This window comes from Streptomyces sp. NPDC058697 (assembly GCF_042715345.1).
Lineage (GTDB): Bacteria > Actinomycetota > Actinomycetes > Streptomycetales > Streptomycetaceae > Streptomyces > Streptomyces liliifuscus.
This window is the reverse complement of record NZ_JBHXSU010000002.1, coordinates 89,486-145,171: the sequence shown is the minus strand read 5'-3', so window position 1 is coordinate 145,171 and position 55,686 is coordinate 89,486. Positions and strand designations below refer to the sequence as shown.

Below are 55,686 nucleotides of genomic sequence, written 5' to 3'. Positions count from 1 at the left end.
GCCCTACCGGAAGCTGGCGGAGCAGGCGCACTATTCGATCTCGACCCTGTCGTCGGCGGCGTCCGGGCAGCGGCTTCCGACGCTGGCGGTGACGCTGGCGTACGTGCGCGCCTGTGACGGGGACGTACGGGAGTGGGAGCAGCGTTGGCGGGAGGCGGCGCGAGACCTCGGCGAAGGGCAGCCTGCCCGTGGCCCGGCAGAGGAGGCCGGTGCACCGCCGTACGTGGGTCTGCGTTCGTTCCAGGAGCAGGACGCGGAGTGGTTCTTCGGCCGGGAGCACCTGCTGGAGGATGTTTCGGAGAGGCTGGCGCGCCAGCGGTTCCTGGTGCTGGTCGGGGCCTCGGGTTCGGGTAAGTCGTCACTGTTGCGGGCAGGGCTGGTGCCGCGCCTGCGGGCTGCTGCGACGACGGTCGTGGTGTTGACGCCGGGGCCGCGGCCGTTGGAGGAGTGCGCGGTGCGGCTGGGTGCGCTGGCCGGCCTGGTGCCGGGCGCGCTGTATGGGGAGTTGCGGGAGGATCCGGAGAATCTCGGGCGCGTGCTGCGGCAGATCACTGCGCGTGCCGGTGCGGTCGGCAGCGACGTGGTGCTGGTCGTCGACCAGTTCGAGGAAACCTTCACGCTGTGCCGGGACGACACGGAGCGGCACCGCTTCATCGAGGCACTGGTCACCGCGGCCGCCTCCGGCCGGTGCCGGGTGGCACTCGGTGTGCGCGCAGACTTCTACGCGCACTGCACCCGCGACCTGCTGCTGGTGGAGGCGATGCGCGACGCGCAGGTGCCGGTCGGGCCGATGAGCCTGGAGGAGTTGCGCCGGGCCGTGGTGCAACCCGCCCAGCGGGCCGGTTGCACCATAGAGGGCGCACTGCTGGCATCGCTCACCGCACAGGCACACGGCCAGGCCGGCATGCTGCCGCTGCTGTCGCACGCCCTGCTGCAGACCTGGCAGCGGCGGCGCGGCCACGCACTGACACTGAAGGCATTCGAGGCAGTGGGCGGACTCGAAGGCAGCCTGGCCCGCACCGCGGAGGAGTTCTACGGACAGCTCGAACCGGAGCAACGGAAGCTGGCCCGGCGGGTGTTCGTGCGGCTGACCGCGCCGGGCGACGGGACGGAGGACACCCGCCGGCCGGCGCGCCTGGAGGAACTGGAGGGGCTCGCAGAGCAGGCCGACGGCGCCGACATCGTCGCCGTACTGGATCGTGCCGCCGGCGCACGGCTGCTGACGCTGGACCGCGAACGGGTGGAGCTGACCCATGAGGCACTGATCCGCTGCTGGCCCCGGCTGCACGAGTGGCTGGCCGAGGACCGGGAAGCGATGCGGGTCCTGCGCCAGCTCACCGATGCGGTGTACGCGTGGGAGGCGTTGGGACGGGATCCCGGCGCGCTGTACCGGGGCACGCGACTTTCCACGGCCCGCGCGCTGGAACGCGCTTCCCTGTCTGCGCGGGAGCGGGAGTTCCTCGACGTGAGCCGGGCCGCCGCGGACGGCGAACAAGCCGCCGCACGCCGCGGTGCCCGCCGACTGCGCCGGCTCACAGTGCTGCTGACCGTGCTCCTGGTCACCGCTTCGGCCGCCACCGTCTACGCGGTGCGCGCACAGCACACTGCCACCCGGCAGCGCAACATCGCGCTGTCCCAGAAAGTCGCGGTGCAGGCCACCGCGTTGCGCTCCACCAACCCCGCGCTCGCCACCCAGCTCAGCCTCGCCGCCTACCGCTTGGCCCCCACCACCGAGGCCCGCAGCGGCCTGCTCAGCACCTTCGCGACCCCCTACGCGACACGGCTCACGGGTCACACCGACAACGTCAACGCGGTGGCCTACCGCGCCGACAGCCGCACCTTGGCCACCGCTGCCAACGACGACACGGCCCGATTATGGAACATCACCGACCCTCATCGCCCCCGTGCGCTGGCCACCCTGAGCGGACACACCGAGAAGGTCAGCCACGCTGCCTTCAGTCCCGACGGCCGCACCCTGGCCACCGCGAGCTGGGACGACACCGTGGGGGTGTGGGACATCACCGTTCCGCGCCATCCCCGCCGCACGGGCGTCCTGCGCGGCCACACCGGCGACGTCAACGCCGTGGCGTTCAGCCCGGACGGCACCACCCTCACGACCGCGAGCACCGACAGCACCGTACGGCTGTGGGACGTCACCGATCTGCGCCGCCCTCGCACGACGGCCACGCTGCTCGCAGACGACGACACGAACGCCGCGCTCGTCGCTGTGGCCGTCAGCCCCGACGGCCGCACCCTGGCAGCTGCCGGCTTCGACAACGCCGTACACCTGTGGACACTCGACGCCGCCAAGGGCGCTCGCCGCTCGGCCGCCCTGACCGGCCACACCGCCGCTGTCAGCTGGGTGGCGTTCAGCCCCGACGGGAAGACGCTCGCCAGTGCGAGCTGGGACCGGACGGTACGGCTGTGGAACCTGGCCGCCCCCGGACGCCAAGCCCGCTCGGTGCCCCTGACCGGCCACACCGACGGCGTGCGCTCAGTCGCCATCAGCCCGGACGGGCGCACCCTCGCCAGCGCGAGCCTGGACCACACCGTGGGGGTGTGGGACATCAGCGACACGCGCCGGCCAAGGCGGCAGACCACGCTGACCGGGCACACCGACGCTGCCGTCTTCGCGGCGTTCGGCCCCGACGGCCGCACGCTGGCCAGTGCCGGCGACGACCACACCGCCCGGCTGTGGGACCTGGCCGCCCCCACCCTCTACGGCCACACCGACACCGTCTGCGCGGTGGCGTTCGGCCCCGACGGCCGTATCCTGGCCACCGGCGGTCACGATCGCACCGCCCGGCTGTGGGACGCCACTGATCCGCGCCGCCTCCGCGAGCTGGCCACCCTCGCCGGGCACGAGGACGCCGTATGCGGGCTGGCGCTGAGCCCGGACGGCCGTACTCTGGCCACCGGCAGTCACGATCGCACGGCCCGGCTGTGGGACATCACCGATCCGCGCCGCCCCCACACTCTGGGCACTCTCACGGGACATGGTGACCACGTGAACACCGTGGCCTTCAGCCCCGACGGGCACACCCTGGCCACCTCTGGCCTGGACGGCACGGTGCGGCTGTGGGACGTCACCGATCCGCGCCGCCCTCGCGCGTCGGCCTCCTTCACCGGACACGTCACGGGCGCCAACGCCGCCGTCTTCAGCCCTGACGGCACCGCCCTGGCCACCGGGGGCTGGGACCGCACGGTGCGGCTGTGGGACGTCAGCGACCCTCGCCGCCCAAGGAGGCTGGACACCTCCCCGACCCTCACCGAGGGGGTCAGCGCCGTTGCCTTCAGCACGGACGGCGATACCTTGGCCACCACGGAATTCGGCGGCGCGACGCGCCTGTGGAGTGTCACCGGGCGCCGCCTGAACCAGACAGCGGTCCTCGGCGGCCATGTCGGAGCCGTCTACTCTCCCGCTTTCAGCCCTGACGGGAACACCTTGGCCACCGTGGGCGCGGACCGCACTGCCCGCCTGTGGGACACAACCGATCCGGACCGCCCCCACGCACTGGCCTCCCTGACCAACGGCGATGGGCACACCACGGCGGTGTTCGGCGCGGTGTTCGGCCCCGGCGGCCACACCCTGGCCACTGCGGGCGCGGACCGCACCGCCCGCCTGTGGGCGACTTCCCCACAACGCGTCGCAGCCCAGGTATGCCGAATCAGTCACCCCAGGATGACCCGCTCCGAGTGGAGGAACTACTTCGGGAACCTGGCCTACCGGCCCCCATGTCCATAACGGCCGGGGCAGCCCTTTTGCTCCAGACACGATCTCATGCACCTGCGTTGCGTCAGGCAGTGCACTAGCCACGACCACTGGAACCTGCGTACCACGATCAACGTCAGAGCCGAGGACTACGCTCGCTTGGAGTGACCCTCGCGATTCCGAGACTTCCGGGGATGCACGCCGGGCTTGGTCGGAGCCGGCCCAATCAACGAGAATCAGCACACAGGCCCCTCCCTGCCGCCATGCTGTCCGCAGGCGGAGCGGCCCGGGATCCCATGGCTTACACACACTCCAGTGCGATGCCGCATCTCGGAGCCCATGGCATCGCACTGAGGTGCGTGTAGTGGGGTGCGATGCCATTCGTCCCGGGCGGCGAAGGAACCCGGCTGCCCACCCGGGGGCGTGTCCGGCGGCGTCACACCGCCTCCAACTCCGGTCCGTGGGCGGCGGCAACGGCCTGGTGCACTCACCAGTCGTCGGGTGTGCTGCCCACCCACGCGATCGGCCGGTCCTCGCTGTTGCGGCCCCAGGGCGGTTCCTCCATCGAGGCTTCGGGACCGTCTTGTCTCCCGATCTGTTAACTCGGCTGCGCGCAGGCGGGTCCCGGTGTTAGTCGTTGCTGGACACATCGCGAGAGCTAGGGCAACAGCGTCATCATTTTTGACACATGCGCCATACGGAGCATGCGCCTCGACGGCAGCGAAGTAGAGGTCCTCCGCGCCATCGTGGCGACGGGGACCGAGCGTGTCAGTGCCCCCTCCATGGCCGTGGAGGAGCTCGCGGCGCAGAAGGCTCTTGAGTACATCGAGGCGTATCGCGTCGCGGGCCGCGCGCTGTGGCAGCTCGGGCACAAGAGCCACCGGACGGAGCCGAAACTCGAAGAGCCGGATGTGGAGGGCGTGCGGCAGATGTGGCGGAAGAAGTACGAATTTTTGCAGGTGCTCCTGAAGAGTGGCGACGCGGCCCTCCAAGGCTTCAAGCGGGAGGCCAACGTCCTTCCGCCTGCTGGCATCAAGGGTGACGGCGACAAGAAGGTGAAGGTCGGTGCACGAGACGTCGCGATCTTGCTCACTGCAGCGGAGTACGCCAGAAAGGACCTCGACGAGACGGACTACTTCGTAGTGAGAACCACAAAGACTTCACGAAGGGCGATACCAGTTACCCGGCGCCAATGGACAGCGACGTCGAGGGGCTTGGTAACCGCTTCGTTCACCTGGCGAAACTTGGGAAGCTACTGGAGACCGTCGCCCCAAAGGAGTACGTCGACGAGGGGTACGCCTACGCTCTACTCAGGTTCCACACGGACTACATCGCCTGTCGAGCCCGTAAGACCTGGCGGAACAAGATCACCCCCTTCGAGGTCCGCACCCGCGACGGCGAAGCGATGGCGGCCCGTTGGTGTGCGTTCCCCGACGATGTCCGCGTGCGGCTCCTCGACGTGCGGGACAGCGAGGCCTACAGGCTCGGCACCCATAGCTGGATCGTGAAGTCCGCCCGCTGGGAGTTCGTCGGCCCGGCCATGACCACGTCGTCGCTACAGCACGGCGCATGCGTGTGGGAGACGCGCATCGGCTTTCCGGCAGTTTGTTGCCCCACGTCATGGTCCGCTGACTACTGAACTTGATCGGGTGATGTCGGGTTGTTCGCCGGCCAGCAGGCTGGTGTCTTCGGTAGTCCTGGTGAGGTGAGATATCCGCACGGCCGCGGCTTGACCGACGCCGAGAGAGCTGCGCGAGAGCGGGTCCGGCGCCAGGCCATGGTCGGCTTCGAGGCTGGTGAGAAGAACCGGGAGACTGCTGCCGCGTTGCGCGTTTCGGAGCGGTCGGTGGAACGCTGGCGGCGCCAGCGGTGTGAGGAGGGCCTGGTCGGGTTGACGTCGAAGGGTTCACCCGGCAGGCCTCGGCTGTCAGACGTGCAGATAGCCAGGCTGGAACGGGAGTTGGAGCGGTCCGCTGGCCCACGGGTGGGTCGACCAGCGGTGGACGCTGGCCCGGGTGAAGACGTTGATCGGCCGCCTGTTCCACCGTGGAGAGCACATGGCGGCTGCTGCGGCGGCACGGCTGGTCCTGGCAGCAGCCTGCCCGGCGCGCGATCGAGCGCGAAGACGATGCGGTGGAGCTGTGGAAGCGGGAGGCCTGGGCGCGGGTAAGAGCACCGCGGCGGCGAACAATGCCTGGGTGGTCTTCGAGGACGAGGCCGGCCAGTCGATGACGCCGCCGCGCGCCAGGACCTGGGGCCGACAGGGCAGCACCCCGGTCGTCCGTGTGCGCGGACGTGGCTCGGGCCGTGTGTCGATGGCGGGGATGACCTGCTACAAGCCCGGCGAGCGGTCCCGTTTGATCTACGCGATCTGCGAGTACCGGGGCCGCAAGGACGAACCGAAGGGCTTCGGCTGGAAGGACTACCGCGACCTTGTCATCCGCGCCCGCACTCGGCGGCCCGATCGTCCTGGTGTGGGACAACCTGCGCATGCACCTGGTCGCGCCACTACGGGAGTTCTTCGAGGCCAACACCGCTTGCGCCCACTGTGTTTCAGTTACCGACCTACGCCCCGGACCTCAACCCTCAGGAGGGCCTCTGGTCGCTGGTCAAGCGCGACATCGGTAACCTCGCGGCGGCTGACCATGGCCAGATCACCCGGGCAGTGAAACGTCGGCTCAAGCAGATCCAGTACCGCCCTGATGTGGTCGATGGCTGTCTCGCCGGCACCGGTTTGAGCATGGATCCGGGCCCTGACGGATGCGGTGATGGAAATGCCCGACCGTTGGCGGCGCCAGGTATGGCAGCATCACCGCCATGTCTTTGCTGACCTGGGACTACGACGGTGATCTGTTCTGCGCCCTCGCCACCGAGACGGGTGCGGGCGAGGGCCGGATGACACATTTCGAGCTCAGCGAGGCCCTCATGGTTCCGGGCCGGGCCTCTTCTACGCCCGCTTTGTCTGCTCCAGGGCCGACAGCCGTGACGGTGCTTGTCTACGCGCCCGAGGAGGAGAAGCCGGCAGAGGTCTACTTCGACGCGACGCAAACGCTGCCGTTCGCCGTCCTCCAGCACTTCGTGGAGCTCGTCGCCTCACGTATGGCAAACACAGGATCGTAGAGCAGCCGTCCTGGCAGCACGATCAGACCCTGGGCCGACATCACGAGTTCAAGTTCAGTAGTACGGCTGGAAGGGGTTGGACTATCCGTTGTGTGCTTCGAGCTCGGTCGCCAGCGTCTGTTGGGTGGCCGCCCACGACGCCAGGAGCGCCAAATTGTCGGCGGTCGGTGTGCCCGCGGGTGCGGTGTAGACGTTGAGGTGCAGGCCGGGTTCGGCGGGCAGTTCCATGGACTCGACGTCCAAGTCGAGCCGGCCCACGATCGGATGGTGCATACGCTTACGGCCGGACCGGTGCAGCCGCACGTCCTGAGATGCCCACCGCTGCCGAAACAGCTCACTGCACGTTGACAGTTCGCCGACCAGGGCGATCAGCTCCTCGTCGTGCGGATTGCGGCCGGCTGCCATGCGCAGCTTCGCAGCCACGGCACCGGCGACTTGGTCGTAATCGACAAAAAAATCTCTGGCCGCCTCGGGCTCCAGATAGACGAACCGCGCTGTGTTCGCGGGCCGTCGCGAATCGGCCAGCACCGGTGAATACAGCGCGCGAGCGAGTTGATTCATGGCGAGCACGTCATAACGGCCGTTACCGATCCAGGCCGGCGCATCGGAGATCGCGTCGAGCACCTGCTGGAGCGTCGAGCGCACCCCCACGGCAGGCTTGCGCCGGCGTGGGCTGCGGGGCGCCCTCGATTGGCGCGCGAGGTGGAACAGGTGGTCGCGCTCGGCCTCGTCGAGTTGCAAGGCAGAGGCCAACGCGTCGAGCACTCCGTCGGAGGCACCGGCGAGGCTGCCGCGCTCCATGCGCACGTAGTAGTCGACCGATACCCCCGCGAGCAGCGCGACCTCCTCGCGGCGCAGACCTTTGACCCGGCGGTGGTTGCCGCCGTAAGCGGGCAGGCCCGCCTGCTCGGGTGCGATGCGGGCACGACGCGAGCTGAGAAACTCCCGGATCTCGGTGCGTGGATCCATCGTGACCATCCCCCTACCATAGGACCGTTCAGCCGTACTGGTCAGTGGCCCATGACAGGGGGGGTACCCGTTGCAGTCGTCGCGGTGCCGCCATCCACCGGGATGATGGCGCCCGTGAGGTAGGACCCAGCCCGGCTGGCGAGAAACACGGCGGCACCCGCCATGTCGTCGTCGCGGCCGAGCCGGCGCAGTGGGGCCGCCGCCGCGATCTTGTCGCCGATGGCATCGAGCGTGGCCCCCATCATCTGCGACGGGAAGACTCCCGGTGCTACCGCGTTCACCGTGACGTGCTGTGGGCCCAGCTCCCGGGCAAGCACCCTGGTGAGCTGATGGAGAGCCGCTTTGCTGCTGGAGTACGAGTAGGTGGGCGCCTGGGCGACGTGGATGGCGGCGATACTGCCGATGTTGATGATCCGTGCCGGATCATCGGCGGTGCCCGCCCTGCGAAGTGCGGGAAGCAGTGCCTGCACCAGCCAGAACGGCGACTTGAGGTTGAGGTCGAGCACTGCATCCCAGGCCTCGTCCGGGAACGTCTCCAGCGGCGCGCTACGCATCGCTCCCGCGTTGTTGACGAGGATGTCCAGGCGTTCCGAGTCGGCCAAGACAAGATCAGCGAGGCGCCGGCACTCGTCGTGCCTGGACAGGTCGGCGGGAATTGCTTGGACGTCGCCGAATTCGGATAGCAGCTGCTGTGCCTCCGCGCACGTATCCGCATTGCGTGAGCTGATGACGACGCGGGCGCCCGCCTGGAGAAGGCCGCGCGCAATCATCATCCCAATGCCCTTGGTTCCGCCAGTGACAAGGGCGTACTTCCCACTCAGATCGAAAAGTTCTGTGTGAGTGGTGAATTGGTTGTCCGTCATTGGTATCCGTTCCTTCTGTCGTGTCAGAATGCGCCGACACGGTCACGCATTCGGGGCAGCAGCTGAATTGAGCTGATGGAGGTAAAGCTGCAGTGCGTGTCCATGGAGTGCTGTCGGCGCTTTCGACTCACGCCAGGTTGACAGGCGTACTGCACATCGGGGAGACCCTGGTGATACAGGCACTGTCAGAACCCCCTTGCCCGGTGCGCTGACTCACGCTGAGACACCTTGGGTCTGAGACACCCGTGAAGGTCACATAACGCCGTCCAGGGCGGTGGCGTCGGGCAGTTGCGCGGCACCGGTCACGACCTCAGGGAACGCGGGTGCCATCTGGGTGCCACGGCGTGAGCGCAGCACTACCTGGCCGTCGTCGACGGAGAGGGCGGCCCGGAATCTGTCCCACTCCGGTTCCGCGGCCGACGACGCTGGCAGGGCGGGGCTGCGTACCGCGTCGGTGAGCATCGGCTCCGGCAGAGTCCATGTCATCTGGGATGCCTTCCACCCTCCTGGACAGCTGCGGGCGTGGTCAGCCGAGTGGTTGTATGCCGCCACCGGGTCGCCGCCGCGGCTCTTGCCGTACCACTTGCCGCACGAGTGGCCCTACGACTTGCCAAGTCCACCTGCGGAAGATCGGTGTCCCACCGCAACGTGGCAGGACCTCCGCGATCCGCCAACTCATCCTTCAGGCCCCAGCTCCCGTCATCGCGAAGGCGCTCGGCTACCACGACAAGGCAGCCACCCGCCTGGTCACCGAAGCCGGAGGAACCAGGAGCCGATACGCCCCGGCGACCACACACGCTGACGGGCGGCGACATGGTTGCTCTGGCGAGCCAACCTCCCGGGACCGGCATGATGTCAGTACCAGGTGGCATGCTCTGCCGCCATGAACAAAGAGCAGTTCTGGCAGCTCATCGAGGCAGCCCGCAACCAGGCATCCAACCTCAACGACGGAGAAGTTGTCGCCCGCCGGGCAGCCTCGCAACTGGCCACGCACCCGGCCGAGGAGATCGTCGCCGCTCAGCAGGTGTTGTGGGACCTGATGGCCGACTCTTACACGAATCGTCTGTGGGCTGCTGCTTACGTGATCAACGGTGGATGCTCCGACGACGGCTTCGACTACTTCCGCGGCTGGCTGATCGCGCAGGGACGCGAGGTCTTCGAGCGCATAGTTGCTGACCCCGATGCCCTCGTAGAAGTGCCCATCGTGCGAGCTGCAGCGGCCGACGGAATTGATCTCGATTGTGAGGAGGCGCTGAGCATCGTCTGGAACGCACACGTCATGGCGACAGGCAAGCAACTCCCGGATGACGCATTCACCATCCGATACCCGGAGTTGGACCCCACCTGGGACTTCGACTTCGACGACCAAGGCGAAATGACTCGCCACCTGCCGCGCTTGGCAGCACTCTACCTGGAGTAAGCGGGGAATCGCGATCACGAGACACCCAGCGGGGGCGAGACTTCCCGGAGATCACTGTCTGTCACGTCCTGTGGACAAGAATCGGTCTCCGGTGGCGAATACGCGACGCCTCAACATGCGAGCCCACCAGTCTCGAGCCCGGGGCAGTGATGGCTTCCGTCGCTTGCGCGGACGCCGCCGGCGACATCGACTGGCCCTTACAACGGGAGACGGTACCCCGCACCCGTACAGGGACGCAGGGCACGGCCTGATAGGCCCGGTACCCGGCGAGCGTGGGCTAACAGGTGTAGCCGCGAAGGACTTTGTAGCTCTCAGCCCTGTCATTGGGTATCACTATCGGGACGTCGAGGTTGGGGTTGTAGCACCTCAAGCGTTCCCCTGTGCCGCCATCACCGTCGTATAAGGCGATGGAGAAACGAGTTCCGTTCGAGAGGCTGCTGATCTCGTTGTCGCCGTCCCAGCCGTCGATCTCCCCGACTGTGCCTATATTTGCCTCAGCGTCCATGTATATGTTGAGGTACATGTCCCCCTGATAGTACGTGTCCTCCCACATGCAGAGGTGGCGCTGATCGCACACAGTCGCCGCCGCGGATGCTGAGGCGGGCGCGGCTGTGCCAACGATAAGGCCGCCTGCGAGGGCCGCAGCGGCGGCAAGGAATTTTTTGTTCATCAGCTCTCCTGGCTCACACGGATGGCAACGTCTCTTGCGCTGCTGGCACAGGTATAGCGGCCCGCGCATTGTTCGCCTTCGAGTCGTTGGCGCCGAACAAACAATTCCTGAAAAATGCGGTGATGCAGTCGAGCCGTGACGTGGTGGTCCGCTGGGGCTGGGGTGCCGGTAAGGATGCTGTCATCCCAGGTACTGCGGCTCGCGGTGCCCAACAAGCGCGGTCAACAGGCCGGGGGCGGTGGCCGCCAGAGCCTGGTGGCGGTGTGCCGTGCGGGCGGAGCGATCGGCGCGTACGGCAGTGAAGTGTTGGAACAGTTCGGCGACCACCGCGCCCACCGTTGCCCGGACGGTGGGACCGGGACACGCACCGGGGGGTGCAGCACCCCCGGGCAAGCCCCCACTGTTCTCGCATGCCCCTCTGCCGGGCAAGCCGTGCCCCGGCCCGGACACCTCTTTCTGCGACAGCCAGAAGAGGTCTGCTCGCCCAAGAGGGGGCCCACGGACTGCCGATTCGTCTACCCGCTAGACCGGAAGCCCGTTCGCGAGGCCTTGTTGCAGGACGTCGGCTTCTTGGTTCTGCCGGGGCGCTCCGCAGCCGAGGCACAACGCGATCGAGATCTACGAGTCGCCCTTCAGCGCAGGCGGGAGGGCGACGAACACGTGGGTACGGAGCCACTGTCGGTCTGGTCAGTCAAACCCGGCGGTACGGCCGCCCATCCAATCGACACCAGGACGGCCGCGGCCGACACGGTCGCCGTGCCAAGGTCTCCGGTTGATCTTGAACCGTGGGAGGACCCCGGCGGCATCGCCGGGGCCCTCCCACGTGGTGGAGTAGTTGCAGGTCAGCTCTATGCGCAGTAAGCGTGTGCGCCGCTGCTGGTCCGGTGCGACCACTTCATCGCATTGCGGGTCTCCGGTCCGTATTCGCCGTCCACGCGGACGCCAACACGATTCTGAAGTGTAATCACTGCAGACCTGGTTGCGGGGCCATAATCACCATCTACGACCAGTCCCGCCCCGTAGCACTTGTTCAGCGTGAACTGCAGTGCACTCACTCCGCTATTCGAACTCCCGTATTTGAGGTAGCACCAGTAAGGGTCGGCGGGGGCGTAGTTCTGGTGCGGCATCAGGATGTAGTAGCTCCCCGTGGGGAGCTTCTTGGAGGTGTTGCATTCGTAGGTTGCCGCAGCTGCGGCGGACGGTGCGGTAGCAATCGCGCCGCCCAGCAGGCCGGTAAGGAGGGCGCCGGCCGAAAGGATGCTCGCAGAACGCTTTTTGAGCAGAACCTTCATGGATTTCTCTCCTCGAAGCGGGGTGGGCGGATCGAATACAACGGGAACGGTAGCGCGACCCGGTCGCTGACTGTGCCGGTCGTTTGACCCACAAACAACGGTCGCCGCACACGTCGGTATTTGCGCAAGGCAGCGGACGAGACCCGTTGGTCCTACAGCCGTGACCTTGTTTAGCACGCCCGTCGCTGCACAAAGGAACGCTGGCTATCGACATCACGCGCACGTTGATCGGGAACGCGGAGGTGCTGGAGAAGGACACCACGAAGGAGGCCGGCGACTTGCCCGGCACGGTGCCGGGGCGGCGGAGGAGTGGCCGGGCCCACTTCGTCGCGTTCGATCTGCTGCGGCTGTCCGGGACGGACACGACCGGGTGGGTAGACCACCAAGCAGTCACAGGGCTGGGCGGTGAGCCGACGGAGCGGTGCAGTGGAGGGCGGGCCTTGCACTCTGGCTGTGCCCCGTCAGGCGACGGGGCACAGCCATGTCCGGCTTCGAGCCCGCGTATCAGCGGGTGAGCCACACGGAGACCGCTCCGGCGACGGTCATGAGGGTGCCGGCCAGCCGGAAGGTCGGTTGCTGCGGGGTGATGCGCAATTTGGTGAAGCGCGTGGTTCGAAGAATGGTGCGGGCGGGAGCTGCTGTTGGTCGTTATCCGAGGACTGGGTGTCGTTGGAATGGATTGGGGTCACGGACATGCGTACGTCCTCCTCGGAAGGAATGGCACAGGAAAGAGAGCGCCGAATGGTGAGGCTATGACGCGGGTTTCGGCATCGAGATGGGAAGACAGCACAGCCCCGCCGTGGGGCGGGGCTTGGGGAAGCGCAGCGACGATATTGCCAGCGGGAGTCAGCCATGCAACCCCAATTAACCTGCGTGTTCTCTTGAATCGGCGGCGCTGGCATGCCGGGGTCTATCGGTGCAAGCCCTGGCGGAGGAGGGGCGGAGAGCCTAGGACGCGGCCTCCTGCGGCACCCGTTCGCGGTGGTGCTTGAGCTGACTGCTGCGGGCCGCCATGCGCTCGGACAGCTCAATCTCGGACCAGAACGTCTGACACACGATCACCGCCACAAGTTCGGCCCCCTCGCCTGCAGCCGGGCGATGCGCTCCTGGTCTGCGGGGGCCCAGCCCAGGGACTCGGGGAGTGAGGCCCGGCGCTACGCGGTCTCGTGAGTCGACCGGGCAGGCATACGGCACCCTTGAGCAGGAGATCGACACCCAGAACTCGAATCCCGAGTTCTTCGAGTACATGAAGTTCGACCTCACCAAGGCTCTCGCCGTACTTCAAGAGGTCCGGCGAGACCGGCTCGCGTCGCGGAGTCACCGGAGTCACCCACCGGACAGGGCGCGGCGCCGTCGTCAGGGCTCCTGCCGTCAGGGCCGGTGTCCCGGACCTGTCGTCCCGTCCCCGGCGGGCTGGTTGCTCAGGTGGTGACGGGGTCTCCCACGGCTCCGCCGGTGGCCCTGCGTACCGCTCGTGCGATCCGGGCGGGCGCGTCGGCGTAGTCCCGGGGATCCGCGCCCTCCAGGAGGGCGGCGCCGATGTCCTCGTTGAGGACTCGCAGGGCGGCCGAGGCCGCGGCGGCGTGCAGGCGTACGTCAAGGTCCTCGGCCGGGAGCCGGAGTCGTTGCGCGATGATCTCGGCCATCTCACGCTCCACCTGGTCGCAGGCCATCAGCCAGGCCGTACGGATGGCCGGCTCCGTGTCGGCCAGCCGGATCATCTTCACCGCGAGCGCGGTGTCCATCCGCTCGACGTCACTGGCCTCACGGCCGAACCTGTTGCTCTCCGCGGCGAAGTGGACCTCCAGCGAGAGCTGCGGAGGCCAGCTGCGCAGCGTGGACATCTCCCACTCCACGCCCTGCATCACGATGGGCTCGGCGCAGCTCTCCTTGCTGCGGAAGTGGCGCCAGATGGTGCGCGTCGACAGACCCACGGCCTCGGCGATCTGGTCGCCGCTGGTCGCGTCGACACCCTGCGCCCAGAAGAGCCGGGATGCCTCCCGTGAGATATCCAGACGCAGGCGGTGGCGCCGCTGATCACTCATGCCGCCCCTGCTCCTGGTCGATGCCGTACCGGCCATCCCGCTGCTCCCTGCTCCCGACTCCGAGCGCCAGGATGACATTTAGTGACGCCAAAGACCAGCCGGCGAGCTTCCGACGAAGCCGGTCGCCCCGACGGGTCGTGCTCGACGGCTCCGGTTGCCATGGCAGGCGGCGAGGTCTGCACCGCGGGGGCCGCGAAGCTGCGAACCCGAGGCCCGGCGGAGATCCGCCGATCGCCCGTACGGCCGGCCCATCGCCAGCCGCGCCGACCTGGCCCACGCGGGGCGCACTCGCCCGCGGAGCGGAGCCGGTCACGAGGGGTACCCAGGATGGTCCACCGTCCCGGGGACCCTCTGTTCCGGCCTCGTCGTCACGGCTGTCGTCGCGCGGCGGCGGCTCCCGGACCGGATGGGACCGGCTCCTGTCGGGGGCTTCCTCCGCTGCCCCCGGTCGACGCCTCGGCGAGGTCGGTACGGGGTGTGCCGGCGGGGGTAGGGAGTGCGCGGCCCCGGGCGGCGATGGCGCTCTCCTCGGCGAGCCGCTCCGTGCTGGTGGTCGTCCTGAGCGGCTTCTCCTCGATGAACAGGACGGCGATCAGCGCCAGCAGGGCGAATGGGGTGGCCCAGAGGAAGAGTTCGGCGGTGGCGATGCCGTAGGCGTTCTCCACGAGCGCGCGCAGGGCCGCGGGCAGGGTCGTCGCGTCGGGGACACCGTGCCCGGCTCCGCTTCCCAGAGTGTCGCCTCCCGCCGTGCGGCCGGAGGCCAGTTCGGTGGCGACGCGGTGGGCGAGGACCGCCCCGAGGACGCTGGTGCCCACGGTCCCGCCCATGCTGCGCGAGAAGGACAGTACGGAGGTCGCGCTGCCCAGGGTGTCGGCGGGCACGTCGTTCTGCGCGGCGAGGACCAGGTTCTGCATCAGCATGCCGACGCCGGTCCCCATGACGGCCATGTAGACGCTCAGCAGGACGAAGGGCGTCTGGGATCCGATGGTGGACAGCAGGGCGAGGCCGGCCGTCATGAGGACGGCGCCCGCCACGAGGTACCGCTTCCACCTGCCGGTCGCGCTGATCCGGTGCCCGGCGATCGTGGAGGCGGCGAGCGATCCCAGGATCAGCGGCAGGCTCATCAGGCCCGCGGTCGTGGGGGACTTGCCCATGGCCACCTGGAAGAACTGCGAGAGGAAGACGGTGCCGCCGAAGAGGCCGACTCCGACCAGCAGGGAGGCCAGAGTGGTCAGCGCCACGGTGCGGTTGCGGAAGATGCTCAGCGGGATGATCGGCTCGGCGGCCCGGGACTCGACCCGGACGGCCGTCGCCAGCAGCAGCGTTCCGCCACCGACCAGAGCGGCCGTCTGCCAGGAGAGCCAGCCGAACGTGCTGCCCGCCATCGAGACCCAGATGAGCAGCGAGCTGACACCGGCGACGATCAGGAAGGCACCGAGCCAGTCGATCTTCACGTCGCGGCGGACGTACGGAAGGTGCAGCGTGCGCTGCAGCAGCGCGATGGCAAGGAGCGCGAAGGGCACGCCGATGAAGAAGCACCACCGCCAGCCGAGCCAGGAGGTGTCCACCAGGAGGCCGCCGATCAGCGGGCCGGCCACGGTGGCGCCCGAGAAGACGGCACCGAAGACGCCGGAGTACCGGCCCAGCTTCCGCGGGGGGATGACGGCCGCCATCACGACCTGCGTGAGTGCCGTGAGTCCACCGGCCCCCACGCCCTGCACCACTCGGCTGAAGATCAGCATGCCGACACCCTGGGAGAACCCGGCCACGAGCGAGCCGACCACGAACAGGCCCAGCGACATCTGGAGCAGCGACTTCTTGCTGTAGAGGTCGGACAGCTTGCCCCACAACGGGACGGTGGCCGTCATGGCCAGCAGCTCCGCGATGATCACCCAGGTGTACGAGGCCTGGCTCGCCCCCAGTTCGGCGGTGATCCGGGGGAGCGCGTTGGCCACCACGGTTCCGGCGAGGACGGCGACGAACAAGCTGGCCACCAGCCCGGAAACCGTCTGGAGCACCTGCCGGGGCGGCATCTCCGCCACTTCGGGCTTCGTCACAGGGGAAGTTTCGGCAGTCACTGAGTCTCCCAATCAAGGACAGCGGGTGGCGTGCTCATGGGCACCCAGCGCCACCGGTCGGCGATGCGCCGAGGAATCGTGAGCGGGAGCGACACTCACCCTGTCACTTAATGACAGTGTCACTAAGTGACAGAATCGGCAAGTCCCCTGCTCGGAGCCCCGGTGGTGCCGCCGCGTACGGATCTCAGGTCGTGGCCGCGTCCCCCACGGCGCCTCCCGTGGCGTTGCGGACCACCTGGGCCAGGAGCTGGTGCGCGTAGGTGAATCGGCGCGCGTCGGCACCGCCGAGCAGGGCCTCGCCGATCTCCTCATTGACGACCCGCAGGGCGCCCGAGGCCGCCGCCGCGTGCACGCGCACCCTGATGTCGTTGGCAGGCAGACTCAACCGGCCGGCGATGATCCCGGCCAGTTCGCGTTCCACCTGGTCGCAGGCCATCAGCCAGGCCGTGCGGAGCGCGGGCTCCCTGCCGGCGAGCGCGATCATCTTCACCGCGAGCGCGTCGTCGGCACGCTCCGCCTCGTCGGCCTCGCGGCCGTATCTGCTCATCTCGTCGGCGAGATGGTCCTCGAGGGAGAGTTCGGGTTTCCAACGCCGCAGGACGGCCATCTCCCATTCGACGCCGCGCGACACGATCGGTTCGGCGCAGCTCTCCTTGCTGCGGAAGTGGCGCCAGACGGTGCGCGTCGACAGGCCCACCGCTTCGGCGATCTGGTCACCGCTGGTCGCGGCGACGCCCTGCTCCCAGAAGAGACGCGAGGCCTCCCGGGAGATCTCCAACCGGATCCGGCGGCGTCGTTGCCCGCTCATCCCAGGCCCGACGCGATTGCTCACCTGCATGGTTCACCTCGTCATACATCCGCGGAAACAAACGCCAGGCGCCAGGCGGCAGATCGGACCGTCGCGGGCGGTGCAACGGGCGTCACGTCGGGTACGGCCGTGGCCGCTTCGCGGTGCGGACGCGTATGCGGGACGGGCCATGGAGGGCCTGTCCGGCACGGATGAGGAGCGGAGAGGGCATCGGCCAGACGCGCCGGGCGGACAGCAGGCCTACGTCCTTGAGTTGTTTGCCGGAAGCCGGGGCGGCCCGGGCGACAGCCAGGAAGCTGACGGCGAGGAGCGGGTGGCCCATGCCGATCTTGGCAAAGCCCAGCGAGCCGACCTGGCGAGCCAGGGGCCACCGCAGCAGCACGGAGAGGATGAAGGCGACGGCCCCGGCCAGATGCCGAAGAAGATGAAGCCCTTGGCGGATCCCGCGTACCAGGAGATGCCGGCTGCCATCGCCACGCCGAACACGCCGCCGAGCGCTGGCTGGATCGGCTCCCTGTGCGTCAGCCGCCGTACCGCGATGCCCAGGGCTACGAGCAGGGCGGCGAGGACGCCCACCTTGTGTCCGCCGGCGTTGTTGGCGACGACGAACACCACGGGGGGCAGCGCCGAGAGGACAAGCCCCTTGGTGCCGCCCGCCTGCCCGAGCGCCGGCTTCCGCTTCCCATGGTCTGTCGTCTGCATGTCGGTCGCCGCTTCCCGGGGACTGGTGGTCTGCGTGGTGATCAGCGCTTCCGGCGCGGCGAGTGCTGCCGAGCGGCCGACGGCGCTGCCCGTGTGTTCAGGCTCGGTCGGCGGCGCCGGCCGACTCGGCACAGGCTCCGGCCAGTACGGCGGCGATGTCCCAGGCCAGCCCGGCGACGGGGTCGTGGGTGAGTTCCGTCATGCGCAGCTGTCCGCCGGTGGTGACGACACCGAGTACGCGCTCACTGCGCAGCTGGGTGATCTGCGTCGGGCCCCACAGGGCGGTGAGCGTGCTCGCGCTCTGTCGACGCGGCGTTGCCACGCCGAGGTTGGTGATCTGGATGTCGGCCGCGGTGGCGGCGGCCATCATCGCTTCGGCCTCCTCCGCGCTCGCGGGGGCGTGCTCCGTGAGCTGCGCACCGGCGGCCTTGATGGCGTGCGGAGCGCGTTGGTGTGTGAGTGACTCGCGGGTGTTCCGGGCGAGCTTCCAGAAGTCGTCGGCCTCGTGCGCCTCACTCGCGGTCCGGGCCCCGACGAAGCGGTTCACCACCTCGTCGACCAGGCCGCCAGCGCGGCGCAGGTCCACCGGGGTCAGGACCCGTACGAACTCCCGGCCTCGCCGGTGGAACACCACCGCGGCGGCGGCGCAGAGCGCGGCATGCACCGACGTGCTCTCCAGGCGGCAGCGGTCGACGAGCCGGGTGGTCAGCTCCTGGTCCAGCGCCAGGGCCTGCAGGTAAGGCAGGTGCCCGGAGAACGGCACGAGTTCGCCGCTGGCACTCATGCGTGGATCGTCCAGTGGCGGGGCGGCGGCCATGGTGTCCGGCGGCGTGACGACGCGGGCGAGGAGGTCTTCCTGCGCCTCGGGGACACCGCCGGGTGTCTGCTCCGCGCCGTCCAGGGCCGCCACCAGGTCCAGCAGTGCTCGCAGCCCGCCCACCCCGTCGGTGATCTGGTGGGCGAACGTGAGCATGATGTCGCACCGCCGGCCCCGCGGCAGAAGGGCGGCGCGCACCAGTGGGCCAGGGGTCGAGGCGATCGGCCGGGTCTGCTCGGCGGCCACGACGGCTTGCCAGGGCGTGCCCTCGGGCAGCGTCGAAACCGGGATCGGACGGTCGGTCTCCCGGTACACGGCCTCGGGTGCGGTGCGGTCCACCGTCACTGCGAGCAGTGGGTGCCGGCGGCACAGCGTTGCCAGCGCCCCGGCCAGCTCGGTCGCCGGTACGTGCCGGTCGATTTCGGCGACCAGGGAGAACTGGAGGGGGTTGCTGCGCATGTAGAAGTCGATGGTCCGCTCGAACGCGCCCAGCGGTCGAACGACTCCTCCTCGGCTCGGGGTCACTGTTGCTTCCTTCCGCTTGGAGGAGAACCGTCCGCCGCCGGGTGGCACGTACGTACCCGGGGAATGCCCGCGGAATACGTTCCTGCCCTGCTCGGCCGGCCGGTGTTCACCGGGGAGGTCAGACGCGCTTGGCGGGCAGCAGGCCGATGGCCGCGAGCCGTTTGTTCGAGCGCCGGGAGGCCCAGGCGACCACCAGGAGGGCCAGGGCGAGCAGCGGGAAGCCCATGGCGATCTTGGCGAAGCCCAGCGAGCCGACCTGGTCGGTCGCGTAGAAGTACTGCTGGACGGCGAACCGGGCCCCGAAGACGGCGGCCAGCACCAGGGTGGCGACGTCGTAGTAGAGCCGCGAGCGCCTGTCCGCGCGCCAGACGGTGCCCTTGCCGGTGGCCGCGTTCCAGATCACGCCTGCCAGCGGCCACCGCACCAGGACGGAGAGGACGAAGAGGACGGCGCCGGCCAGGCTCGCCCAGATACCGATGAGGAAGTAGTCCTTGGCGGAGCCGGTGAACCAGACGACGCCGGCGGCGATCGCGACGCCGAACACGCCGCCGACCGCGGGCTGTACCGACTCCCTGCGCACCAGCCGCTCCACACCGATGGCGACCGCGACGGCGACGGCGGCGACGATCGACGCCTTGAGCCCGCTGAAGTTGTGGGCGACGACGAATGCCAGCACGGGCAGCGCCGAGTAGACGACTCCCTTGACGCCTCCCGCGTGGTCGAGGGCCGAAGGCCGCTGCCGGGGCGCCGTCCGCTCCGCCTGCGTGTCGGACTCTGTCTCCAGGAAGCTCTTGGTCTTCATGGTGGTCAGTTCTCCCGAGTTCGTCTGGGGGGGGCGAGATGCAATGTCAATGTGTCACTTAACGCCAGCCTGGCATTAAGTGACAGAGATGACCACCCCTCGTGGTGTGATGCGGGTCACAAAGTGACACTCACTCGACCCGCCACCCCTGTGCGGGGCACTCGCGCTGCTTCTGCTCCCGATCGCGGATCTCAACCACAGCACCGGCCTGGCGGTCGAGAGCTCCACGAGTGCCCGCTTGCAGCGTTTGTCATTTAGTGAAACTGTCATTAAGTGACAGGCAGGCTGTTGGTCTTGCCTCCTCATGACACCGGACGCTGACCACAGGAAGGATCGACATGGCACTGCGGGAGACCATCTCCGTCGAGGAGTTCTTCGGGCCACCGACTCGCGCTAAGGCGACCCTCTCGCCGGACGGCAGGGAAATGGCGTACCTGGCGCTGTGGAAGAACCGCATGAACGTCTGGATCGAGAGCGTCGACGCACCGGGGGACGCGCGGTGCGTGACCACCGAGGACCGCGGAGTGGTGAGCTACCACTGGACCCGTGACCCGCGCTGGCTGCTCTACACCCGGGACCAGGGGGGCGACGAGAACCTGCACATCTACCGCGTCGACCTGGAGGACCCGGACGCCGCCGCGGTGGACCTCACGCCCTACCCCGGGGCGCGGACCATGGGCCTTGACCTGCCAGCCGGACGGCCCGGCAAGGTGGTCACCCAGCTGAACCTGCGCGACCGGGCCCGGTTCGACCTGGTCGAACTGGACATCGCCACCGGAGACCTCACGACACTCGCCCAGAGCCCCGGGGGCAATGTCGAGGGGTGGCTGTACAGCGAGCGCGAGCCGTTCGCGGTGTCGACGACGGCCGAGGGCGATGTGGAGCTGTCCCGGTGGGACGGGGCGACGGGTGCCCTGGACCCCGTGGCGCGGTTCGAAGGCGGCGACGCTCCGCTGGGGATCTATCCCATGGAGGTCACGCCGGACGGCACCGGGGTCTGGCTGGGCTCGAACCGCGGGAGCGACCGTCTCCGCCTGGCCAGGCTCGACCTGGCCACCGGCGAGGAGCACGAGGTCGACTCACACCCGCACTACGACCTGGACACCCGTGCACGGGTCTTTCCCGCCCTGCCCTCCCCCCTGATCCGCAGCCGGCGCACGGGCGAGCTGCTCGGAGTCCGTTATCTCGGAGAGCGGCAGGTGATCCACGCGGTGGACCCGCACTTCGCCGCGGTGCTGGAGAACCTGGAGAAGCTGTCCGACGGTGATCTCGCCGGGCTGTCCTCCGACGAGAGCGGACAGCGGTGGGTGGCCGGCTTCACCCACGACCGTGACCCCGGGGCCACCTACCTCTACGACCACACCACGGGCGAGAGCCGCCTGCTCCACCGGGCGAAGCCGCACCTCGACCCCGAGTCGCTGGCACCGATGCGACCGGTGTCGATCACCTCCCGTGACGGTCTGACGCTGCCGTCGTACCTGACGCTGCCGGTCGGTGTCCAGCCGTCCCGGCTGCCGCTGGTGCTGTTCGTCCACGGCGGTCCCTGGAGCCGGGACAGCTGGGGGTACCACCCCGCCGCGCAGCTCTTCGCCAACCGCGGCTGTGCGGTGCTGCAGATCAACTTCCGGGGCTCCACCGGCTACGGCAAGGCCTTCACCAGGGCCGGCATCGGGGAGTTCGCCGGCAGGATGCACGACGACCTCATCGACGGTGTGCGGTGGGCGGTCGACCAGGGCTACGCCGACCCCGACCGCGTGGCGATCATGGGCGGCTCCTACGGCGGTTACGCGTCACTGGTCGGTGTCACCTTCACCCCGGACGTCTTCGCCGCCGCCGTCGATGTCGTCGGGGTCTCGGACCTGGCCAACTTCATGCGCAGCCAGCCCGACTTCGTCAAACCGATGCTCGCCTACAACTGGTTCACGTACGTCGGTGACCCGGCCGACCCGGAGCAGGAGGCCGACATGCTGGCCCGCTCCCCGATCAGCCGCGTCGACCGGATCCGCACACCGCTAATGGTGGTGCACGGCGCCAACGACGCCCGCGTCGTCCTCGCCGAGTCCGACCAGCTCGTCGAAGCCCTCCGTGCACGAGACGTCCCCGTCGAGTACATCGTCATGGAGGACGAGGGCCACGCCATCGAGAACCCGGAGAACGTGCTCGCCCTCTACGCCGCGGCGGAACGCTTCCTGGCCGAACACCTCGGTTTCGAGGCCCACAAGGGATGAGGGCACTCGGCTTCACGCCGTGTGCCACCAGCCCGCCGACCCGCATCCTTCCGCACCCGCTTCAGGGGAGACAACATGATCCAGACGCTGCCGCAGCGGCTCTACCTGCTCTGCTACACCGTGGATAAGGGCAAGTTCCAGCTCGACAACCTGCAGGGCCGCGGCCAGCTGCTGCGGGCCGGTGCCCTGACCGAGCTGGCTCGCGACGGACTGCTCGGCGCCACGGGAGGCAAGGTGGTCCGAAAGCCCGGGAAGGCGCCGGACAACTCCTTCAGCGCCGCGGTGTGGGGCGACCTGCCCGACAGCAAGCCGAAGGGCTGGCTCCAGTTCGTGCACAACAAGGCCCACACCGCAGAGACGCCGGTCCGCGACCAGCTCTCCGCCGCGGGAGAGGTCACCGTCTCCCGCGGCAAGGTGATGGGACTCATCCCCGCCGACCGTGTCACCGTCGCCCACCCGGAGGAGGTGCGCGCCCTCCAGGAGCGGGTACGCGCCACCGTGCTCAACGGAGTCGACCCGGCGTTGGTCCCGTTGGAGGAGCTGGCCATGGCCGTGTTCACAGCCGAACTCGAGGTGACCTGCGTGTGGAGCCGCGGAGAGCTCCGCACCCACAAGCAGGCGTTCAAGGCGCTCGCCGCTCGGTTCGACAAGACCGTCCCCGGCCTGCGCAAGGCGCTGCGCGACTCGTACCTGTCGAGCCGGGCGGTCGGCGGCGGCTGGAGCGCCTGAGCGCGCGGCCGACGCCGGCAAGCAGACACCCAGATTCGGTGGATCAGCAGGTCGGTGGGGCAGCGCCGAAACTGTGCACGTGGATTTAATGTGACCGTTGACCGGTCGGCTAGCTGTTGCTCTGTGTCCGTCCCGGCCGACTCGGAAGGTGGAAGGGCAGGAAAGCAAGGTTGATCTCAGGGCCAAGGTCGCCGTTGGCGTGGAGGACGGCGTTGTGTCGCTCGCTGAACTCGCAACTGCGCTGGCCGTGTCGCAGGAAGTTCAACCGCTGGGGCGGGGTTGAGGACGCAGATCATGCGATCGCCGTGAAAGATCTGCAGACGGGGATCGCTCAGGTAGTCGCGGGCTTGGCGGTCGCTGGTCAGGGCATGGTCCGTGAACTGGCGGCCGGCCGCGGTCGCGCGCTGGCGGTAGGCGTCGGCGGCCGGACCGCTGATGTGCTCACCGTTGCGGAGGGCTTCTTCGTCCTCGGTAAGGACTTCGATGCGATAGAGCAGCCTTCGAACGCGCATTCATCAGGGAAGCCGGATTCGTGGCTCAACGCGACCCTTTGGGTATTTTTGTATACAGATGGACTCATTGGATCGAAGCGGCAATCAGTCCGCGCGGTCGGCGACGGATGAAGAGGCAAGCGTCCGCCGGAAACGGGAGGAACTGGGCGATCCCAGTCCTTCCGTCGATATGCCGTCGCTGCGTCCGACCTGGTGATGGAGGGCTACTCCCGGGGGAGTAGCCGCCGACTCCCGCTGGCGGATGTCCGATTCGTCTGCGCTTCGTAGCGTCGTCGGCATGAGTGAAGCATGCGAACTCGTCCCGCGATACGGCGACAAGACCGCCGTCGACCGGCTGACCTGCACCGTCCGGCCGGGGCGGGTGACCAGTTCCCTTGGGTACAACTGGCCGGGCGGGTCGACCACCGTGCGGTTCGTCCTCGGCCTGGACGCGCACACCGCGGGCACGGTCACACGCGGCGGCAGGCAGTACGGCGAGCGGCCTGGACCTCTGCGCGCAGTTGGCTCGCCGCTGGACGCCAAGGACGTGCATAGCGGCCGCACAGCCCACCAGTACCTGGCCGGGCTCGCGGAAGCTGTGCGACCTGATGGATACCAAGGGCGCCACCGTACGCCTCGACGACCGGGGCGGCTGGCGGGTGGACAGCCCCGATGCCGAGGCGATCAGCGACCTTGCCCGCGACCACGGCCTCGCCAGCCTCGGCCGCTGGTCGTCCCTGCTCCTGATCGCCGGCTACACGGCGGCGCTGCTCCTGCTCGCGGCAGGGGCCCTGCGTACACGTGACCTATGACAACAGCCCCCGTATGACCCGTATGGAAGGACCCTCGTCATGCCCTGGAGCCTTGCGCGTTTACGGCTGCTCCTCATCCTGGTTGTCGCGGACCTCCTGATGTTGTCAGGAGTATCCGCAACGGAAGCCGACGCGAGGGCCGCCGGGCGGCACGCTGCCGAGATCATCGCCGAGGAGAGCGCCGGTGAGCGTCTGGTCGATCTCACCGTCTCCTCGCCCGCGTTGGGCGGTACGGCCAGGGTCCGGCTACTGACCCCGGACGGCTGGGAACGGCGGCGGCCCGGCGAGACGTGGCCCGTCCTGTATCTCCTGCACGGCGGCTTCGAGCCGGAGACGTACAAGACCTGGACCCGTGAGTCCGACGTCGAGGAGCTGCCTCAGCTCCGGGATGTCCTGGTGGTGATGCCCGAGGGAGGCCAGGTCGGCTTTTACAGCAACTGGTGGAACCACGGCACCGGCGGCCCGCCCGCCTGGGAGACCTTCCACCTGGACGAGGTGCGCCCACTGCTGGAACGTCACTACGGTGCCGGGACGCGGCGTGCGGTGGCCGGACTGTCGATGGGAGGCTTCGGTGCGGTCTCCTATGCGGCCCGCCGCCCGGACCTGTTCCGTGCCGCCGCGAGTTACAGCGGGCCGGTCCATCTTCTCCACGCTCGGATGCGCGAGGTCTGGCCGCAGATGGAGGAGGCGTACGGCGGTGACCTGGATGCCCTGTGGGGGGACCCGGGTGCCCAGCGTGCCATCTGGCAGGCGCACGACCCGCACCATCTGGCCCAGCGCCTGTGCCATACCCCGGTCTACCTTTCGACCGGGGACGGCACTCCGGGACCGCTCGATCCGCCGGGCAGCGCCTACGACCCGGCGGAAGCCGTCATTCACGACCTGACCCGATCCCTGGACGCCCGGCTGCGGCGGCTCGGCGCCCCGGTGACCGGTCACTTCCACTCCGGCACCCACCATCCTGCCTACGGGGAGCGGGAGTTGCACCACTCCTTGCCGATACTGCTGCGTGCCGTGGGCGTGTGAACGGGGCGGGTGTCAGCCCTGGGTTCGAGGAGGCTCTCCGTTGCCCGGTCGTGTGGTGGACCGGGGCGCATCGGCGGGCGGTGGGCCGGGTGTGCCGCTCTCGCCCTGGATCACTCGAGGGCGCGCCTGCTCCTCAGCCGTACCCTGCTCCTCCTTCTCCTTCATCGCCCTGGCCTCCGCTTTGAGGATGCGTGCCGACTTGCCCGCCGAGCGGGCGAGTTCGGGGAGTTTCTTGGCGGCGAGGACGGCTATGACGACGATGAGGATGATCGCAAGCTCGCTGAGTCCGAACATGCGGTTCCTGTCTGATGTGGGGTACGGCCGGGGGCGTCGGGGGAGGAGGCGGGCGGGGCGCTCTCGTCTACAGGTGCTGTGTGATGGAGGGCAGCAGGTCCTGGAAGGTGCGGCCGGTGGCGGGTTCGCCGATGGCCTTCATCTGCCAGCCGCCACTGGTGCGTTGTACCTTCGCCATGATCTGCGCGGTGTGTTTGCCGCCGCCGGTGAGGGTGTAGCGGGCCAGTTCGGCTCCCGTGGTCTCGTCGACGAGACGGCAGAAGGCGTTCTGTACTTCGGCGAAGGTCTGGCCGGTGAAGGAGTTGACCGTGAACACGATCTGGTCGACCTGGGCCGGGACACGGGCCAGGTCGACGAGGACGGCTTCGTCGTCTCCTCCGGCGCCTGCTCCGCCGGTGAGGTTGTCGCCGGTGTGCCTGACGGAGCCGTCGTCGCTGACCAGGTGCTGGAAGAAGACGACGTCGACCGGCTGCCCGGCGGCGAAGAGTACTGCCGAGGCGTCGAGGTCGATTTCTCCGCCTCCGGTGAGCTTGGCGAGGAAGCCTTTGCGGGGTGCGGCCTGCCAGCCCAGGCCCATGCGGACGGAGCTCAGGGCGCTGCCGTCGGCCTTGCTCAGGCTGATCTGCTGACCCTTGGTCATGTTGACCGACATGGGGTGCTTCTCCTTCGGGTTTGGTGCTGTTGAGCGAAGTGTTCGGGACCATCTGCTCGGCCGTCCGGAGCGTCGCGGCTGCTAGCCGGTGAGCGGGGGGCCGCTCTGGGGGTCGGTGGTGGGTGTGGCAGGGGGCGGCTTCGGGCAGAGGAGCGGATCTTCGGCGATCGACCGGCGTAGGTGGGACAGCATGCCGCGCTCCAGCAGGGCTTGCTGCCGGTCAAGCCGTGTCTGCTCCAGCCGGGCGGGGGTCACGGAGTCGCCACGCCCGCGTATCGCTGTCCCCGGCGGCGAGGCATGGGCAATGAGAGCGCTCACGGCCGCGACGAGAGCGAGGATCCAGCCGACGGATATGAGCGAGCCGGGCAGTGCGCCCCGGACGTCGGTCAGCTGGAGCAGGTGGCCGACGAGGAGCAGGGCAGCGGCGGACGAGGCCGCCACCGGCGGCGTGAGGACCGCAAGGGCGGCCACCGGGCGGGCGTCGGCGGGCCGGCGCGGTGCGGTCTCCGCGGCGGACGTGTTCCGAGCGCAACAGGTGCGATACATGCGGCACTCGCCGTGGGCCGCCGCCGTGATCTCGTCGGCCTCGGCGAGGGCCCGGATGCGCAGGCGTGTGGCCGCCCGGCCGGTCGGGTCGGCGCGCAGGGCGCCCAGGATGTCCGGGGTGTTCGGCGCGAGGTGCAGCACGGCTTGGAGGTCCACCCGGTCCTCGGGGCGGAGGCCGGAGGGGTTGGCCACAAGGTCTCCTGACGAGGGCGCCGGATGATGGTGCGCGGGCCCGCCCCCGGGGATCAGGCACGGGGGCGGGCTGCCTGTGTCAGACGCCGACGCCGAAGTCGGAGGCGATCCCGGACAGCCCCGAGGCATAGCCCTGGCCCACGGCGCGGAACTTCCACTCCGCGCCGTTGCGGTAGAGCTCGCCGAAGACCATGGCGGTCTCGGTGGCGGCGTCCTCGGACAGGTCGTAGCGGGCGATCTCGGCGCCGCCGGCCTGGTTGACGACGCGGATGAAGGCGCCCCGGACCTGGCCGAAACTGTGGCCGCGGTTCTCGGCGTCGTGGATGGAGACGGGGAAGACGATCCGGTCGATCTCGGCGGGCACGCCCGCGAGGTTCACCTTGACCACCTCGTCGTCGCCCTCGCCCTCGCCGGTGAGGTTGTCGCCGGTGTGCTCGACCGAACCGTCCGGGCTCTTGAGGTTGTTGTAGAAGATGAAGTGCTGGTCGGACAGCACTTTGCCGGAGGCATCGAGCAGCAGCGCGGAGGCGTCGAGGTCGTAGTCGGTGCCGGTGGTGGTGCGTACGTCCCAGCCGAGGCCGACCAGGACGGCCGTCAGGCCCGGTGCCTCCTTGCTGAGCGAGACATTGCCGCCCTTGGACAGGGAAACTCCCACGAGGTACTCCTTCTCGGTGCGTCAGGTCAGGGTCCGACGGGCCCCGGAATGAAAACTACAACACTGTAGAAAGCGAGGAGGGGTTTGCGCGGCCATCGGGGATCGGTCGTGTCGCGAATGGCCGGGCCCCAGGCGGCGGCGTCGAAGAACTACCGACGCATCGGCTGGTCGAGGAACCTTGCCGCAGCCGCCCGCCCAGGGAAGCCCCTGCGACGCTGGCGCACGTCGTACCGATGAGCCGACCTGGCTTACGGCCGGGGCTGGACGGTCTTGGCGATGGCCCCGGCGAGAAACCCCAGAACCAGCCATGCGATGACGACCATGTCCGCCTGCCTTCTTGTGCCGCAGCTGTTGTGGTGCCGTAGCTGTCGTGCCGGCAGGAACAACCCCCGGGCGGCCTGGCTTCTACAATCACGTAGATGCTGTGGTGCAGGGCATCGGAGCACCGGTCCCGGCTGCGTGGCGTCGATACGATGGATCGCCCGTGAATTCGGGGTCGGCGGAAGGGAGACAGGGCGTGACGGATCAGCGGCAGCGTCCCCGGCGGGGGCAGGGTGAACTGGAGTCACTTGTCCTGTCGGCCCTGAGTGAGGCGGACGGCCCGGTGAGTGCGGGGTGGGTGCAGGAGCGCCTCGGCGGAGACCTGGCCTATACGACGGTGATCACGATCCTGACCCGGTTGCTGGCCAAGGGAGCGGTGACCCGCGAGCGGACGGGCCGGTCCTTCGCGTGGACCTCCGCCTCGGACCAGGCGGGCCTGGCCGCGCACAAGATGCGCAAGGTGCTCGATGCCGAAAGCGACCGCGGGGCGGTGCTGGCCAGCTTCGTCACCTCTCTGGAACCGGACGACGAGCGGCTGTTGCGTGAACTGCTGGGTCGAGCCAACGGTGAAGGGGAAGACTGAAGCCTCATGGGGGTGTTCGTCTTTCTGCCGCTGGTCCTGCCGTTGACGGCGTGGCCGATCGCGCGCCTGGCCGAGCAGCGGCTGCATCCACGGACCGCCACTCGGCTGCTGACCGGGCTGGCCGTTGTGATGGCCGTGTGCAGCACCGTGTGTCTGGGGCTGCTGATGGTGGTCGGCACGGCGCAGCTGCCCGGTAACCCGCTGCCCGACGCCTGGTCGGACCCCGAGGTGCGCGAGGCCGTGCCGTACGACGAGATTGCCGGTCAGACGGCCATCCCGGCGCTGCTCGCGGTGCTGCTGGCATGCGGCCGCACGCTGTGGCGGCACGGGCGGGTGCGGCGCCGCGCCCACCGCGCTCTGGCCGGGCTGCCGGGCACGGAGGTGGCCGTACTGCCGGACGAGGTGCCGTATGCGTACGCCCTGCCCGGCGGGCGACGGGACCGGGTGGTCGTGACCACCGCCCTGCTGTCCTGCCTCGAACCGGCCGAACGACGCGCCCTGTTCGCCCACGAGCGCGCCCACCTCGCCGCCCGGCACCACCGGTTCCTGCTCGCCGTCCAACTGGCCGCGCGCGCCAACCCGTTCCTGCGCCCGCTGCGTACGGCCGTGTCCTATACGGCGGAGCGGTGGGCGGACGAGGAAGCGGCCCAGGCGGTCGGCAGCCGCAGGGCCGTGGCTCGCGCGATCGGCAAGGCGGCGCTGGTCTCCCGCGGCACACCGGTGGCCTCGCTCGCGGGCTTCACCGCGCCAGGTCCGGTGCCGCGTCGGGTGACCGCCCTGCTCGGGCCTGCGCCCGCGCTCCGCAGTTGGCCGTCGGTGTTCACCTCGGTGGGTCTGGCCGCCTGGGGTGCGGCGGCGGGGACCGCGGTGTCCGCACTGTCGTCCGCGAACTCCGCGGTGACGATGGTGCTCATCCTGCACGCGGCGACGCCTCTGTGAGGGTGCTGAGCCGCATCGCGGCGACTTGTCCGGCGAGCGGTGGGCGTTGATCGAGCCCGTGATACCGCTTTGGAAGTCCCGCGCGTTCTTCGGGCAGTGGCCATCAGGGCAAGTACGCGATGCGGGAGATCGTCGACGCGAACCCGTACCCGTCGCGGACCGGCCGTCAGCGGGACTTGCTGCCGCACAGCCTTCTGCTCGCGTACCCAGGGCACCGTTCAGCGGGTGACGGAGAACATGAGCAGGACGATGAAGAGCGCCAGGGCGCCGAGGGTGGCGCCGATGAGGGACGGGCCGAAGTTTGTGGCGAGGCCCCGCTCGTTGTTCCAGACCCCCAGCACTCCCAGGAGGAGAGCGAGGAGCCCGAGAGGCGCGGCGACGAAGTCACCGACGACGGGGATGAAGGAACCCACGAGGGCGACAGTGCCCATGGTGAGGGAAGTGTCTCCCGGGCGGTTGCGGGGCACGGCCCCGCTGGGTCCGGCGTCCTGCTGCGGCATGCCGTCCTCTCGCGCTGGAATTCCGGTACGTCCCGGACAGTCAGTGGGTGACGAACTGCTCGAGTCGAGCGAACTCTTGTGTGCAGTACAGCCTTTCATCTCCGGTATGTCCACAGGGAAGCCCAAGGCCCGGCTCGTCTCCACGGTTGCCGAGGTGGGCTCCGTCGATCGTGGCAGTCGATCCCGCCGACACCTCGCCGCAAGACTCACTACCATTCGGCTACCCGCGAGCCCGCTACCGGCCGCCGCCGAAGGCCCGACGTATGGTCCTGGCCTTCTTCTCGGGCTTGTCTTGGGTTCTAGGAGTCGTCGCAACACCCCAGTTCAAGGGGTGCGACGGAGTTCGAGATCCGCATGGTGCGAGTGGCTCAAGGTCGCAGGAAGCCGGTCCGTGAGCGGGAGGAATACTCCCGGCTCATGGACCAGGGCCTGACCAGCTACGAGGTGTGCCGGATCGTCGGGATCAACTACCGCACCGGCAAGCGCTGGCGGCACGGCCGTATCCCGTCAGGCACGACCAAGGGGGCGCCCCCGGCTCAGCGGCCGATGGCGTCCCCCGCGGCAAGCTGACCCGCATCGAGGCCGAGACCTCGCTCACCCTGCGATGAACACGTCTGCCCGTCGGGTTAGGTGGGCCCGAACTCCCGCTCGTGTCCGAGGCGGTCGGCGGACTGTTCGGTGCGCCGGGAGCGGGCGAGAGCGCGCCGGCCGAGGGTCGCAGCGGCCAGCCCCAAGGGGATGGCCGCGATGGCTCCCACCATTCCGTTGCCAGTGCCGGGGCCACCGCTGGAGGTGGCCAGATGCAGCACCGCGAGGGCCGTGCCGACCAGGCCTACCGCTATGGCCGACATGGCGGCGGTGCGTGCGTTGCCGGTGCTGATACGGCCGGCGGCGCGGGCCAGGGCCAGCCAGCCGATGGCCACGCCGATCAGCCCCACCCCGAGGGCGAGGTTGGCCCCGGTACGGCCGTCGCCGATGGCTCCGCCCTCGGCGGCCACCGTCAGGACGTCTGTTGCGCTCATGTCGTTCTCCTCCTTCGTGCGGATTCCGCGGTTTCCGTTGTGCCTTGAGCGTGCCTGGCGACCGTGCTGCTGGTCGTCCGGTGGGTGCAGTCTTTTCGGACTGCCGTCGGCATGGCAGTTGGCTGCTGCGCGTGCGGCAGTCGGCGGGCACGTACCGCGGGTGTGGTAGTCGGCCGCTCGTCCGCGGGCGGGACTCGCCCGCGGCGGCGTCCGGCTAGTCTGCGCGCATGGACACAGGGCGTTTTCGTGTCCCGGCCGGTGCCATGGACTGGGCGGTTGCCGTCGGCGTGGCGGCACTGCTGCTGGGAACCGGGTTGTCCGGGCAGCACCCGGCCGGGGGGCGCGGGCTGTTCGGAGCGGTGCTGCTGGCGGCGGGCGGTCTGGCGCTGGTCGCGCGTCGTAGGGCACCGATTGCGGTGCTGGCTGTCACCGGCCTGTGCGCGGTGGGGTACGAGGCGGCGGGTTTCGAGGTGCTCGCTGTCTCGTACCTGGTCGCGGTGTACAGCGCCGTGCGGGCCGGGCACCGTGCCCTGGCGGTGGCGGTATCCGTGTCTTTGCTCGTCGTCCTGCCTCTCACTGCGCTGGTCTTCCGCGACGGGCCGGCGCGCGAGGCGTTCGCGCAGGCCAGGAACGTACTGGAAATCGCCTGGCTGATTGCCGCTTTTGCCGCCGGGGAGGCACTGCGGCAGGCCGAGCGGCGGGCGGACGAAGCCGAGCGCACCCGGGAGGAGACCGCTCGGCGCCGTGCGGATGAGGAGCGCCTCCACATCGCGCGGGAGCTGCACGATTCCCTTACGCACCAGATTTCGATCATCAAGGTGCAGTCTGAGGTCGCCGTCCACGTGGCCCGCAGGCGCGGCGAGCAGGTGCCCGAGACGCTGTTGGCGATCCAGACGGCCGGACGCGAGGCAACCCGGGAGTTGCGCGCGACTCTGGAGGCCCTGCGCGACGACGACACGACCCCGCCGCAGAGCCTTGAACATGTACCGGAACTGGTGGAGCGCGCCCGTTCGATGGGTCTGGACGCAACGCTGACGATCGAAGGGCAACGACACGACGTGCCGGCCACCGTGGGCAGGACCGCCTACCGCATCGTCCAGGAGGCGCTGACCAACACCGCCCGACACGCCCGCGCCACCACCGCGACGGTCCGGATCGAATACCGGCCCGACTCCCTTGCCGTCCAGGTGGACGACGACGGCAGGGCCGCCCCCGATGACGCCCCGGCCCCAGGCCTCGGGCTGCTCGGCATGCGCGAACGCGTCACCGCCCTTGGCGGCAGACTGCGTGCGCAGCCGCGCACCGAGCACGGATTCACCGTCCAGGCCGAACTCCCCGTGGAACGAGCATCATGATCCGTGTCCTGCTGGTCGACGACCAGCCGCTCATCCGCAGCGGCTTCCGCGCGCTGCTCGACCTCGAGGACGACATCGAGGTAGTGGCCGAAGCCGCCGACGGCGAAGAGGGGCTGGTGCTCGTCAAGGAGCATCTGCCCGACGTCGCGCTCATCGACATCCAGATGCCGGTCATGGACGGCATCGAGGCGACCCGGCGCATCGCCGCGGACCCGGCCCTGGCCGACGTGCACGTCGTCATGCTGACCAACTACGGCATGGACGAGTACATCTTCGAAGCGCTGCGCGCCGGAGCCGCCGGGTTCCTGGTCAAGGACATCGTGCCGGAGGACCTCCTGCACGCCGTACGGGTAGCCGCCCGTGGCGACGCTCTGCTCGCCCCGTCCATCACCCGCAAGCTGATCCACCGGTACGTCACCCAGCCGCCCCCCGCCACCAGTGCCGCACTGGAGAAGCTCACCAGCCGCGAACGCGAAGCGGTCGCCCTGGCCGCGCAGGGCCTGTCCAACGACCAGATCGCCGACCACATGGTGATCAGCCCCATGACCGCGAAGACCCACATCAACCGCGCCATGACCAAACTCCACACCCGCGACCGGGCCCAACTCGTGGTCCTCGCCTACGAATCCGGCCTGGTCGCCCCACGCAACCGCTGACAGCCGGGCAGCGGCTACCGGCATTTTGGCGGCGGGGACCGGTCAGGTGACCGGCCAGCCGGCCAGTGCGGCTATGGCCCCGAGCGCTCCTGCTCCCAACAGGGCGCTCACCACCCCCCGTTGCAGCCCCAGCAGCCAGACGGCCGCTGCGGCCAGGACGCCGAACTGCCAGCCGTGCTGCAGCACGAGGGCGAGAGGGATCGCAGATCCGGCGATCGCGCCGATCACCGCCGGCCCGGCACCGGCGAAGAACCCCTGCACCGCCGCACTGCTGCGCAGCCGATCGAAACGGGAGCCGCCGAGGATCACCAGCAGGAACGACGGCCCGAAGGCCACCGCGGCGGCCAGCGGCCCGCCAGCAAGCCCGGCGGCGGCGTATCCGACCACGGCCACTGTCTGCACCACCGGCCCAGGGGTGATCTGGCCGAGGGCGACCGCGTTGAGGAACTGCCCGTCGCTCATCCAGTGATACCGGTCCACCGCGTCCGCCTGCATCAGCGGGATGATCACGAAGCCGCCGCCGTACGACAGTGCCCCGACCTTGAATGCCACCCATGCCAGCGCCGCCAGCCCACCACCTGCAGCCGGGGCCGCGAGGGCGAGCGGCACCGGCCACGCTGCCCCGCCCCTCGGACGCGGCACCGCGGGGCGGGTGCGCAGGCCCACCTCCAGCAGGCCCGCGGCCACCAACACCAGCACCATCCACGGGCCCGCCAGCGCGGCCGCCGCACCGCCCGCCAGCGCGTAGCCGACCCACCGTGCCCGCGCCGCGCCTCGATCGCCGGCCTGCTTCCAGCTGGCCGGCACCAGGGCTCCCGCCGCCTGCGCCGCGACCGCCGCCACCGCGGCCCCTGCCCCGGCTGCGGCCCCGAGCACCCACAGCGGCGGATCCCCGGCCAGGAAAAGTGCGGCCAGCGCCAGGATCAGGGCCAGCCCCGGCACGATGAAACACACCCCGCCGACCAGCGCGCCGGGCGTACCGCGCAGCCGCCACGCGGTGAAGATCGCCAACTGGGTGGAGGCCGGTCCTGGCAGGAGATTCGTCGCCGCGATTCCGTCCTCGAACTCCGAGGCCGATATCCACCCCCGGCGCTGGACGCACAGCTGCCGCAGCAGCGCGATGTGGGCCGGAGGCCCGCCGAAGCCGATACAGCCGATCCGGCCCCACTCGCGGGCGATCACGCCCAGCCCCACCCGCGGCGTCCCCGGCTCCCGCTCGCCGTCCGCGGCATCCGCCGTCGCCTCACTGGTCACGCGCTGACTCCTCGCCGACGTGCCCAGCACGCCTCTGCGACATCTGTATCGGACGACACGAATGACCCTCACGGCGCGCCACCGCGCACCGCGAGCACGGCAGGCCCGCAGCCCGCCGCAGTGCTGCGGGTGAGGAAGCGGTCAGCGTCGCACCTGGCCAGCGCTGGTCGCCGCGGTGGGCCGACGGGCAGGCTGGAACAGCTCGATGAGGTTGCCTGCCGGGTCGGCCAGCAGGATCTGGCGTCCTCCTGGACCGGAGACGACCTCACTGCGGAAGGAAACACCGGCGCTGCGCAGCCGAGCGATCTCGGCATCGAGGTCGTCGTAGGTGAGGTGGATGCGATTGCCGCCCGCGACGGCAGCCTCCTTCGGGGTGGCCCGGGCGCCCGAACTCGCCGCGCCTGACAGCAACAGCCGCAGCCGGCCACGGATCACGTCGGCGAAGGCAGGGGCGGCGCTGGAGTGCAGCGTGAACCCGAGGTGGGTGGTGTAGAAGTCGATGGCGGCCTGCACGTCATCGACGAGGTAGCGGACGCCGACGAATTCGTCGTGAGCGGTCATGGCTGGGACCTCGCAACGGTCTCGGGGGTGTTCAGGACCGGCATCAGATGCTGGATACGGACGTCTATGTCTGCCGCCGCGTGCTGAAAGGCCGCATAGCCGGCCTGGCCCGTGTCACCGGCCGCGCCCGGGTCGGCCATGCTCCAGTGGACCCGCCGCGGGCCGAACTCCGGGCAGACCTCGCGAGCCTTGTCGCACAAGGTGATCACGTGGTCGAAGTGGCGGCCGGCCAGGTCGTCTACGTGCTGGGTACGCCGACCGGACAGGTCGATGCCGAACGACTCGAGCAGCACCCGGACAGCATGCGGGTGCACCTGCGGCTTGGGACGGGTACCGGCACTGTCCGCAGTTATCCGGCCGGCGGTGTGGTGGCGCAACAGGGCCGCAGCGATCGGCGAGCGAGCGCTGTTGCCGGTGCACACGAAGAGCACCGCAACACGGCGGGCTCGCGCCCCGACGACCGCACGACGCGGTGGTGTGGGGGCCTGGCGCAACGCCGGGTGCAGGGCCGCACCGCTGGCCGCCAACGCTTCAGCGCAACGCTCCAGGTCCAGGCGGTAGTAGCTGTCCCGACCATCGAAGCTGCTGCGCCTGGCTGTGACCAGACCACCGTCACGCAGCAGCCGCAGGTGATACGAGACCAGGTTCTGCGGCTCCCCGACACGTTCCACCAGTTCACGGACCCGATAGTCGCCGTCGCCAAGTTCCGTCAGCAGCCGCCAGCGCAGCGGATGCGCGGCCAGCCGGACGAACTCGGGCGGCGCGACGTCCACGTCCGAAGGGCGAGATCCCATATGGCGAAGATACATCAATTCAGTTTGATGCATCAACGCCAATTGGTCAGATGCTGGCGTGCGCGACGCCATCGCCCCCGTGCGACAAAGTTCAATCAGCGACTTGCGGAAAACCTCATCTTCCGCCTCCACGAGGCCGCCGAATGTGACGCCCGTCCCGCACATCTTCGACGCGCGGTCCTCGATCTTCCCGTCTGGGTCACCCGGTACCCGCGCTGGGGCGCCGTCCATGGACGGCATCACATCCCCACCATCGGAACGCTCTTCCACCGCAAGCGGTGGTACTCGGGGAGGGCCCGCGTACGTTTCCTGCCGCGAGCCAGGCAAGGTCGATGACCTTCACCACCGGCATCCGGACGCTCGGGGAGATCATCGCGGCGAATACGGCGGCCGAGGCTCGAACCCTGATCTCCTTGTGCCTCACCGACGCGGACCCTTGACTTGCGGGGCCCGCACACAAACTCCGGCCGACAGGCCGCATGGCGGTGCCCCGTCGGCCGGTTCTTCACAGGTCGGCGACCCGGGCACCTCTGTACACCGCAGCCCAGTGCCACGGACACCGAGTTGGTGACGGCGTCGATCAGCAGCAGGTGCAACCTGCGGCGCAGCCACAGGAGTCCGCAGCGGACTCCGCGGGTGCGTGGGCGGTGGAAGGTGATCGAGATCAGGTTCCGGCCGCGCGAGGGCACGAACGCCAACGGTGACCGTCCGGAGGTCCAGCGCGTCGACCGGATCGTCGGGCAGGTCACCGGCCCGAAAGTCAACCTCGACTCCGACACCAACCCCACGATGAAGGTCGTGGCGCGGTTCGGCCCCGGCGACTGGCGCAAGCAGGGGCGCGAGTACGTCATCAAGCACACCCTGCCCAAGGTCGAGACAGACCTCTACGCGCGCGTGCGAGGCACGAGCACCGACGAGGCCGAGCCGCTCGCCGACGGGCTGGAAAGCCCTTGGGAGGACCTGTGGTTCTACTCCAACCCGGCGTTCATCCAGGTCCGCCAGCCGTCATGTGGCCGTGACTCGTCTTCGTGCGATGACTCGGCTTCAGCCGAGGCAGTCCGCAAGGTCGCGCTCCAGCGCGGCCTTCGGCTTCACGCCGACGATGGTCTTGGCGACCTCGCCGCCGACGTAGACGTTCATCGCCGGGATGGACATCACGCCGTACGCCGCTCAGGCCCGCGCCGATGCCCGTCGGCCCGCCCAGGGCCGGGAAGGTCGGCCTGTGCATTCGCGCCGCGCAGCAACTTCTTGGCCGCAGTCGGAAATTGAAACTCAAGCTGATGCCGTCTCGGGTGTGGTGACCCGCGTAGTCGGAACCGACCTCGCCCTCGACGACATCCGGTGATTCGGCTGGGATGGAGCGGTTCCTCAGGGGTCTCAGCGGTTCAGGTCGGTCTGCAGCGAGCCAGGCAATGGGGCACGGCACCGGGGACCTCCAGGTGACCGACGCGGGCGACATCACCTCAGTGCAGCACGCCGGTCCTGCTACGGCGCGCCGGTTCACCCCTGCTGTAAGAGGCGACCGATCGCGGGGTTTGCCGGGCGGACTGTCACAGAGAGGGACAGCCGGGGCTGAGAAGGCGAACCGACACGGGTGCTGCGGACCCGGTGCTGTCGCGGCGGGTTCTTGACGCTTCACCGGCGTTGGTACCTGGCCGCCATCGCGTGGAACGCCTTCTTCGGTTCCCAGTGGGTCTCGTCGAGCATCCGGACGACGCCGTAGGAGCCGAGGTCGTGGTGCCCGGGCCTGCTGTAACCGGCGAAGGTGAACCAGAGTGCGGTGTCCACTCCTTCCTCATCGAAGATGTCCAACAGCTCGGTGAGGTAGCGCACCTGCTCCTCCTCATCGGGAACCGCATCGTGAGGCGCCTGCCAGGCCATGCCGCCGAGTTGCCCCGCGCCCCGGTATGCGCAGGTGCCGTACTCGGTCACCGCGACGGGTTTGCCGTGGGCGAAGTGGCCGCGCAGTTCGTCCCGGAAGCTGTCGGCGTTGTAGGCGGCCCGGTAGGCGTCGATGCCGACGAGGTCGAACGGACGCCAGTCGACGGACTCCCAGGGGGCGGACGCGTAGGTGACCTGCCCTCCGAAGTGCGTGCGGACAGTTGCGGCGACCTTGGGGAGGAACTCGTTGAGGCGCGTCTGCACCGGGCCGAGGGCGGACCACCATTCCATGTCGGCGGCGGCCATGGCCCGCAGCCGGTCGCCATAGGTGTCGCCGGGGATGAAGCCGCCGCAGAAGGCGGTGACTTCACAGCCGGCAACGAACACGACAGCGGCGCCGGCCTGCCGTACGGCTTCGGCCCGACGGGCGCAGTCGGCGAAGAACGGGAGCAGCTGGTCAGGAGGAAGGTCGACAGGGAAGGGGGCGAACCAGACCTCGAGGCCGACGTCCGCGGCATGCCGGGCGGCGATGCTCAGTCGTTCGGGCTCGCGCCCGGAGACGCGGACGGCGTCGCAGTGGAGATGACCGGAGATCACCGCCATGTCCTGCCGGACCGTCTCGGGAGTGAAGGTCTTGCGGGAGAGCTCCTGTCCGGGGAGGAACCCGGTGTCGTAGTTGATGCCCCGTGCGCGCACGTAGCTGCCCTTTCGTGTGGCCCATCCCGTGTCCCAGCAGGTTGAGGGCGAGTTCGGTAGCGGTCGCAGACGACGTGCATCCGGGGGATCACTTCGCCGGTCCGTTGCTGCCAACTGCCGGCTGCGAACGCACGCGGTCTCGGTGGCCTCACTGGCTGTCGCGTCCCCGAGACCGGGCGCGAGCGTGGTGTCGCTGTCACCCAACGCCTCGATCGTCTGGCGGAGTTGGACGCTGTCAGTACCGACTATGTCATCGTGCGTGCCTTGACGCACCACCTCTCTAGGAAGCTAAAGTGCTAGGCACCTAGATAAATGGAGGAACCGGTGATTGAGTTCCACCTGAACGACCGGTCCGGCCTCTCTCCGTATCAACAGTTGGTCCAGCAGGTGCGCCACGCGCTGCGGCTGGGTCTGCTGGAGGAGGGGGACCGGCTTCCCACGGTCAAGGAGGTGGCCAGGCAGGTGGCGGTCAATCCGAACACCGTGCTCAAGGCGTACCGCGAGTTGGAGCACGAGGGACTGGTGGCCGCCCGGCCGGGTGTGGGGACGTTCGTGACACGGACGCTGGCCGACGCGACGCTCGCCGCGCACGGCCCGCTCCGCAAGGACCTGCGTCGCTGGCTGGCAAAGGCCCGCCTGGCCGGGCTCGATGAGGAGTCCATCGAGGCCCTGTTCATGACCACCTTTCGGACCGCCGCTGGAGAGGACGTAGCGTGAGCGCCGTCTTACGGGCCCAGGCCCTGGGCAAGAAGTACAAGCAGCGCTGGGCATTGCAGAACTGCGACCTGGACGTGCCCGCCGGACGGGTCGTCGGTCTCGTCGGCCCCAACGGGGCAGGAAAATCAACCCTGTTGAACCTGGCCTCCGGCATGCTGACCCCGAGCGCGGGGACCATCGAAGTGTGCGGTGGCCGTCCCGCCACCGGGCCGTCGCAGCTGGCCAAGGTCGGTTTCGTCGCCCAGGACACCCCGACCTACGCCTCCCTGAGCATTGCCGACCACGTGCGGCTGGGTGCCCGTCTCAACCCCGGCTGGGACGACACCCTGGCGCAGGAGCGCATCCGGAGGCTGGGCCTGGACCTCAAGCAGCGGGCCGGGAGACTCTCCGGGGGCCAGCGTGCTCAGCTCGCCCTCACCCTGGGCCTCGCCAAGCGGCCCGAGCTGCTCATCCTCGATGAGCCGGTCGCCGCCCTCGATCCGCTCGCCCGCCGCGAATTCATGCAGGATCTCATGGAAGCCGTCGCCGACCAGGAGCTGAGCGTCGTGCTCTCCTCTCATCTGGTCTCCGACGTGGAGCGGTCCTGTGACTACGTCATCGTGCTGGTCGACTCCCGGGTGCAGGTGGCCGGTGACATCGACGACCTGATCGCCTGCCACCACCGGCTCACCGGCCCGCGCCGGGACCCGGACACGCTCCCGGCCGGTCAGTTCGTCATCACCGCCAGTCACACCGACCGGCAGACCACCCTCCTGGTGCGCACCGACACCGCGGTCCACGACCCGTCCTGGACCGTCAGCCCGCTCGGTCTGGAAGACATTGTCCTGGCCTACATGACCCGGCCCGCCGATGCGGTACGTGACACCCGACCCGCACTGGAGGTCCTCCGATGATCTGGCTGACCTGGCGCCAGTTCCGCACCCAGGCCGCCGTGATGTTCGCCGTGGTGGTTGCCCTCGCCGCCACCCTCGCCGTCACCGGCCCGCAGCTGGCCGACCTCTACCGGGCTGCAGGTAGCAGCCTGGTGGACCGGCTCTCCAGTTCGGACCAGAGCGTCTATTACGCCGGACTGGTGGTTGTGCTCGTCGTGCCGGCGGTCATCGGGATGTTCTGGGGCGCGCCGCTGATCTCCCGTGAACTGGAGACCGGCACCCACTATCTTGCGTGGAACCAGGGCGTCACCCGCACACGCTGGCTGGCGGCCAAGCTGGGCCTCGGTACGGCCGCCGCCATGACCGCTGCCGGACTGGCCACACTCGCGGTGAGCTGGTGGAGCAGCCCCATCGACCGGGCTGTCAACGGCGGTGGCGCGACGGACACGTACTTCCCGCGACTCGACCCCGTGGCCTTCGCCGCACGGGGTGTCGTCCCCATGGCCCATGCCGCCTTCGCCTTCGTCCTGGGCGTCGCCCTCGGCCTCGTCATCCGCCGCACCCTGCCCGCGATGGCAACCACACTCGTCGTCTACGCCGCCGTCCAGATCTCCGCGCCGATGTGGATCCGGCCCTACCTGGCCGCCACGGACCGGATCACCGTGCCGATCGAGCCCGACGGCGCCCCCATCAGCATCCAGGAGGGCGCCAAGGAGATCGTCACGCACCCCGAAGTGCCCGGTGCCTGGGTCACCTCCCAACAGACACTGAACGCCGCGGGCCAGCCGGTCCCCGTGCCGTCGTCCTTCGCCGACTGCCTGCACACCGATTCGGGGCCGCCCACCCTGCAGCAGTTCGACCGCTGCCTCGGCGACCTCGGCGCCCAGGGCTATCAGCAGCAGGTGACGTACCAGCCCGCCGGCAACTTCTGGGCCCTTCAATGGGCCGAGACCGGGCTCTACCTCGGCCTCGCCCTGGCCCTGACCGGCTTCTGCGTCTGGTGGATCCGCCGCCTGACCTGACCTGACTTGACCAGGCAGCAGGCCGGCTCCCGCCGAAGACGACATGCCGGGCCGCTGCCCCAAGGGCAGCGGCCCGGCATGCGCGTGGTGCTCCGGTCAGAGGTCGAACTCGTGCGGCGGCAGGTCGAGCGTGAAGCAAGCCTCGCGGACGATGGCCTGCTCGGTCTTGTCGAAGTCGCCGTCGGCGCCCCCGATGACGATGCCGATCTGGATCACGGCACGGGCCTCGGCGGGCTTCTTCTTCGCCTTGGCGATCTCCTGAAGAACGCTGACCTTGCCGAAGCCGAAGTCGGCGACCAGCTTGTCGAGGTTGTTGTCGAAACGGCGCTGGAGGTCGTCGGCAGGGAAGTTCTGCAGAACCTCGTTGGTGGTGATGAGCTGGGCGACGCGGCGGCGCTCGGCCGGGTCGATCGTGCCGTCGGCGGCCGCGACCAGCGCGCACATCGCCATGCTGGCATCGCGGAAGGCGCCGCTCTTGAGGTCGTTCTTCTTCGTCACCAGCTGGGTCTGCATCGTCGACGCAGAATCCTTGATGCGGTCCCACAGGGCCATGAGAACTCCGTACGTGTCAGAGGTGGGTCCGAGCCCGTGGAGGCCCCGACCGCCGCATTCTTCTACAGCAACGTAGAAGCTATCAGGGCGGGGTGACGAGGGCGGGGTGCCCGGGGTGGGGTGCCGGGGGTGGGGGTGAAGTGCCGCTGGCTTCACCCCCACCCGGATCACTCTTCCTCGTCGCCTTCGAAGAAGTCGCCGACCTCGTCGACGACCTCGGCCGCGACCATGCCGCCGACCACACCGACCGCGAGTCCGGCCGCACCTGCGGCGACGGCGGTGCCCATGCCGGGACCGGAGCGGTGGCCGTCGTGGTGATGCTCGTCGTGCCCGTGATGCCCGCCGTGGCCGTACGCGGTGTGCGAGCCGTGCGAGGCCCGGTGCTCGACCAACTGCTGGATCCAGCCGTCGACTTCGGTGTTCCAGTCGCGGTGCTCGACGTCATGGTGATCGACGGTGAAGCGGGTGACGGCGTCGCGGCCGGAGGAGAACAGGCCGCCGCGCCTGTCGGCCTCCAGGACGACCTCGATGCCGCCCGGCGAGGCGAGGAAGGTCAGCTCGATCTCGTTCACAGCGTGTGCGTACTGCGGTGCCGGAGTGAGCTCGATCTCCTGGTAGAAGGGCAGTTGCTGCCCGGTCCCGCCGATCCGGCCGTGCTCCAGGTCGGCGGACCGGAAGCCGAACCCGAGCTGGCCCAGGGCTTCGAGGATCGCCTCCTGTGCGGGCAGTGGGCGCACCCTGAGCTGGTCGAGGTCGCCCTTGTCCTTCGCGCCGGCCACGGCCAGCTCGGTGCGCACGCCGAGCACGATGCCCAGCGCCTGCCCGTACAACTCGGTGACCGGGGTCTCCCAGGGCAGCGTCACGCTGAACGGAACGCTGTGCTGCTCGCCTGCGCCGAGCCGGAAACCGCCGCCGACGGTGAACCGGTCGAAGACGACCGCGCCTTCGCGCTCCCCGTCCTCGTGCTCGGCCTCGACCCGTGCCGCCAGCTCCAGGGTGATGTGCTCGATCTCGAAGTCGGCGTCGCCGCCCTTGAGGTGGACCTGGCCGGAAAGTCCGGCGCCGGGCAGGACCGGGCCCGGATCGAGGACCGTATCCACCGTGGGCCCGCCCACGCCGAGCGAGCCGAGCAGTCGTTTGAACACCATCGCGGCGTCCACTCCTTCATGTGCGTGTGCAACTCGTGACGAAAGGCGAGGGATGAGCAGGCAGGTGCCCGGGAACAAGCCGCAAAGCCCTCCCGTTCTCCCTCTACAAGCACGTAGAAGCATAGAGTTGCCGGAGGCCGTCGAGGCCGTTTCCCGAGGCCTGCGGCGGGAAAGTCCGAAAAGAGTCGCCCGCCGGGTCAGCAGTGGACTTGACCAGGTGGCTTTGCCCGTCTTTTAGGATGAACCGGAGGGTGTGTCTGCCCTCCCCGCCCCCGAGGGTCTGCCCGACCCTCCGAGCCGAGAAGGAGCGACGTCCCGCAATGGGTGAGCCTCCCAGTACCAGCCGTGCCATGACCCGCCCGCCGCATGCGCGTGAGGAAGCGGGGGTGGCACGGTGACCGAGACCCTTCTGCTCCTGCTCGCCCTTCTGCTCATGCTGGCCTGTGCCGTGTTCGTGGCGGCCGAGTTCTCGCTGACCACCGTCGAGCGCGGTGATCTGGAGCGGGCCGCCGAGGCGGGCGAGCGGGGTGCCGACGGTGCGCTGAAGGCGGTGCGCCGGCTCACCGTCCAGCTGTCCGGGGCGCAGCTGGGGATCACCGTCACCTCGCTGGTGATCGGAATGCTCGCCGAGCCGTCGCTGGCGGCGCTGCTGCACGGCCCGCTTCAGGCGGCCGGTCTGGGTGGTGCGGCTTCGTCCGTGGCGACCGTGCTGGGCGTGGTCGTGTCCACGGTCGTGCTGATGGTGGTGGGCGAGCTGGTGCCGAAGAACTGGGCGATCTCACGGCCGCTGGCCGTCGCCAAGGTGGTCGCGGGCCCGCAGCGCGGGTTCACGACCGCGTTCGGGCCGTTCATCCGGCATCTGAACAACACCGCGAACCGGTTCGTGCGCCGCTTCGGTCTGGAGCCTGCCGAGGAGCTGGCCTTCGCCCGCGGCCCGGAGGAGTTGGTCGCGCTGGCGCGGCACTCGGCCGCCGAGGGCGCGCTGGAGGCGGACTCCGCCGAGCTGTTCGTCCGTACGCTGCATCTGGGGGAGCTGACCGCAGAGAACGTCATGACTCCGCGGGTGGACGTGAAGGCGCTGGAGGCGCATGCCACGGCTGCCGACGCCGCCAACCTCACGCACGCCACCGGGCTGTCCCGTTTCCCGGTCTACCGCGACAGCCTGGACGAGGTCGTCGGCACCGTCCACATCCGTGACGTACTCGCCCTGGAACCCGGGAAGCGGGCCGTCACGCCGGTCACCGAGCTGGCGACGGTGCCCCTGCTGGTGCCCGACAGTCTGCCGGCCGACCGGTTGCTGGAGCGGATGCGGGCGAGCCGGACGATGGCGGTCGTCATCGACGAGTACGGCGGCACGGCGGGTGTGGCGACGGTGGAGGACATCGTCGAGGAGGTGGTGGGCGAGGTGCGGGACGAGCACGACCCGATCGAGGTGCCCGACCTGTTGCCCGCACCCTTGGGCGAGGACGGCCGGGCCGCCTGGGAGGCGGACGGTGGGATACGGATCGACGAGCTCACCGGGATAGGCCTGCGGGCGCCGGAGGGTCCGTACGAGACTGTCGCCGGACTGGTTGCCACCCGCCTCGCGCGGATCCCGGCCAAGGGCGACGTGCTCGACCTGGACGGCTGGCGCCTCGACGTGCTGGACGTGGAGCACCACCGCGCGGACCGCGTCCGCATCACGGAACCGGTGAAGGTGCCCCGGCAGGTCATGGAGGAGTCCCGATGACCGCCCTGCAACTGGCCATCGGCGCGCTGACGTTGCTGACCAACGCGTTCTTCGTCGGCGCGGAGTTCGCCCTGATCTCCGTACGGCGCGGCCAGATCGAACCGCGTGCCCAGGAGGGCAACAAGCGGGCCCGGATGACCCTGTGGGGCCTGGAGCACATCTCCGCGATGATGGCGACCGCCCAACTGGGCATCACCGTCTCGTCGCTGGTGCTCGGCGCGGTCGCGGAACCGGCCATCGCACACCTGCTGGAGCCTGCCTTCGAGACGGCGCACATTCCGCACGCCTTGGTGCATCCGGTCGCGTTCGTGATCGCGCTGACCGTGGCGACGTATCTGCACATGCTGATCGGCGAGATGATCCCGAAGAACATCGCGCTCGCCGCGCCCGCGCAGACTGCGCTGGTTCTGGGACCGCCGCTGGTGGCCCTCACCCGGGCGCTGAAGCCGGTGATCTTTGGCATCAATGCCTTCGCCAACACGCTGCTGAAGCTCTTGAAGGTCGAGGCGAAGGACGAGGTCGAGTCGGTCTTCACCGACGACCAGCTTGCCCGCATGGTGCTCGACTCCAGCCAGGCCGGACTGCTCTCACCGGCCGACGGCGAGCGGCTGCGCGACGCGCTGGAGCTGGGCACCCGCCCGGTCGGTGAGATCCTCGTCCCTGCTCAGCAGATGCACACCGTCGACCACGCGATCACCCCGGCCGAACTGGAGCGAACGGCCGCCCGCGCCGGGTACTCCCGCTTCCCCGTCACTGGACCGGACAAGGCCCTGCTCGGCTACCTTCACATCAAGGAGACCCTGGGCATTGCCGCCCGGGACCAGCCCTTCCCGTGCAGCGCCCTGCACCCCGTCACCAAGGTCCGCATCGACACCCCGCTGGACGACACCCTCACCGCGCTGCGCGCCAATGACAGCCACCTGGCCGCGGTCACCGGTGAGACGGGCACCGTGCTCGGCTTCGTCACCATGGAAGACGTTCTGACAGAGCTGGTCGGCCCGACCCCGGCCGCCGCGTGAGAGCCGAGCGGTTCTGCGCGCGCCCTCGCACAGAACGGCCCGGCACACTCAGGCTCGTATCCAGCCAGGTTGTACGGGAGTTGAGCCGTGTGGCTAAGGTGCCGGAGATGTTTTGCGCTGACGCAACACCCGCATTGGACGTAGGACGCGCGACCACGGGCCCGGGTTGTCTCGGGAGGGCCCGTGAATGACGCCACGCGCTCCGCCGACCGAGCGTCGGCCCGGAGCCGCAGGCGCAACTGCCGCTTGCGCGCCCGAAACCTCCCGCGGGCGACACCGCCGCTGCAGCGGAAACGGCGAAGCCGGTCAAGCAGCGCGACGCGTTCTTCGACAACGCCAAGTATCTGGCCATCGTGCTGGTGGCGATGGGGCATGCCTGGGAGCCGCTGCGCGGCGGCAGTCGGGCCGCGGCCGCGCTGTACATCGCCGTCTACGCCTTTCACATGCCGGCGTTCATCGTCATCTCCGGCTACTTCTCGCGCAGCTTCGACGCGAGCCCAGGCAGGATCCGGCGCCTGGTCACCGGCGTGGCCGTCCCCTATGTGCTCTTCGAGGTGGCCTACTCGCTGTTCAAGCGGTGGGCGGACGACGACCCCGGCTACTCGATCAGCCTGCTGGATCCCTGGTACCTGACGTGGTTCCTGGTCGCGCTGTTCGTCTGGCGGCTGACCACGCCGCTGTGGAAGATGGTGCGCTGGCCGCTGCCGCTGCCGCTCGCGCTCGCCATCGCGGTCCTGGCCTCCGTCTCGCCGGACATCGGCGATGACCTCGACCTGCAGCGCGTCCTGCAGTTCCTGCCCTTTTTCGTGCTCGGGCTGCTCCTGAGGCCGGAACACTTCCAGCTGGTACGCCGCCGGGCGGTGCGCCTCCTGGCCGTCCCGGTCTTCGCCGGGGCACTGGCGGTCGCGTACTGGGCGGTGCCCCGGATGAACGCAGCATGGTTCTACCGCCGCGACAGCGCCCAGGAACTGGCCGCCCCGGGCTGGACCGGTGTGGTGATGACCTTGGCCCTGTTCGGCTGCTCGGTGGTCCTGGTCGCGTGCTTCTTTGCCTGGGTGCCAGGTCGGAAGATGCGGTTCACGGTGCTGGGGGCCGGAACGCTGTACGGCTATCTGCTGCACGGCTTCCTCATCCAGGGTTCCCGCATCTGGGACTGGTACGAGCCCGACTGGATCCACCGGCCGCTGGGGGCGATCGCCGTAACGCTCGTCGCCGTCGTCGTGATCACCGTGCTGTGCACACCACCCGTGCAGCGCCTACTCCGGTTCTCGATGGAGCCGAAGATGGAGTGGGCCTTCAAGCGGGACGCCGTAGACCTGGCCCGATCCCAGTGAGGAAACCTGTCCGGGCTGTGCCACGGATGGAACACACGGTTGCCACGGCAACCGGGGGCAGCCAGGCCTTACACATCCTGGATGGCGGTAGACGGCAGATCGGTCTGCTCGACTACCAGGTCTGCCATCCCTGCCGGCTCGGCTACATCGACTGCATTACCGTGGCCGGCGGCTGGCAGGGCCAAGGACTCGCACGCGAGGCCGTGCACACCGCGCTGGCCTCCTGCCCGGGCTACATCTGGTCCACATCGCGGCAGTCGTCCCAGGGCCGAGCCTTCTTCAGCGCCCTGCGGGAGGAGTCCGACATAGCGTTCCCGGCGATCGCCGAGCGGTGCCCGCACATGGTGCTGGCATGTCCCCTGGCGGGACCCGTCCGCGGCTTCTTCGCGTGGCCGGGAGCGTCGGTCCTGAAGGCTGTCTTCGACGGTCCTCGCGGATAGCCTTCGCTCGGCCGAAGGGGGTTCAGTGGGTCATCATCGCGCTCGTGGCCGAGCACGTCCATGGACCGCCCCGCGAGCCAGGTGCTACATCGCATCTCCGGGAGGCGGACATGCAGTTCGCGCGGGACGTGCAGGTACGGGTGGGTGCCCAGCGGCCGCAGCAGCCTGGAGCCGGAGCGGGACCGGACACATGATGAAGACCGGGCCCTTCAACGGCCGGTCAGCGGCGGGATTCTCCGGCTGGCGGAAGGCGACCTACGGGTACTTCGCCCTGCCCGCTGCTGCTGCGGCCTTCGCCGCTGCGGGCGGGCTTGCGGGCTCGGGCGTGCCGGGGCGGCGAACCCTGCGTACCTCGTATCCGACGGCGGCACCCATTCGCTTGTTTAGTTTCCGCAGGAGATTCATGCCCTGACGCCAGAAGTGAAATACTCCGGATCGCAACGGAAGTTGACCAGGGATTTACTGACTCCTCGGCTCGCGGATACCTGCGAGTAAAGGGAAGGTATAGTCGAGCCTCGTGAGGGATGTCAGACATTGATGCGGCAAGTGCACTGATGCGGAAAACCTTCATGGCTGGCTCTCGCGACGCCGCAGGTGGGCATGGTCGCACAATGATCGCAGACGCGGTGGGCAGCGACCGGGAACGCGGATTCCGTCACAATCGTTTACCCGCTGCACACCAACTCAAGGAGCAAGCCCGTGTCCGCCACACCGACGGACCCACCGGGGCACAGTCCCCGACCACCCCGCCAGCAAGAGCTTGATCGCGGCACACCGCGGGGTGGTGTTCGATGAGTGCCGCACTGGGCCTGCTTGCCGTTCTCGTCCTGACCGTCGGCACCGGCTACTTCGTCGCCCAGGAATTCACCTACGTCGCTGCCGACCGGCTCGCGCTCGCCCGTGAGGCCGAAGCGGGCGACAAGCGGGCCGCCCGCGCTGTGAAGGTGCTGGAGCGGCTGTCGTTCATGCTGTCCGGCGCCCAGCTGGGCATCACCGTCACCGGCCTGGTCGTCGGCTTCCTCGCCGAGCCGTCCGTGTCCGCGCTGCTCAAGCCCGTCCTGACGGGCATCGGCACCCCCGACGGCGCGATCCCCGGCATCTCCGTCGTCCTGGCCTTCGTTCTGGCGACCGTGCTGCAGATGGTGATCGGCGAGCTGGCGCCGAAGAACCTCGCGCTCGCCGTGCCCGACCGGCTGGCCAAGTCGCTGGCCGCCTCCACCCTCGGGTACCTCAAGGTTGTCGGCCCGGTGGTGCACCTCTTCGACAGCGCGGCGAACAAGCTGGTCCGCAAGGTTGGCATCGAACCGGTGGAGGAGCTGCACCACGGCGCCACACTGGAGGAGCTCAGTCATCTCATCGGCGAGTCTCACGAGCGGGGCGAGCTGCCCCCGCGCACTGCCCAACTCCTCGACCATGCCCTGGAGTTCAACGAGCGGACGCTGGACGAGGTGATGGTGCCCCGCGCGGACGTGGCCTTCGTGGGCAAGGACGCCTCCGCAGCCACCACGGTGGAGCTGATCGCCAAGCACGGGCACTCCAACTACCCCGTCCTCGACGATCACCCCGACAACGTGATCGGCGTGATCGGTGTGCGCGAGCTGATGCGACTGCCCGCGGACCGCTTCGACGGCGATCAGGCCGCGACGGCCGGCGCCCTGGCCCGGCCCCCGCTGCTGCTGCCCGACACGCTGCAACTACCCGACGCGGTGGACCAGATGCGCGAGCGGGACGACGAGTTCGCCGTCGTGCTGGACGAACACGGTGGCGTGGCCGGCATCGTCATCTACGAGGACATCGCCGAGGAACTGGTCGGCGACATCGCCGACGAGTCCGACCAGGTCGTGGAACTCGCCGTCCGTGAGGGCGACGGGGACGGCTGGCTGGTGGACGCCGGCCGCCGCCTGGACGAGGTCGCCCAGGCAACCGGCATCGAGCTGCCCGAGGAGGACGACTACGACACCGTGGCCGGCCTGATCGTGGACCGGCTCGGGCGCTTCCCGGCCATCGGCGACCGCGTCACCGTCGAACTGCCCGACGGCGGCCGCGCGGTGATCGACGTACGCACACTCGACCGCCATGTCCCCGAACGCGTCCGGCTGCAACAGCTGGCGCAGAGCCGTCAGGAGGAGTAGGCGTGAGTTTCCCGATGGCGCTCTTCGTCACCGTGCTGCTGCTGATCGGCAGCGGCTTCTTCGTCGCCGCCGAATTCGCCCTGGTCGCCTCCAAACGGCACCGCATGGAAAAGGCCGCGGCCGAGGGGCAGCGCGGCGCCAAGGCGGCGCTCGCCGGGATGCGTGAACTGTCGCTCATGCTCGCCGGCGCCCAGCTCGGCATCACGGTCTGCACGCTGGGCCTGGGCTCGATCTCCAAGCCCGCGATCTCCCACGAACTCGACCCCCTGCTGGAGAAGCTGGGACTGCCCAGTGGGGTGAGTTACGGCATCGCGTTCGCCGTCGCGATGATCATCGTGGTGTTCCTGCACATGGTGGTCGGCGAGATGGCCCCCAAGTCCTGGGCGATCACTCACCCCGAGCGTTCCGCGATGCTGCTGACCCCGCCTTTCCGGGGAATCGTCAAGCTCGTACGCCCTCTCATTTCTGTGCTCAACAAGGTGAGCAACGCCCTCGTGCGGCTGTGCCGGGTGACCCCTCGCGACGAGCTCGCCTCGGTCCACAATCGCGAGCAGCTCACCCACCTGGTGGCGGAGTCGGAACGGCTAGGGCTGATCAGCAAGGACGATTCCGAGCTGATCACCAGCTCGCTCACCGAGCCGCAGACCCCGGTCGGAGACCTCCAGGTACCGGCGGACCAGATCACCTCGGTGCCTGCGCAGGCGAGCGTCGACGACATCCTTGCCACCGCGGCCGCGCACGACCGCAGTCGCCTGCTCGTGCGCGACGGTTCTCTGGTCGTCGGCTCCGTCCACGCCCGCGACGCGCTGATCGCCCGCGCCCGCGGCAGGGCCGCCACCGCTCGTGAACTCGCCCGCCCGGTACCGGAACTGACCGCACAGGACAACGTCGGTCACGCCATCGAGCAACTGCGCCGGCACCGCGCCTCCCTCGCCGTGGTCGGCGACGACAGCGGACGGCTCACCGGCCTGGTCACCCTCGACGACCTGCTGGCCCGCCTCCTGGACCCGCAGTCGGGGTGAAGGGGGAACTCGGGGTACCTGCCCAGTGCGCGGGGCAGGGACCCCAGGCCCGTCCGGTCAGTCGCTCGGCCCAGCGCACCGGCTGTTCGCTCGCCTGATTCGTGTCCAGTGGGCCGCAGGCAGACCGGCGGCGTCGTGGCATGCCAGACCGGCTCCGGGGGCGCGGTCAACGCCCTTGTCCCAGTGCACAGTTCACCCTGCCGTCACCGCCGAGGGGCACACGCTTACTAAGATCCACTTCCGGTGGGTGATGCACGATTTTGCGGTGAGGGAGCTGGAAGCGCGTGATGACGGATGGCGTGGCCACGCGATTAACCACTCGCCAGGTTCTGGCCGAACGTTGTCGCGCCCTCACCGAGGCCCGCTGGTTCGCCCTCGCGGTCTTCGCGCTGATCATTGCCAACGCGGTAGTCCTCGGCATCGAGACCTACACGGGAGTCGTTCACCGTTGGCACGGGGAGCTGAAGCTCGTCGAGTACTGCTTCCTGGCGGCCTTCACGATCGAGATACTCCTGCGTGTCTGCGCCCATGTCGACCGCCCGCGCGACTTCTTCCGCGACCCGTGGAATCTCTTCGACCTGGCCGTCGTGGTCTCCGCGTTCCTGCCCGTCGTCCGTGAGAACGGCACCATTCTGCGGCTGCTGCGCCTGGCCCGTGTCCTGCGCACGGCCCGGTTCCTGCCCCAGCTGCGGACTTTCATGGTCGCGGTCGGGCGCAGCCTGCCCGGTACTTTCAGCTTTCTGCTCGTTGGCGCCCTGCTGCTGTATGTCTACGCCATGGTGGGCTGGGTCTTCTTCGCCGACAACGACCCCGGACACTTCGGCTCCCTCGGCCGCGCCGTGCTCACCCTCTTCCTCCTGATGACCCTGGACGGTCTGGGCGACGCGGTCCGCGCTGGCCTGGAAATCTCCCGCTGGAGCATCGTCTACTACGCCTCCTACGTCCTGCTCGCCTCCTTCGTCCTGGTCAACGTCCTCATCGGGGTCGTCATCAGCTCGCTGGACGAGGCCCGCGAACTGGAGCGCGAGCAGGAGGAGGCGCGGAGTGCGGTCGAGCCATCCCCTGCCGTGACAGGGGATGAGGCAGAACGCGAGCTACGCGAGCGGATCGCGGCCGCCCGACGAGCTCTCGACGATCTCGAAGTGAGTCTTCAGCGCTTCCCCGTGCGCCCACCGCATGAAGCGGAAGGGACTGTGCCATCACCCTCAAGGCACACCTGAGATGACCAGACTTGGCGAAGAGGGGCAGCCACGGAGATCTCGGGCATCGTCAGCGCCATCGTGATCGGCATCGTCATCGGCGTGCTGGGCCGGTTCGTCGTCCCCGGCCGCCAACGTATCGGTGTGCTGTGGACCATCCTCGTTGGCATGGCGGCCGCGTTCGCCGGCACGGGCATCGCGGCCGGGTTCGACGTCGCCGACAGCAAGGGCGTCGACTGGGTCGAGCGGCTCATCCAGATCGGCCTGGCAGCACTCGGCGTCGCCGCGCTGGACCGGATCAAAGGGGCGCCGCCGCTGAGTCGGCCGCTGCGACGGGGTGGATACGCCGGCGCCATCGGGTAGTGGTGAAGCGTGATCTGACGGGGCGGGCACAACTGCGCGAGGCCGCCTTGGAGTTGTTCGCCGAAACTGCTTCTATACGACCTCGATCCGGGCGATGGCGGCCGCGGCCGGACTGGCGCCGGCGCTGGTGACACGCCACTTCGGCCCCAAGCCGGGCCTGCGGGCAGCCGTCGACAAGCACGTGCTGGACCGCATCGCCGAACAACTGAAAGACCTGAGGTTTAGCTCCTCCTAAGGGGCGCTCCGACCCGTGCAGACATGCGGCTTCGCGGTCAATGGCCGGTCCGTCCGCCTCTTCGACTGATCGAGAGTCCGGCCAGCGGAAACTCAACCGTCGTGCGGACGGCACCGGCCATCCCTTCGGCGGAATGCCGTCCTTCGCTCGAAGTCACCAAGTGCTGATGCTGCTTTCCGTTGGGCAGGCGGCAGGGGCCATCCCGGCCTCTTCACTCCGCCAACTCCGCTTCCTATGCTGCTCCTTGGCAGCATCCTGCGGCATGGCAGGGACAGGAGGATCTCGGTGGCGCATCCGACCGGAGCCGATGAACTGGGCGCGTTGATCGGTGAGCACGGATACGACTGGGAGCGGGCCCGGCGCGGCGCTGTCGGCTCGCTTGTCGTCGGCGTGCTGGGCACCGCCATCGGCGTCCCTGTGGCCATCGGATACATCTCCGACGCCGGAAGCAGCGGCTTCAGTCCACTGCCCGGCCTCGTGCTCGGCCTGGGCCTGCTCGGGCTAGCCGTCGGAAGCACCCTGCTGGCCCGCAGTGTCACCCGCCGACGGGAGGTCTTCCGCCTTCACCAAGGCGGGCTGGTGCACCACCGGGCCGATGCCGAACGCGTCCTGGCCTGGCAGGACATCGCCCGCGTGGACTACCAGGAGAACGACCGGGCCGCCGCCCGATTAGTGGGCACCGATGTGCGCTGCCTGATCCACCTCAAGGCCGGCGGCCGACTCCGCGTCACCGGCTACCACGACAACGCCCACCGTCTGGGCAGCACCCTGTGGCGTGCCATCGCTAAGGACGAACGCCCGACCACTCCCTGACCACCGCTTTCCAAAGACCTCGTATGGGTGCGGCTCGTTTCGGTCGACTCCTGCTCGTCGATGGGTGCCAACGGCTGGCCGCCTTGATCAGGGCGTTCTGCAGCAGGGCCCCAGCGGTGTGCCGGTCTTCCCGCTGAGCAGCACTGCGGTCCCAGCAGCGACAACGATCGGTTCTCCACGAACTCCCGGAAGCCGTTCTGCGCTTCGGTATTCATCGTCTCGACCGCGATGCCACCGCGACGAAAATGCAGCGGACAGGCAGAGGGCCCGTATCGCGCCCGTGCGCGGTACGAGCCCCGGCCTCACGGCGGTGGCGATCAGCTCCAGGAGTGCTCGCCCACCAGCAACACGTGCTCGAGCACGTCCTCCATCGGGTCATCCACCTGGCCCACGTTGACCAGTCCGATCCGGGGGCCGTTGTGCGAGGCGGTGTTGGTCTCGTCGGCGTATGCGACCCCCGTCGGCAGCGCGCACACCGCCGCCAGGACCAGCACCCGGGTCAGCCCACACGCCACGGCCCTCGCCCGCTCATTCGTCATCGCACGGCACCTCATTCATCGGTTCGGCATCTGATCGGACCCTGCGTCCACCGGTTCATCTGCCGAAACCAATAGAAGGTCACGTTGAGCAACCCGTACGTGACCTTCGCGGGCCCAAGTTCGACGTGCTTGGGCGCGGCTCAGCCGTGGCTGTGCGATCTCATTGAGTCCACCCCAGACCGCGTTGCTCGGGCGGGCCTCGACCGTGCCGGTGACCGAGTCGCGGTGGAGCCAGGGTGGCCAGGCGTTCCGCGAGGCCGGTGCCGTAGGTGGTGGGAACGGCTCCGAGGGAGGTGAGGAACTCGTGGTTGCGCTCGCCGGCCGTCCCGATCACGGTGGCGCCCTGGGCCACCGCGATCTCGACCGCGGCACTGCCCACGCCTCCGGCGGCGCCCTCGACGAGCAGGGTGCGCCCCCGCAGGGGACCGAGCGCCTTCAGGCCGCCCATCGCGGTCACGGATGCCAGACCGGCGCCGGCGCCTCCTCGTCGGTCCAGGCGGTGGGCGCGTGGGCCCAGGCCGAGAGCACGGCCAGCTCGGCTGTCGCGCCGGTGACGCCGCCCAGCCCGAAGACACGGTCACCGATGCTCACCCCCTGCACGCCCTCGCCGATCTCGTCGACCACGACGACGGCATGCCGCCCGGGAATCGCGGGCAGGTCCACGGCGAGCACCTCGCGCACCGCCCCGGAACGCAACTAGTGGGGTGAATATTCGGCGAGCGCCGACGCGCACTGCGCTAAAGCTGACATTGGTGCCAGGTGCAAGTTGGGCGGGCCGCCTGGTTCATCCAGGGCCGTCGACCAGTCATCCAGGGCTTGAGTGACAAGCACAGCCCAAGGGGCCCGCTGGCGTAGGTGCTCGTGATGACGAGCTCAGCATCAAGGCAGTCGTTGTACGGCGTGTTCCCCGGCCTGGTCCGCCCCAGCATGCGCAACCGGACACTGCTGTCCGATTCGATCAGGCGGATCAGGTCCACCCCGTCGCCCTCATCCACGCGCCCTCCCGGAACCCGCAACGTTCCCGATCATCATGTATGAGTCGCGAACTGACCCCCCGAAAGCCTGCGTCGGCGACCGCAACCACCAGCACCTAATGGCCTGATCAGTGCTTTCGGCACGCGCCTCATACCCGCCCCGCCTCCTGAGATTTCGTCTGTCGGCCCGCGCCCAGGCAACGGAAACAGGAGACTGTCGTGCACCCGCAGGAGAGGACGGAATCCTTCCAACGCACCGTCGTACGGGTGCGTGGAACACCGGTGGAGCTGACGGGAGGACGAATCGACAACGAGCCGCGCCGGGTGGGCGGGCCGGGCTGGCCGAGTCACTGGTCGCCGTACGGCAAGTCTCCTGAGCGCGGTGCCGTGCGCCCACCACGAACGCCTAGTCGTAGCCGCGATGTCCGTGAGTGGCCAGATTCGGGTGCAGCCTGAGCGTGCCGAAAGCGCGGGCCGGCCTCAGGCACCAGGAGTGACTCAAGCCCGCCTCGTGACGGCCGCATCAGTCCGCCATGTCACTCCTGTTGCGAAACCACCGCCACCGGACAGTCGGAGTGGTGCAGCACCGTGTGTCCCACCAAGCCGAGCTGCGGTCCGAGGTGGCCGCGAGGCCGACGGGCGCCGATGACGAGGAGATCGCCCGCCGAGGACCGGGCCACCAGCGCATGGCGTGCGGAGCCCTCGACGAGCGCGCGGTGCACGACCACGCCGGGGTACTCCTGGGCAACGCCGTCCAACGCCTCGTCGAGCAGAGCCGCGGCGTCATCCTCCTCGGCATGGGCGGGCTCCCCGGTCAGCAGCGGATGCGACGCAGCCCGGTGAGCCGGGCGACGCCAGGCCCGTACGGCCTCGATCTCCCACTCGCGCACCGCGGCCTCCCGGAAAGCGTGCCGGACCGTTGCTGGCGCTGTGGCACCGGTTCCGACGCCCAGAACGATACGACCGATAGCGGCTTGTCTCTGCTGCGCCCGGCCGCGTACCACGACGACCGGGCAGGGAGCACGGGCGGCAAGGGAGAGACTGACCGAGCCCAGCAGGAGTTCCCTGATCGGGCCCATGCCTCGTACACCGGTCACGAGGGCACTGGCGCGGAGTGCCTCGCGCAGCAGCGCCGACACGGGATCCTCCGGTACCACGCCCGTGCTGATCTCCAGCATCGGGGCGCGCAGCCCGGCACGCCGGGCCGCTCCCGCCACAATGCTCTCGGCGAGATCGTGTCCGGTCACCGCATCCGAGACGACATCGGGTGTGTCCGCCAGGGCCGCACCCTCGTACCGCTCCCACAGCGAGGCGTGAACGACCCGCAGCGGCACCCTGTGGCGGACTGCCTCGTCCACGGCCCAGTCGACGGCATGGAGGCTGGGCTCCGAGCCATCGACACCCACGACTATCGGCAGCACCATGGTTCCCACCGCCTTCAGAACTCCGGGATGTTCTCTCATTCTCCCTCCGCGGGCCGACGCATGTCGTGCGCCATTCGGCAGCGTGGCAGACGAGAGGTCCTCGGCCGCCCACGGGCGTGGTCAAGCACCCGATATGCCGACC

General features: G+C 69.1%; 54 protein-coding genes and 3 pseudogenes (1 of these 57 running past the window's edge). 29 read left to right on the top strand and 28 right to left on the bottom strand.

Going from position 1 to position 55,686, the window contains the following annotated elements; genetic code table 11:
• From ACFWXQ_RS05190 to ACFWXQ_RS05170, 5 genes and pseudogenes are all read left to right on the top strand, one after another.
• Positions 1-3,745, top strand: partial view of an XRE family transcriptional regulator gene (locus ACFWXQ_RS05190; protein ID WP_383950321.1) — the 3' portion only. The gene continues 95 nt to the left of window position 1, outside the view; only the last 3,745 of its 3,840 coding nucleotides appear in the window; the start codon falls outside the window, past its left edge; it ends in the stop codon at positions 3,743-3,745.
• Positions 3,746-4,904: 1,159 nt separating this feature from the next.
• Positions 4,905-5,351, top strand: coding sequence for a hypothetical protein (locus tag ACFWXQ_RS05185; RefSeq protein ID WP_383950324.1), 447 nt, complete (start codon positions 4,905-4,907; stop codon positions 5,349-5,351).
• Positions 5,352-5,489: 138 nt separating this feature from the next.
• Positions 5,490-5,576: pseudogene (locus tag ACFWXQ_RS05180) on the top strand (helix-turn-helix domain-containing protein); the annotation flags it as partial.
• Between the two features lie 182 nt (positions 5,577-5,758).
• A complete protein-coding gene (locus ACFWXQ_RS05175; protein ID WP_383950327.1) occupies positions 5,759-5,944 on the top strand; it encodes a winged helix-turn-helix domain-containing protein in 186 nt (61 codons plus the stop codon).
• A gap of 585 nt (positions 5,945-6,529) precedes the next feature.
• Positions 6,530-6,832 (top strand): hypothetical protein, encoded by a 303-nt coding sequence (locus ACFWXQ_RS05170; RefSeq protein ID WP_383950329.1) that lies wholly within the window; start codon positions 6,530-6,532, stop codon positions 6,830-6,832.
• Between the two features lie 81 nt (positions 6,833-6,913).
• Here the strand turns inward: ACFWXQ_RS05170 and ACFWXQ_RS05165 are convergent, their stop codons facing one another.
• From ACFWXQ_RS05165 to ACFWXQ_RS05155, 3 genes are all read right to left on the bottom strand, one after another.
• A complete protein-coding gene (locus ACFWXQ_RS05165) occupies positions 6,914-7,801 on the bottom strand; it encodes a helix-turn-helix transcriptional regulator (protein ID WP_386267790.1) in 888 nt (295 codons plus the stop codon).
• Positions 7,802-7,842: 41 nt separating this feature from the next.
• On the bottom strand, positions 7,843-8,664 hold the full coding sequence (locus tag ACFWXQ_RS05160; protein ID WP_386267583.1) for an SDR family oxidoreductase: 822 nt from the start codon (positions 8,662-8,664) through the stop codon (positions 7,843-7,845).
• 252 nt (positions 8,665-8,916) lie between these two features.
• A complete protein-coding gene (locus ACFWXQ_RS05155; protein WP_383957286.1) occupies positions 8,917-9,150 on the bottom strand; it encodes a hypothetical protein in 234 nt (77 codons plus the stop codon).
• A 397-nt stretch (positions 9,151-9,547) separates the two neighbouring features.
• Here ACFWXQ_RS05155 and ACFWXQ_RS05150 point away from each other — a divergent pair, with 397 nt between their 5' ends.
• Positions 9,548-10,084, top strand: coding sequence for a DUF4240 domain-containing protein (locus ACFWXQ_RS05150; RefSeq protein ID WP_383957284.1), 537 nt, complete (start codon positions 9,548-9,550; stop codon positions 10,082-10,084).
• Positions 10,085-10,361: 277 nt separating this feature from the next.
• Here the strand turns inward: ACFWXQ_RS05150 and ACFWXQ_RS05145 are convergent, their stop codons facing one another.
• From ACFWXQ_RS05145 to ACFWXQ_RS05110, 8 genes are all read right to left on the bottom strand, one after another.
• The gene (locus ACFWXQ_RS05145; RefSeq protein WP_383957282.1) at positions 10,362-10,754 is read right to left on the bottom strand and encodes a peptidase inhibitor family I36 protein; all 393 of its coding nucleotides are present in this window, start codon (positions 10,752-10,754) and stop codon (positions 10,362-10,364) included.
• An 848-nt stretch (positions 10,755-11,602) separates the two neighbouring features.
• Complete coding sequence (locus ACFWXQ_RS05140) at positions 11,603-12,046, bottom strand: peptidoglycan-binding protein (RefSeq protein ID WP_386267580.1); 444 nt, start codon at positions 12,044-12,046, stop codon at positions 11,603-11,605.
• A gap of 1,421 nt (positions 12,047-13,467) precedes the next feature.
• Positions 13,468-14,091 carry a TetR/AcrR family transcriptional regulator gene (locus tag ACFWXQ_RS05135; protein WP_383949065.1) on the bottom strand — a complete coding sequence of 208 codons (624 nt, stop codon included), beginning with the start codon at positions 14,089-14,091 and terminating at the stop codon, positions 13,468-13,470.
• 368 nt (positions 14,092-14,459) lie between these two features.
• Complete coding sequence (locus ACFWXQ_RS05130) at positions 14,460-16,124, bottom strand: MDR family MFS transporter (protein ID WP_383949139.1); 1,665 nt, start codon at positions 16,122-16,124, stop codon at positions 14,460-14,462.
• A gap of 229 nt (positions 16,125-16,353) precedes the next feature.
• Positions 16,354-17,007, bottom strand: a complete 654-nt coding sequence (locus ACFWXQ_RS05125; protein ID WP_383949068.1) for a TetR/AcrR family transcriptional regulator — start codon at positions 17,005-17,007, stop codon at positions 16,354-16,356.
• Between the two features lie 210 nt (positions 17,008-17,217).
• Positions 17,218-17,679, bottom strand: a complete 462-nt coding sequence (locus ACFWXQ_RS05120; protein ID WP_383949071.1) for a DUF3159 domain-containing protein — start codon at positions 17,677-17,679, stop codon at positions 17,218-17,220.
• A gap of 97 nt (positions 17,680-17,776) precedes the next feature.
• Positions 17,777-19,021, bottom strand: a complete 1,245-nt coding sequence (locus ACFWXQ_RS05115) for a peptide synthetase (RefSeq protein ID WP_383949074.1) — start codon at positions 19,019-19,021, stop codon at positions 17,777-17,779.
• Between the two features lie 118 nt (positions 19,022-19,139).
• Positions 19,140-19,823, bottom strand: a complete 684-nt coding sequence (locus ACFWXQ_RS05110; protein ID WP_383949077.1) for a DUF3159 domain-containing protein — start codon at positions 19,821-19,823, stop codon at positions 19,140-19,142.
• Between the two features lie 338 nt (positions 19,824-20,161).
• On the opposite strand from ACFWXQ_RS05110, the gene ACFWXQ_RS05105 reads away from it, so the two are divergent.
• From ACFWXQ_RS05105 to ACFWXQ_RS05085, 5 genes are all read left to right on the top strand, one after another.
• Positions 20,162-22,051, top strand: a complete 1,890-nt coding sequence (locus ACFWXQ_RS05105) for a S9 family peptidase (protein WP_383949080.1) — start codon at positions 20,162-20,164, stop codon at positions 22,049-22,051.
• 75 nt (positions 22,052-22,126) lie between these two features.
• Positions 22,127-22,780 carry a GPP34 family phosphoprotein gene (locus ACFWXQ_RS05100; protein WP_383949082.1) on the top strand — a complete coding sequence of 218 codons (654 nt, stop codon included), beginning with the start codon at positions 22,127-22,129 and terminating at the stop codon, positions 22,778-22,780.
• 305 nt (positions 22,781-23,085) lie between these two features.
• Positions 23,086-23,403 (top strand): hypothetical protein, encoded by a 318-nt coding sequence (locus tag ACFWXQ_RS05095; protein WP_383949084.1) that lies wholly within the window; start codon positions 23,086-23,088, stop codon positions 23,401-23,403.
• 476 nt (positions 23,404-23,879) lie between these two features.
• Positions 23,880-24,083 (top strand): hypothetical protein, encoded by a 204-nt coding sequence (locus tag ACFWXQ_RS05090; RefSeq protein WP_383949087.1) that lies wholly within the window; start codon positions 23,880-23,882, stop codon positions 24,081-24,083.
• Positions 24,084-24,122: 39 nt separating this feature from the next.
• Positions 24,123-25,109: an alpha/beta hydrolase gene (locus tag ACFWXQ_RS05085; RefSeq protein WP_383949090.1), complete on the top strand. Its 987-nt coding sequence runs from the start codon at positions 24,123-24,125 to the stop codon at positions 25,107-25,109.
• Positions 25,110-25,121: 12 nt separating this feature from the next.
• On the opposite strand, the gene ACFWXQ_RS05080 is transcribed toward ACFWXQ_RS05085, so the two are convergent.
• The 4 genes from ACFWXQ_RS05080 to ACFWXQ_RS05065 form a co-directional block, all read right to left on the bottom strand.
• Positions 25,122-25,403, bottom strand: a complete 282-nt coding sequence (locus tag ACFWXQ_RS05080) for a twin-arginine translocase TatA/TatE family subunit (RefSeq protein WP_383949093.1) — start codon at positions 25,401-25,403, stop codon at positions 25,122-25,124.
• A gap of 67 nt (positions 25,404-25,470) precedes the next feature.
• Positions 25,471-26,055, bottom strand: a complete 585-nt coding sequence (locus tag ACFWXQ_RS05075; protein WP_383949096.1) for a TerD family protein — start codon at positions 26,053-26,055, stop codon at positions 25,471-25,473.
• Positions 26,056-26,136: 81 nt separating this feature from the next.
• Positions 26,137-26,793, bottom strand: coding sequence for a hypothetical protein (locus ACFWXQ_RS05070; protein ID WP_383949099.1), 657 nt, complete (start codon positions 26,791-26,793; stop codon positions 26,137-26,139).
• 79 nt (positions 26,794-26,872) lie between these two features.
• Positions 26,873-27,448 carry a TerD family protein gene (locus ACFWXQ_RS05065; RefSeq protein WP_383949102.1) on the bottom strand — a complete coding sequence of 192 codons (576 nt, stop codon included), beginning with the start codon at positions 27,446-27,448 and terminating at the stop codon, positions 26,873-26,875.
• 517 nt (positions 27,449-27,965) lie between these two features.
• On the opposite strand from ACFWXQ_RS05065, the gene ACFWXQ_RS05060 reads away from it, so the two are divergent.
• Positions 27,966-28,352: a BlaI/MecI/CopY family transcriptional regulator gene (locus tag ACFWXQ_RS05060; RefSeq protein WP_383949104.1), complete on the top strand. Its 387-nt coding sequence runs from the start codon at positions 27,966-27,968 to the stop codon at positions 28,350-28,352.
• Between the two features lie 6 nt (positions 28,353-28,358).
• A complete protein-coding gene (locus ACFWXQ_RS05055; RefSeq protein WP_383949107.1) occupies positions 28,359-29,291 on the top strand; it encodes a M56 family metallopeptidase in 933 nt (310 codons plus the stop codon).
• Between the two features lie 218 nt (positions 29,292-29,509).
• Here the strand turns inward: ACFWXQ_RS05055 and ACFWXQ_RS05050 are convergent, their stop codons facing one another.
• Complete coding sequence (locus ACFWXQ_RS05050) at positions 29,510-29,722, bottom strand: hypothetical protein (RefSeq protein WP_383949110.1); 213 nt, start codon at positions 29,720-29,722, stop codon at positions 29,510-29,512.
• A 486-nt stretch (positions 29,723-30,208) separates the two neighbouring features.
• Between ACFWXQ_RS05050 and ACFWXQ_RS05045 the strand changes: the two genes are divergently transcribed.
• The gene (locus ACFWXQ_RS05045) at positions 30,209-30,361 is read left to right on the top strand and encodes a hypothetical protein (RefSeq protein WP_383949113.1); all 153 of its coding nucleotides are present in this window, start codon (positions 30,209-30,211) and stop codon (positions 30,359-30,361) included.
• A 56-nt stretch (positions 30,362-30,417) separates the two neighbouring features.
• On the opposite strand, the gene ACFWXQ_RS05040 is transcribed toward ACFWXQ_RS05045, so the two are convergent.
• Positions 30,418-30,813, bottom strand: a complete 396-nt coding sequence (locus ACFWXQ_RS05040) for a DUF6223 family protein (RefSeq protein WP_383949116.1) — start codon at positions 30,811-30,813, stop codon at positions 30,418-30,420.
• A gap of 227 nt (positions 30,814-31,040) precedes the next feature.
• Here ACFWXQ_RS05040 and ACFWXQ_RS05035 point away from each other — a divergent pair, with 227 nt between their 5' ends.
• Positions 31,041-32,168 (top strand): sensor histidine kinase, encoded by a 1,128-nt coding sequence (locus ACFWXQ_RS05035; RefSeq protein ID WP_383949119.1) that lies wholly within the window; start codon positions 31,041-31,043, stop codon positions 32,166-32,168.
• Complete coding sequence (locus tag ACFWXQ_RS05030) at positions 32,165-32,824, top strand: response regulator (RefSeq protein ID WP_383949123.1); 660 nt, start codon at positions 32,165-32,167, stop codon at positions 32,822-32,824. Before ACFWXQ_RS05035 ends, ACFWXQ_RS05030 begins: the two co-directional genes overlap by 4 nt.
• 42 nt (positions 32,825-32,866) lie before the next feature.
• On the opposite strand, the gene chrA is transcribed toward ACFWXQ_RS05030, so the two are convergent.
• The 5 genes and pseudogenes from chrA to ACFWXQ_RS05005 all read right to left on the bottom strand — a co-directional run bounded on the left by chrA (position 32,867) and on the right by ACFWXQ_RS05005 (position 38,010).
• Positions 32,867-34,078: a chromate efflux transporter gene (chrA, locus tag ACFWXQ_RS05025; RefSeq protein ID WP_386267573.1), complete on the bottom strand. Its 1,212-nt coding sequence runs from the start codon at positions 34,076-34,078 to the stop codon at positions 32,867-32,869.
• A 141-nt stretch (positions 34,079-34,219) separates the two neighbouring features.
• Positions 34,220-34,639 (bottom strand): VOC family protein, encoded by a 420-nt coding sequence (locus tag ACFWXQ_RS05020; RefSeq protein WP_383949132.1) that lies wholly within the window; start codon positions 34,637-34,639, stop codon positions 34,220-34,222.
• Entirely contained in the window at positions 34,636-35,673 is a 1,038-nt protein-coding gene (locus ACFWXQ_RS05015) for an ArsR family transcriptional regulator (RefSeq protein WP_386267572.1), read from the bottom strand. The genes ACFWXQ_RS05020 and ACFWXQ_RS05015 overlap by 4 nt, the downstream gene beginning before the upstream one ends.
• Positions 35,674-36,477: 804 nt before the next feature.
• Positions 36,478-36,603 (bottom strand): annotated as a pseudogene (locus ACFWXQ_RS05010) (thiol reductase thioredoxin); the annotation flags it as partial.
• A gap of 465 nt (positions 36,604-37,068) precedes the next feature.
• Positions 37,069-38,010 (bottom strand): hypothetical protein, encoded by a 942-nt coding sequence (locus ACFWXQ_RS05005; RefSeq protein ID WP_383956549.1) that lies wholly within the window; start codon positions 38,008-38,010, stop codon positions 37,069-37,071.
• Positions 38,011-38,322: 312 nt separating this feature from the next.
• Here ACFWXQ_RS05005 and ACFWXQ_RS05000 point away from each other — a divergent pair, with 312 nt between their 5' ends.
• Genes ACFWXQ_RS05000 through ACFWXQ_RS04990 form a run of 3 tightly spaced genes read left to right on the top strand, consistent with a single transcriptional unit; the run spans position 38,323 to position 40,621 of the window.
• Complete coding sequence (locus ACFWXQ_RS05000) at positions 38,323-38,727, top strand: GntR family transcriptional regulator (RefSeq protein WP_383956546.1); 405 nt, start codon at positions 38,323-38,325, stop codon at positions 38,725-38,727.
• Entirely contained in the window at positions 38,724-39,620 is an 897-nt protein-coding gene (locus ACFWXQ_RS04995) for an ABC transporter ATP-binding protein (RefSeq protein ID WP_383956543.1), read from the top strand. The genes ACFWXQ_RS05000 and ACFWXQ_RS04995 overlap by 4 nt, the downstream gene beginning before the upstream one ends.
• On the top strand, positions 39,617-40,621 hold the full coding sequence (locus ACFWXQ_RS04990; RefSeq protein ID WP_383956540.1) for a transporter: 1,005 nt from the start codon (positions 39,617-39,619) through the stop codon (positions 40,619-40,621). Before ACFWXQ_RS04995 ends, ACFWXQ_RS04990 begins: the two co-directional genes overlap by 4 nt.
• A gap of 96 nt (positions 40,622-40,717) precedes the next feature.
• On the opposite strand, the gene ACFWXQ_RS04985 is transcribed toward ACFWXQ_RS04990, so the two are convergent.
• Together ACFWXQ_RS04985 and ACFWXQ_RS04980 are read right to left on the bottom strand one after the other, a co-directional pair.
• The gene (locus tag ACFWXQ_RS04985) at positions 40,718-41,173 is read right to left on the bottom strand and encodes a tellurite resistance TerB family protein (protein ID WP_386267569.1); all 456 of its coding nucleotides are present in this window, start codon (positions 41,171-41,173) and stop codon (positions 40,718-40,720) included.
• 167 nt (positions 41,174-41,340) lie between these two features.
• A complete protein-coding gene (locus tag ACFWXQ_RS04980; RefSeq protein ID WP_383957323.1) occupies positions 41,341-42,321 on the bottom strand; it encodes a sporulation protein in 981 nt (326 codons plus the stop codon).
• A 394-nt stretch (positions 42,322-42,715) separates the two neighbouring features.
• On the opposite strand from ACFWXQ_RS04980, the gene ACFWXQ_RS04975 reads away from it, so the two are divergent.
• From ACFWXQ_RS04975 to ACFWXQ_RS04930, 10 genes are all read left to right on the top strand, one after another.
• The gene (locus ACFWXQ_RS04975) at positions 42,716-44,050 is read left to right on the top strand and encodes a hemolysin family protein (protein WP_386267567.1); all 1,335 of its coding nucleotides are present in this window, start codon (positions 42,716-42,718) and stop codon (positions 44,048-44,050) included.
• Positions 44,047-45,069 (top strand): hemolysin family protein, encoded by a 1,023-nt coding sequence (locus tag ACFWXQ_RS04970; RefSeq protein ID WP_383943730.1) that lies wholly within the window; start codon positions 44,047-44,049, stop codon positions 45,067-45,069. Before ACFWXQ_RS04975 ends, ACFWXQ_RS04970 begins: the two co-directional genes overlap by 4 nt.
• 239 nt (positions 45,070-45,308) lie before the next feature.
• Entirely contained in the window at positions 45,309-46,403 is a 1,095-nt protein-coding gene (locus ACFWXQ_RS04965) for an acyltransferase family protein (protein ID WP_383943742.1), read from the top strand.
• A gap of 26 nt (positions 46,404-46,429) precedes the next feature.
• The gene (locus ACFWXQ_RS04960; protein ID WP_383943728.1) at positions 46,430-46,843 is read left to right on the top strand and encodes an N-acetyltransferase; all 414 of its coding nucleotides are present in this window, start codon (positions 46,430-46,432) and stop codon (positions 46,841-46,843) included.
• A gap of 791 nt (positions 46,844-47,634) precedes the next feature.
• Positions 47,635-48,975 carry a hemolysin family protein gene (locus ACFWXQ_RS04955; protein ID WP_383943725.1) on the top strand — a complete coding sequence of 447 codons (1,341 nt, stop codon included), beginning with the start codon at positions 47,635-47,637 and terminating at the stop codon, positions 48,973-48,975.
• A gap of 2 nt (positions 48,976-48,977) precedes the next feature.
• Positions 48,978-49,997 carry a hemolysin family protein gene (locus tag ACFWXQ_RS04950; protein ID WP_383943723.1) on the top strand — a complete coding sequence of 340 codons (1,020 nt, stop codon included), beginning with the start codon at positions 48,978-48,980 and terminating at the stop codon, positions 49,995-49,997.
• A 287-nt stretch (positions 49,998-50,284) separates the two neighbouring features.
• Positions 50,285-51,217 (top strand): ion transporter, encoded by a 933-nt coding sequence (locus ACFWXQ_RS04945; protein WP_383943720.1) that lies wholly within the window; start codon positions 50,285-50,287, stop codon positions 51,215-51,217.
• Between the two features lie 36 nt (positions 51,218-51,253).
• On the top strand, positions 51,254-51,559 hold the full coding sequence (locus tag ACFWXQ_RS04940) for a GlsB/YeaQ/YmgE family stress response membrane protein (RefSeq protein ID WP_383943739.1): 306 nt from the start codon (positions 51,254-51,256) through the stop codon (positions 51,557-51,559).
• Between the two features lie 94 nt (positions 51,560-51,653).
• Positions 51,654-51,794 carry a hypothetical protein gene (locus ACFWXQ_RS04935; RefSeq protein ID WP_383943717.1) on the top strand — a complete coding sequence of 47 codons (141 nt, stop codon included), beginning with the start codon at positions 51,654-51,656 and terminating at the stop codon, positions 51,792-51,794.
• A 285-nt stretch (positions 51,795-52,079) separates the two neighbouring features.
• A complete protein-coding gene (locus ACFWXQ_RS04930; protein WP_383943714.1) occupies positions 52,080-52,607 on the top strand; it encodes a hypothetical protein in 528 nt (175 codons plus the stop codon).
• Positions 52,608-52,924: 317 nt separating this feature from the next.
• Here the strand turns inward: ACFWXQ_RS04930 and ACFWXQ_RS04925 are convergent, their stop codons facing one another.
• The 4 genes and pseudogenes from ACFWXQ_RS04925 to ACFWXQ_RS04910 all read right to left on the bottom strand — a co-directional run bounded on the left by ACFWXQ_RS04925 (position 52,925) and on the right by ACFWXQ_RS04910 (position 55,583).
• Positions 52,925-53,146, bottom strand: coding sequence for a hypothetical protein (locus tag ACFWXQ_RS04925; protein WP_383943711.1), 222 nt, complete (start codon positions 53,144-53,146; stop codon positions 52,925-52,927).
• Between the two features lie 226 nt (positions 53,147-53,372).
• Positions 53,373-53,842: pseudogene (locus ACFWXQ_RS04920) on the bottom strand (NADP-dependent oxidoreductase); the annotation flags it as partial.
• A gap of 41 nt (positions 53,843-53,883) precedes the next feature.
• Positions 53,884-54,123: a DUF5959 family protein gene (locus tag ACFWXQ_RS04915; RefSeq protein ID WP_383943736.1), complete on the bottom strand. Its 240-nt coding sequence runs from the start codon at positions 54,121-54,123 to the stop codon at positions 53,884-53,886.
• A gap of 533 nt (positions 54,124-54,656) precedes the next feature.
• Positions 54,657-55,583: a universal stress protein gene (locus tag ACFWXQ_RS04910; protein WP_383943708.1), complete on the bottom strand. Its 927-nt coding sequence runs from the start codon at positions 55,581-55,583 to the stop codon at positions 54,657-54,659.
• Positions 55,584-55,686 lie beyond the last annotated feature (103 nt).

What these genes read in the sequence shown, in the direction of transcription:
- ACFWXQ_RS05000 (WP_383956546.1), top strand. Translation starts at nt 38,323, where the DNA reads ATGGAGGAACCGGTGATTGAGTTCCACCTGAACGACCGGTCCGGCCTC.
- ACFWXQ_RS05030 (WP_383949123.1), top strand. Translation starts at nt 32,165, where the DNA reads ATGATCCGTGTCCTGCTGGTCGACGACCAGCCGCTCATCCGCAGCGGC.
- ACFWXQ_RS05120 (WP_383949071.1), bottom strand. Translation starts at nt 17,679, where the DNA reads ATGCAGACGACAGACCATGGGAAGCGGAAGCCGGCGCTCGGGCAGGCG.
- ACFWXQ_RS05150 (WP_383957284.1), top strand. Translation starts at nt 9,548, where the DNA reads ATGAACAAAGAGCAGTTCTGGCAGCTCATCGAGGCAGCCCGCAACCAG.
- ACFWXQ_RS04980 (WP_383957323.1), bottom strand. Translation starts at nt 42,321, where the DNA reads ATGGTGTTCAAACGACTGCTCGGCTCGCTCGGCGTGGGCGGGCCCACG.
- ACFWXQ_RS04970 (WP_383943730.1), top strand. Translation starts at nt 44,047, where the DNA reads ATGACCGCCCTGCAACTGGCCATCGGCGCGCTGACGTTGCTGACCAAC.
- ACFWXQ_RS05155 (WP_383957286.1), bottom strand. Translation starts at nt 9,150, where the DNA reads ATGACATGGACTCTGCCGGAGCCGATGCTCACCGACGCGGTACGCAGC.
- ACFWXQ_RS04990 (WP_383956540.1), top strand. Translation starts at nt 39,617, where the DNA reads ATGATCTGGCTGACCTGGCGCCAGTTCCGCACCCAGGCCGCCGTGATG.
- ACFWXQ_RS05125 (WP_383949068.1), bottom strand. Translation starts at nt 17,007, where the DNA reads ATGCAGGTGAGCAATCGCGTCGGGCCTGGGATGAGCGGGCAACGACGC.
- ACFWXQ_RS05080 (WP_383949093.1), bottom strand. Translation starts at nt 25,403, where the DNA reads ATGTTCGGACTCAGCGAGCTTGCGATCATCCTCATCGTCGTCATAGCC.
- ACFWXQ_RS04910 (WP_383943708.1), bottom strand. Translation starts at nt 55,583, where the DNA reads ATGAGAGAACATCCCGGAGTTCTGAAGGCGGTGGGAACCATGGTGCTG.
- ACFWXQ_RS05145 (WP_383957282.1), bottom strand. Translation starts at nt 10,754, where the DNA reads ATGAACAAAAAATTCCTTGCCGCCGCTGCGGCCCTCGCAGGCGGCCTT.
- ACFWXQ_RS05140 (WP_386267580.1), bottom strand. Translation starts at nt 12,046, where the DNA reads ATGAAGGTTCTGCTCAAAAAGCGTTCTGCGAGCATCCTTTCGGCCGGC.
- ACFWXQ_RS05075 (WP_383949096.1), bottom strand. Translation starts at nt 26,055, where the DNA reads ATGTCGGTCAACATGACCAAGGGTCAGCAGATCAGCCTGAGCAAGGCC.
- ACFWXQ_RS05055 (WP_383949107.1), top strand. Translation starts at nt 28,359, where the DNA reads ATGGGGGTGTTCGTCTTTCTGCCGCTGGTCCTGCCGTTGACGGCGTGG.
- ACFWXQ_RS04960 (WP_383943728.1), top strand. Translation starts at nt 46,430, where the DNA reads ATGGAACACACGGTTGCCACGGCAACCGGGGGCAGCCAGGCCTTACAC.
- ACFWXQ_RS05020 (WP_383949132.1), bottom strand. Translation starts at nt 34,639, where the DNA reads ATGACCGCTCACGACGAATTCGTCGGCGTCCGCTACCTCGTCGATGAC.
- ACFWXQ_RS04955 (WP_383943725.1), top strand. Translation starts at nt 47,635, where the DNA reads ATGAGTGCCGCACTGGGCCTGCTTGCCGTTCTCGTCCTGACCGTCGGC.
- ACFWXQ_RS05035 (WP_383949119.1), top strand. Translation starts at nt 31,041, where the DNA reads ATGGACACAGGGCGTTTTCGTGTCCCGGCCGGTGCCATGGACTGGGCG.
- ACFWXQ_RS05040 (WP_383949116.1), bottom strand. Translation starts at nt 30,813, where the DNA reads ATGAGCGCAACAGACGTCCTGACGGTGGCCGCCGAGGGCGGAGCCATC.
- ACFWXQ_RS05185 (WP_383950324.1), top strand. Translation starts at nt 4,905, where the DNA reads ATGGACAGCGACGTCGAGGGGCTTGGTAACCGCTTCGTTCACCTGGCG.
- ACFWXQ_RS05130 (WP_383949139.1), bottom strand. Translation starts at nt 16,124, where the DNA reads ATGCCGCCCCGGCAGGTGCTCCAGACGGTTTCCGGGCTGGTGGCCAGC.
- ACFWXQ_RS05135 (WP_383949065.1), bottom strand. Translation starts at nt 14,091, where the DNA reads ATGAGTGATCAGCGGCGCCACCGCCTGCGTCTGGATATCTCACGGGAG.
- ACFWXQ_RS04985 (WP_386267569.1), bottom strand. Translation starts at nt 41,173, where the DNA reads ATGGCCCTGTGGGACCGCATCAAGGATTCTGCGTCGACGATGCAGACC.
- ACFWXQ_RS05085 (WP_383949090.1), top strand. Translation starts at nt 24,123, where the DNA reads ATGCCCTGGAGCCTTGCGCGTTTACGGCTGCTCCTCATCCTGGTTGTC.
- ACFWXQ_RS05045 (WP_383949113.1), top strand. Translation starts at nt 30,209, where the DNA reads ATGGACCAGGGCCTGACCAGCTACGAGGTGTGCCGGATCGTCGGGATC.
- ACFWXQ_RS05170 (WP_383950329.1), top strand. Translation starts at nt 6,530, where the DNA reads ATGTCTTTGCTGACCTGGGACTACGACGGTGATCTGTTCTGCGCCCTC.
- ACFWXQ_RS05110 (WP_383949077.1), bottom strand. Translation starts at nt 19,823, where the DNA reads ATGAAGACCAAGAGCTTCCTGGAGACAGAGTCCGACACGCAGGCGGAG.
- ACFWXQ_RS04925 (WP_383943711.1), bottom strand. Translation starts at nt 53,146, where the DNA reads ATGACGAATGAGCGGGCGAGGGCCGTGGCGTGTGGGCTGACCCGGGTG.
- ACFWXQ_RS04935 (WP_383943717.1), top strand. Translation starts at nt 51,654, where the DNA reads ATGGCGGCCGCGGCCGGACTGGCGCCGGCGCTGGTGACACGCCACTTC.
- ACFWXQ_RS05105 (WP_383949080.1), top strand. Translation starts at nt 20,162, where the DNA reads ATGGCACTGCGGGAGACCATCTCCGTCGAGGAGTTCTTCGGGCCACCG.
- ACFWXQ_RS05090 (WP_383949087.1), top strand. Translation starts at nt 23,880, where the DNA reads ATGGATACCAAGGGCGCCACCGTACGCCTCGACGACCGGGGCGGCTGG.
- ACFWXQ_RS04945 (WP_383943720.1), top strand. Translation starts at nt 50,285, where the DNA reads ATGACGGATGGCGTGGCCACGCGATTAACCACTCGCCAGGTTCTGGCC.
- ACFWXQ_RS05050 (WP_383949110.1), bottom strand. Translation starts at nt 29,722, where the DNA reads ATGGGCACTGTCGCCCTCGTGGGTTCCTTCATCCCCGTCGTCGGTGAC.
- ACFWXQ_RS05160 (WP_386267583.1), bottom strand. Translation starts at nt 8,664, where the DNA reads ATGACGGACAACCAATTCACCACTCACACAGAACTTTTCGATCTGAGT.
- ACFWXQ_RS05015 (WP_386267572.1), bottom strand. Translation starts at nt 35,673, where the DNA reads ATGCCGTCCATGGACGGCGCCCCAGCGCGGGTACCGGGTGACCCAGAC.
- ACFWXQ_RS05165 (WP_386267790.1), bottom strand. Translation starts at nt 7,801, where the DNA reads ATGGATCCACGCACCGAGATCCGGGAGTTTCTCAGCTCGCGTCGTGCC.
- ACFWXQ_RS05100 (WP_383949082.1), top strand. Translation starts at nt 22,127, where the DNA reads ATGATCCAGACGCTGCCGCAGCGGCTCTACCTGCTCTGCTACACCGTG.